This is a genomic window from Clostridium acidisoli DSM 12555, from assembly GCF_900176305.1.
Lineage (GTDB): Bacteria > Bacillota > Clostridia > Clostridiales > Clostridiaceae > Clostridium_I > Clostridium_I acidisoli.
This window is the reverse complement of record NZ_FWXH01000004.1, coordinates 1-57671: the sequence shown is the minus strand read 5'-3', so window position 1 is coordinate 57671 and position 57671 is coordinate 1. Positions and strand designations below refer to the sequence as shown.

At 29.3% G+C, this 57671-nt stretch carries 45 protein-coding genes and 1 riboswitch (1 of these 46 running past the window's edge); of the genes, 14 read left to right on the top strand and 31 right to left on the bottom strand.

Going from position 1 to position 57671, the window contains the following annotated elements; all coding sequences use genetic code 11:
- Positions 1–569, bottom strand: partial view of an ABC transporter ATP-binding protein gene (locus B8978_RS08160; protein ID WP_084115161.1) — the 5' portion only. It extends 370 nt beyond the left edge of the window; the window shows 569 of its 939 coding nt (coding positions 1–569); its start codon is at positions 567–569; the stop codon falls past the left edge of the window.
- A 199-nt stretch (positions 570–768) separates the two neighbouring features.
- On the opposite strand from B8978_RS08160, the gene B8978_RS08155 reads away from it, so the two are divergent.
- Complete coding sequence (locus B8978_RS08155; RefSeq protein WP_084115160.1) at positions 769–3000, top strand: sensor domain-containing diguanylate cyclase; 2232 nt, start codon at positions 769–771, stop codon at positions 2998–3000.
- Between the two features lie 79 nt (positions 3001–3079).
- On the opposite strand, the gene B8978_RS08150 is transcribed toward B8978_RS08155, so the two are convergent.
- The gene (locus B8978_RS08150) at positions 3080–4144 is read right to left on the bottom strand and encodes an oxidoreductase (RefSeq protein WP_084115159.1); all 1065 of its coding nucleotides are present in this window, start codon (positions 4142–4144) and stop codon (positions 3080–3082) included.
- Positions 4145–4330: 186 nt separating this feature from the next.
- Between B8978_RS08150 and B8978_RS19810 the strand changes: the two genes are divergently transcribed.
- Positions 4331–4483, top strand: a complete 153-nt coding sequence (locus tag B8978_RS19810; protein ID WP_176212647.1) for a hypothetical protein — start codon at positions 4331–4333, stop codon at positions 4481–4483.
- A gap of 77 nt (positions 4484–4560) precedes the next feature.
- Here B8978_RS19810 and B8978_RS08145 read toward each other — a convergent pair whose 3' ends face one another.
- Positions 4561–5670, bottom strand: a complete 1110-nt coding sequence (locus tag B8978_RS08145) for a YncE family protein (protein ID WP_139796006.1) — start codon at positions 5668–5670, stop codon at positions 4561–4563.
- 70 nt (positions 5671–5740) lie between these two features.
- Positions 5741–7180 carry a coiled-coil domain-containing protein gene (locus B8978_RS08140; RefSeq protein ID WP_084115157.1) on the bottom strand — a complete coding sequence of 480 codons (1440 nt, stop codon included), beginning with the start codon at positions 7178–7180 and terminating at the stop codon, positions 5741–5743.
- 155 nt (positions 7181–7335) lie between these two features.
- On the opposite strand from B8978_RS08140, the gene B8978_RS08135 reads away from it, so the two are divergent.
- Both B8978_RS08135 and B8978_RS08130 read left to right on the top strand, forming a co-directional pair.
- The gene (locus B8978_RS08135; protein WP_084115156.1) at positions 7336–8100 is read left to right on the top strand and encodes a hypothetical protein; all 765 of its coding nucleotides are present in this window, start codon (positions 7336–7338) and stop codon (positions 8098–8100) included.
- Between the two features lie 120 nt (positions 8101–8220).
- Positions 8221–8817 carry a DUF4489 domain-containing protein gene (locus B8978_RS08130; protein ID WP_084115155.1) on the top strand — a complete coding sequence of 199 codons (597 nt, stop codon included), beginning with the start codon at positions 8221–8223 and terminating at the stop codon, positions 8815–8817.
- 59 nt (positions 8818–8876) lie between these two features.
- Here the strand turns inward: B8978_RS08130 and B8978_RS08125 are convergent, their stop codons facing one another.
- Positions 8877–9845: an aromatic acid exporter family protein gene (locus B8978_RS08125; RefSeq protein ID WP_084115154.1), complete on the bottom strand. Its 969-nt coding sequence runs from the start codon at positions 9843–9845 to the stop codon at positions 8877–8879.
- A 161-nt stretch (positions 9846–10006) separates the two neighbouring features.
- On the opposite strand from B8978_RS08125, the gene B8978_RS08120 reads away from it, so the two are divergent.
- The gene (locus B8978_RS08120; protein WP_084115153.1) at positions 10007–10594 is read left to right on the top strand and encodes a metallophosphoesterase family protein; all 588 of its coding nucleotides are present in this window, start codon (positions 10007–10009) and stop codon (positions 10592–10594) included.
- Positions 10595–11085: 491 nt separating this feature from the next.
- On the opposite strand, the gene B8978_RS08115 is transcribed toward B8978_RS08120, so the two are convergent.
- The 3 genes from B8978_RS08115 to B8978_RS08105 form a co-directional block, all read right to left on the bottom strand.
- Positions 11086–12972, bottom strand: a complete 1887-nt coding sequence (locus B8978_RS08115; RefSeq protein WP_084115152.1) for a BMP family ABC transporter substrate-binding protein — start codon at positions 12970–12972, stop codon at positions 11086–11088.
- Positions 12973–13183: 211 nt separating this feature from the next.
- Positions 13184–13756, bottom strand: coding sequence for a xanthine phosphoribosyltransferase (locus tag B8978_RS08110; RefSeq protein ID WP_084115151.1), 573 nt, complete (start codon positions 13754–13756; stop codon positions 13184–13186).
- A gap of 20 nt (positions 13757–13776) precedes the next feature.
- Positions 13777–15090: a nucleobase:cation symporter-2 family protein gene (locus B8978_RS08105; protein WP_084115150.1), complete on the bottom strand. Its 1314-nt coding sequence runs from the start codon at positions 15088–15090 to the stop codon at positions 13777–13779.
- A 148-nt stretch (positions 15091–15238) separates the two neighbouring features.
- A riboswitch (purine riboswitch) is annotated at positions 15239–15340 on the bottom strand.
- A gap of 113 nt (positions 15341–15453) precedes the next feature.
- On the opposite strand from B8978_RS08105, the gene B8978_RS08100 reads away from it, so the two are divergent.
- Genes B8978_RS08100 through hutH form a run of 3 tightly spaced genes read left to right on the top strand, consistent with a single transcriptional unit; the run spans position 15454 to position 20287 of the window.
- Positions 15454–17487: a urocanate hydratase gene (locus B8978_RS08100; protein ID WP_084115149.1), complete on the top strand. Its 2034-nt coding sequence runs from the start codon at positions 15454–15456 to the stop codon at positions 17485–17487.
- A complete protein-coding gene (gene hutI / locus B8978_RS08095; RefSeq protein WP_084115148.1) occupies positions 17484–18734 on the top strand; it encodes an imidazolonepropionase in 1251 nt (416 codons plus the stop codon). Before B8978_RS08100 ends, hutI begins: the two co-directional genes overlap by 4 nt.
- 29 nt (positions 18735–18763) lie before the next feature.
- Positions 18764–20287 carry a histidine ammonia-lyase gene (gene hutH / locus B8978_RS08090; RefSeq protein WP_084115147.1) on the top strand — a complete coding sequence of 508 codons (1524 nt, stop codon included), beginning with the start codon at positions 18764–18766 and terminating at the stop codon, positions 20285–20287.
- Positions 20288–20397: 110 nt separating this feature from the next.
- Here the strand turns inward: hutH and B8978_RS08085 are convergent, their stop codons facing one another.
- From B8978_RS08085 to B8978_RS08055, 7 genes are all read right to left on the bottom strand, one after another.
- Positions 20398–21093: a response regulator transcription factor gene (locus B8978_RS08085; protein ID WP_084115146.1), complete on the bottom strand. Its 696-nt coding sequence runs from the start codon at positions 21091–21093 to the stop codon at positions 20398–20400.
- Positions 21090–22544 (bottom strand): sensor histidine kinase, encoded by a 1455-nt coding sequence (locus B8978_RS08080; RefSeq protein WP_084115145.1) that lies wholly within the window; start codon positions 22542–22544, stop codon positions 21090–21092. Before B8978_RS08080 ends, B8978_RS08085 begins: the two co-directional genes overlap by 4 nt.
- A 9-nt stretch (positions 22545–22553) precedes the next feature.
- Positions 22554–23306, bottom strand: a complete 753-nt coding sequence (locus tag B8978_RS08075; protein WP_084115144.1) for an ABC transporter permease — start codon at positions 23304–23306, stop codon at positions 22554–22556.
- Positions 23293–24018 carry an ABC transporter ATP-binding protein gene (locus tag B8978_RS08070; protein ID WP_084115143.1) on the bottom strand — a complete coding sequence of 242 codons (726 nt, stop codon included), beginning with the start codon at positions 24016–24018 and terminating at the stop codon, positions 23293–23295. Before B8978_RS08070 ends, B8978_RS08075 begins: the two co-directional genes overlap by 14 nt.
- 510 nt (positions 24019–24528) lie before the next feature.
- Positions 24529–25779, bottom strand: a complete 1251-nt coding sequence (locus B8978_RS08065) for a hypothetical protein (protein ID WP_084115142.1) — start codon at positions 25777–25779, stop codon at positions 24529–24531.
- A 156-nt stretch (positions 25780–25935) separates the two neighbouring features.
- On the bottom strand, positions 25936–27261 hold the full coding sequence (locus B8978_RS08060) for an amidohydrolase family protein (RefSeq protein ID WP_084115141.1): 1326 nt from the start codon (positions 27259–27261) through the stop codon (positions 25936–25938).
- Between the two features lies 1 nt (position 27262).
- Positions 27263–28495, bottom strand: coding sequence for a M20 family metallo-hydrolase (locus B8978_RS08055; RefSeq protein WP_084115284.1), 1233 nt, complete (start codon positions 28493–28495; stop codon positions 27263–27265).
- A gap of 186 nt (positions 28496–28681) precedes the next feature.
- Between B8978_RS08055 and B8978_RS08050 the strand changes: the two genes are divergently transcribed.
- The gene (locus B8978_RS08050; RefSeq protein WP_084115140.1) at positions 28682–31678 is read left to right on the top strand and encodes an ATP-binding protein; all 2997 of its coding nucleotides are present in this window, start codon (positions 28682–28684) and stop codon (positions 31676–31678) included.
- Positions 31679–31741: 63 nt separating this feature from the next.
- Here B8978_RS08050 and infC read toward each other — a convergent pair whose 3' ends face one another.
- Both infC and B8978_RS08040 read right to left on the bottom strand, forming a co-directional pair.
- On the bottom strand, positions 31742–32254 hold the full coding sequence (gene infC, locus B8978_RS08045) for a translation initiation factor IF-3 (RefSeq protein WP_139796005.1): 513 nt from the start codon (positions 32252–32254) through the stop codon (positions 31742–31744).
- A 46-nt stretch (positions 32255–32300) separates the two neighbouring features.
- Positions 32301–32801, bottom strand: a complete 501-nt coding sequence (locus tag B8978_RS08040) for a hypothetical protein (protein ID WP_084115282.1) — start codon at positions 32799–32801, stop codon at positions 32301–32303.
- A 374-nt stretch (positions 32802–33175) separates the two neighbouring features.
- Here B8978_RS08040 and B8978_RS08035 point away from each other — a divergent pair, with 374 nt between their 5' ends.
- Positions 33176–34258, top strand: a complete 1083-nt coding sequence (locus tag B8978_RS08035) for a glucosaminidase domain-containing protein (protein WP_084115138.1) — start codon at positions 33176–33178, stop codon at positions 34256–34258.
- Here B8978_RS08035 and B8978_RS08030 read toward each other — a convergent pair whose 3' ends face one another.
- Positions 34259–34717, bottom strand: a complete 459-nt coding sequence (locus tag B8978_RS08030; protein ID WP_084115137.1) for a DUF441 domain-containing protein — start codon at positions 34715–34717, stop codon at positions 34259–34261. It lies immediately after the preceding gene.
- A 159-nt stretch (positions 34718–34876) separates the two neighbouring features.
- On the opposite strand from B8978_RS08030, the gene B8978_RS08025 reads away from it, so the two are divergent.
- The 3 genes from B8978_RS08025 (at position 34877) to fba (ending at position 40598) form a co-directional block, all read left to right on the top strand.
- Complete coding sequence (locus tag B8978_RS08025) at positions 34877–37249, top strand: GxGYxYP domain-containing protein (RefSeq protein WP_423236714.1); 2373 nt, start codon at positions 34877–34879, stop codon at positions 37247–37249.
- 133 nt (positions 37250–37382) lie between these two features.
- A complete protein-coding gene (locus B8978_RS08020) occupies positions 37383–39563 on the top strand; it encodes a sensor domain-containing diguanylate cyclase (protein ID WP_084115135.1) in 2181 nt (726 codons plus the stop codon).
- 168 nt (positions 39564–39731) lie between these two features.
- A complete protein-coding gene (gene fba, locus B8978_RS08015) occupies positions 39732–40598 on the top strand; it encodes a class II fructose-1,6-bisphosphate aldolase (RefSeq protein ID WP_084115134.1) in 867 nt (288 codons plus the stop codon).
- Between the two features lie 41 nt (positions 40599–40639).
- Here the strand turns inward: fba and B8978_RS08010 are convergent, their stop codons facing one another.
- From B8978_RS08010 to B8978_RS07950, 13 genes are all read right to left on the bottom strand, one after another.
- Positions 40640–41791 carry a methyl-accepting chemotaxis protein gene (locus tag B8978_RS08010; RefSeq protein ID WP_084115133.1) on the bottom strand — a complete coding sequence of 384 codons (1152 nt, stop codon included), beginning with the start codon at positions 41789–41791 and terminating at the stop codon, positions 40640–40642.
- On the bottom strand, positions 41791–42246 hold the full coding sequence (locus B8978_RS08005; protein WP_084115132.1) for a chemotaxis protein CheW: 456 nt from the start codon (positions 42244–42246) through the stop codon (positions 41791–41793). The genes B8978_RS08010 and B8978_RS08005 overlap by 1 nt, the downstream gene beginning before the upstream one ends.
- Positions 42247–42336: 90 nt before the next feature.
- Positions 42337–43617: a putative bifunctional diguanylate cyclase/phosphodiesterase gene (locus B8978_RS08000; RefSeq protein ID WP_084115131.1), complete on the bottom strand. Its 1281-nt coding sequence runs from the start codon at positions 43615–43617 to the stop codon at positions 42337–42339.
- Between the two features lie 359 nt (positions 43618–43976).
- Positions 43977–45263, bottom strand: coding sequence for an MFS transporter (locus B8978_RS07995; RefSeq protein ID WP_084115130.1), 1287 nt, complete (start codon positions 45261–45263; stop codon positions 43977–43979).
- Entirely contained in the window at positions 45256–46578 is a 1323-nt protein-coding gene (locus B8978_RS07990) for an alkaline phosphatase family protein (protein ID WP_084115129.1), read from the bottom strand. The genes B8978_RS07995 and B8978_RS07990 overlap by 8 nt, the downstream gene beginning before the upstream one ends.
- A gap of 162 nt (positions 46579–46740) precedes the next feature.
- Positions 46741–47460: an ethanolamine ammonia-lyase subunit EutC gene (gene eutC / locus B8978_RS07985; RefSeq protein WP_423236713.1), complete on the bottom strand. Its 720-nt coding sequence runs from the start codon at positions 47458–47460 to the stop codon at positions 46741–46743.
- 28 nt (positions 47461–47488) lie between these two features.
- Positions 47489–48844, bottom strand: a complete 1356-nt coding sequence (locus B8978_RS07980; protein ID WP_084115127.1) for an ethanolamine ammonia-lyase subunit EutB — start codon at positions 48842–48844, stop codon at positions 47489–47491.
- 45 nt (positions 48845–48889) lie between these two features.
- Positions 48890–50206, bottom strand: coding sequence for an ethanolamine permease (eat, locus tag B8978_RS07975; protein WP_084115126.1), 1317 nt, complete (start codon positions 50204–50206; stop codon positions 48890–48892).
- Positions 50207–50217: 11 nt separating this feature from the next.
- Positions 50218–51618 (bottom strand): ethanolamine ammonia-lyase reactivating factor EutA, encoded by a 1401-nt coding sequence (locus B8978_RS07970; RefSeq protein WP_084115125.1) that lies wholly within the window; start codon positions 51616–51618, stop codon positions 50218–50220.
- A gap of 240 nt (positions 51619–51858) precedes the next feature.
- Positions 51859–53274, bottom strand: a complete 1416-nt coding sequence (locus B8978_RS07965) for a sensor histidine kinase (RefSeq protein ID WP_084115124.1) — start codon at positions 53272–53274, stop codon at positions 51859–51861.
- Between the two features lie 64 nt (positions 53275–53338).
- Entirely contained in the window at positions 53339–53893 is a 555-nt protein-coding gene (locus B8978_RS07960) for an ANTAR domain-containing response regulator (RefSeq protein ID WP_084115123.1), read from the bottom strand.
- Positions 53894–54038: 145 nt separating this feature from the next.
- Positions 54039–54569, bottom strand: a complete 531-nt coding sequence (locus B8978_RS07955; RefSeq protein WP_084115122.1) for a DUF5317 family protein — start codon at positions 54567–54569, stop codon at positions 54039–54041.
- Positions 54570–54578: 9 nt separating this feature from the next.
- The gene (locus tag B8978_RS07950; RefSeq protein ID WP_084115121.1) at positions 54579–55856 is read right to left on the bottom strand and encodes an HD-GYP domain-containing protein; all 1278 of its coding nucleotides are present in this window, start codon (positions 55854–55856) and stop codon (positions 54579–54581) included.
- A gap of 524 nt (positions 55857–56380) precedes the next feature.
- Between B8978_RS07950 and B8978_RS07945 the strand changes: the two genes are divergently transcribed.
- A complete protein-coding gene (locus tag B8978_RS07945) occupies positions 56381–57529 on the top strand; it encodes a DEAD/DEAH box helicase (protein ID WP_084115120.1) in 1149 nt (382 codons plus the stop codon).
- The last annotated feature ends 142 nt before the right edge of the window (positions 57530–57671 follow it).

The window sequence follows — 57671 nt, the reverse complement described above, 5'->3', positions numbered from 1 at the left end:
TATATTATTGTAGCTCCACTCTCTTGCAATTTTTTTATGGAATCTAAAATATGATTTCTAGATTGGGGATCTATTCCAACAGTTGGTTCATCCATAATTATAACTTTGGGATTGTGAGCTATGGCACAAGCTATATTAAGTCTTCTTTTCATTCCACCAGAAAAAGTTATCGGCTTATCCTTCTTCTTATCCTTAAGCCCTACAAATTCTAATGCTTTATCTGTACATTTAATAAGCTCTTCTCCATGAATTCCGTAAAGAGATGCAAAGAACTTCACATTTTCCTCTGCTGAGATGTTTTCATATATAGCTAAATCTTGAGGTACTATTCCAAGCTTTTTTTTAAAATTTTTAATATTTTTATTTACTTTTTCTCCTTGAAATAAAATTTCACCTTTATCCTGCTTTAATGCCGTTGCTAAAATATTTATTGTTGTGCTTTTACCTGCACCGTTTGGTCCTAAAAAACAAAGTATCTCGCCTTCTTTCACATTAAAGCTTATATTGTTCACAGCTTTTTTCCCCTTATAACTTTTTTCAAGATTTTTTATTTCTATAATTGATTTCATAAAATCACTCCTTTGTTCACATTGTATATCTTCATTATTGAAATAAAATCAACCAGTAGGTTGATTTCTAAGGTTGATTTTTATATTTTCTATATCTTTTTGCATTTTTTTACATTTATATTTAAATTGTAATTGAAATTATTTTGATTTACTGCTATATTTTTATATAATATATAGTTAATATTGGAGTGGTTTTTATATGGGAAAAATAGATCTTGATTCTGAGGCAAAAAAAATTTTATCAGATCTTGAAGACACCAAATACAAAAATTTTATTGATACAATTTCTATAGCTGATGTAGCTTTTAAGTTGTGCAAAAAACTTGGTTATGAAGCCGGGATGTCTCTATCGCTTCTAAGAAAAGGAGAAGCTCTCTCTACACTTAGTAAATATGATGAGGCTCTCCCTAACCTATTTAATTCACTTAAGCTCTCTCAAGCAAATAATATATATGATCTGCAAGTGACTGCTCAAATATGTATTGGCAACATATTGTTTGATTTAGGTGACTATGAAAAGAGTTTTGACTCCTACATGTTAGCACACAAGCTTACTTCATCTTTAAATGAAAATACAAACTATTTTAAAAATTCATCCTTTGAAATGTATTCGGCAAGAACATGTACTGATATTGCTGAAGTTTATAAAGCTCTTGGAGACTATAAAAACGCACTTATATATTATAATGAGGCACAAAGGTTAGATAAACTTGTGGATTATAGTGCAACAATGGGTATATCTCTAAGCAATCTTGGAGATATGAATTATATTAATGGCAATTATAATCTAGCAGAGAATTTAACAATTGAAGCTATAAACTATATGAAACACTACGACTTTAATATAGTTATATCTGAAACTTATAGAATTTTAGCCTCTATTTATGAAAAGAAAGAGGATTATAAAAATTCAAAAAAATACTTTATTAAAGCAATAAATGTGGACAGCTCTAATTCGCATTTATATTATAAGATAGATTCACTCATAGCTTACAGTAGATTCCTAATAAACAGAAAAGATACAAATAATGCATTAGATCACTTAATAAAAGCACTAGACATATCTAAGTCTAACAAAATCACTTCCAAGAGCATGGATATATGTAAGATTATATCAAGTGTATATGAAGATCTTGGTAATACATACGAAGCTTATAATTATTATAAGTTGTATTTTGTTTTTGAAAGTGAGTACAATAAAATCATTAAAAGCAAGAGAGCCAACACCTTGAAAATTAAGACCAAATTACAAAAGCTAGAAAACGAAAAGATAAACATTTTACAGAAAAGCGAAACTTTTAAAAAAAGAACAGAGGAACTTGATCAAACCATAAAAAATATATCTATAATTAGTGCACTTGGTCAACAGATTACCTCAACTCAAGATTTGGACAAGATACTAGAAATACTTGGAACCACAATAAATAATATTATGGATGCAGATAGTTTTGCTCTAGCTCTATACGATGAAGATGAAGAAGTTCTTAAATATGATTATTGTAGTGAAAAAAATATGCCTATAAATATGCCTAATATCAGCGTTAAAAGCAATTCCAGTATAGCTGCTTATTGCCTTAGAAATAATGAATTTATAGTTATAAAGGACATTGAAAATGATTATTCAAAATACGTTAAAAATCCAGACTATCTCTCTGAAAATAAGAGTCACTCTTGGATTGGCTCTGCTATATATTCACCACTTGTAATAGGCACCGTACTCATTGGAATTATAACTGTACAAAGTGCTGGCACAAATGCATTTAATGAGTATAGTATAGAAATGATGAGGGCTTTATCTTCTTATGCAGCAATTGCAGTAAATAATGCTGTTAAGTCTATGAACCTAAAATCTGAAATCAGCAAAAGAAAAAAGGCACAATATGAACTTCAAAAATTAAATAATAAGTTACTTTATTTATCTGAAAATGATAGTCTAACTGGAATTGCAAATAGGCGAAAATTTGATCATGTAATTAATCATGCTTGGAAAAAAGCTAAATTATCTAAAACTAATCTTTCTTTAATTATTTTAGATATTGACTTTTTTAAAGAATTTAATGACAATTATGGTCATCTTCAAGGTGATATCTGCCTTTCCTCTATAAGTAAGGAACTTGTACGCTCTTTACCTAAAAATTATATTGCTGCACGATTTGGTGGTGATGAGTTTGTAATTCTTTTACCTGAAAGTAATATTGATGACACTGAAAACTTTGGAAGAAAACTTATTAAGAGGATAGAAAATTTAAGTATAACACATGCTCATTCAAAGATTAGCAATACAGTTACAGCAACCATGGGTGCAGCTTCTGTTATACCAAAAGAAAATATAACCATAACACAATTTATAAAATGTGCTGATGATGCATTATATGCTGCTAAAATCAAAGGTAGAAATCAGATAGTGGCAGAGGTAATGCTTACACCTTAACCTGTAGTGATCTTATGGCTGGTATTTCGGCATTAAGCAATATGAATCCATAATTTAAATTATGGATTCATACACGTATCTATTTACTTTTGGCTATTATTCCTGGGCATTTACTTCCTCCCATAAACCAATTACACCTTTTACATCCGAAACACTTACTTATAGGTTCTTTTTTTTCAGCTTCATTTACCCATTCTTCATCTACTAAAAGCGCCTTTCCTAAAGCAACAAAATCTGATAATTTATTTTCCACTAGATAATTTGCTTGCTCCGGTGTTTTTATATCATTTACCACTATAACTGGCACCTTTAACTGCTTTTTCATTTCCGTTCCACCATATACTATCCAGTTATAAGCAAAATTTTCAGGTACTTCTATATCATTAGCCTTCGCAGCATTAAATCCAAAAGATACATCTATTAAATCTACTCCTGCACCTTCAAATTCCTTTGCTACTTCAATGGCTTCTTTTAAGCTGCCGTCGTTACTCCCCATTCTTATTGAAATAATGAATTCTTCACCTAATTCACTTCTGATAGCTTCAATTATCTCTGATGCAAACCTAGCTCTATTTTTTGTACTTCCACCATACAAATCATTTCTTTTATTTATTTCTGGTGAAAGGAACTGACTTATAAGGTATCCATGTGCTCCATGAAGCTCTATTCCATCAAACCCAGCCTTTTTAGCTCTTTTTGCTGCATGTATAAAATCTTTTTGTAAGTCATGTATTTCAAAAACTTCAAGTTCTCTCGCTAATATACCATCCTTATCAAAATTTGATGGCGCTACAATATCCTTTGAAGCATCCTTTGAGCTGTTAAGTCCTGCATGATGAATTTGTGCTATAACTTTAGATCCATTTAAGTGACAAACTTCTGCTATTTTACTCATTCCATCAATATAATCATCAGACCAAAATCTGAGTTGTCTCTGTGCTAGCCGTCCATTAGGATTAATACAGACCGCCTCAGTTATTATTAGACCAACGCCCCCCTTAGCCCTCTTTTCGTAGTGCTCTACATGCTCTTTTGTGACAACTCCACTTTCATCTATGTACTTAAAGGTGACCATAGGTGCCATTACTATTCTATTTTTAATTGTATGTTTTTTAATATGAATTTTTGAAAAAATATTGTCCATTTTTTTCCTCCAAAATAATATCTACTACTTCAATAAAATGATAAGTTAAAACATTCTTTTTAGCAATAACGCACTTTATACTCATATAGTTACAAAAAGCATACTATAGTTTAATTGATATGAATATATTTAAAAAAATTAAGTAAACTAATCAAGAAAATATTGATTAAAGGAAGTGTTTTTATAATGTCAAAGCAACTAAAATCTAGTACAGATAATCAATGGGCATCACAAAGTAATAAGCCATTTAAATCTTCAACTAGCAAAGGTAAAGAAGAGAAGACAGAAACAGACAATCAATGGACTACAACTGTTAAAAACAATACTCCTGAAAAATAGAAGTTTATTAATCTCTAAATTGAGTATGATAGTTGAAGGTTAATGTTTATTTTAAACTTAACATTCAACTATCATACTTATCTTTTTTTCGCAAGTTTTTCTTTAATAATTATGTTTTCCTTGTCACTTGCAAACAATTTCTTTCTTAAATATTCATTTTTTTCTTTTAAATTTTCATTAGTTTTTATATAAAAATTAGTTTTTTCTTCTTGATATTTTATTTGCTTTTTTTTAAGTTCCACTTCTCTCTGTAGCCTAGCTACATTCTCTTTAAGCTTTAATATCTGATTCTCATTTTTAATTTTTTCTGAATTAACCTCTTGAATCCTCCAATATATTCTTCTTAAACATGTTTCTAATTCCTCATCCTGAATTTTTTCTGTACATCTGTGTATTGACTGATTTACAAAATCATTTTTATTATCCGTTTTTTTATAAATTATTTCTATATCAAAGCTTTTACATTTAATTTCTGGTAAAAAAAAATTATCAGTAACTGTATTTGAAACAGTATCTATATTAGAAATTTTAACTTCATTATTCAAATCTCTTCCTACTATTAACAGTACATTTTTTTCAGCAATGAAACAAATTTTTTTTATCTCTTTAAAATTAGTCTGTATTTTTCCAACCTTTTTTTCATTAAATCTGTCAATTATTTCAACTTGATTCAAGCTGGAATTTATTGCATACAAAAACTTTTCTTCTAATTCAATTGAGGTAATTAATCCCTTATTCTCAAAATATATTTCTTTGTTTTCTCCTGTTAATATATTTAACTTAACAATAGAACTTCTATATTTTTCTGTATTTCCTCCTTTATTTCCAATATAAACATATTCATCATCTTCTAAACATATACAATATGGACTTAGTCCTATATTCAAGTGTCTTGATATTAAATTTAGAGAGGTTACATCGTATATACTCAATTCTTTACATAAGAGGTCTAACACAAATAGTCTCTTTTTTATTTTATCAAGTTTTATGCAACTAATAGCCATAAATCCAGACATAGTTCCAGCTATCTTACCATTTTCCAAATTGCAAATGTATATTTTATCTACATCGCATACATATATTTTTTTCTGCTCTAAATCAAGTTGTATATTCCCGCTATTAGGAATATCATATTGTTTTTTTATTTTTCCATCACAATCCATAGCTAAAATTAACCCTTTATCCATATACGTTATATAGTATATAAAATCATTTTTTCCCACAAAATATATCTCATCCCCTAACTACCATTAATATTTATACATCACTAGATCTTCTCCTAAGAATTTTTCTCAAAATTGTTTGATTTTTTTCTGTAATAAGATCCTCCTGCAATTTCTTATTCTCCTCATTTAACAATTCAACTTGTTTTTTTAATATATTATTTTTTTCTTCATTTTCCTTTAGTTTATCTTGAAGTTTACGTGTAATAGCTTTTTCCTGAATTAATTGATTATTTATTCTATCTAGTTCCTTTTGTATACTTTGTTGTATTTCTAAAAACATTTTATTTTTTTTAAGACTTAATTTATTTTTATAGCCTTTTTCATACTCCTCAATTAACCTATTCTTTTTTTCAAGTTGTATATTAATGAAATCAATTTCTTTTTCCAATTTTTTATTGGTCTCACTCACCTCAACAAATTTGTCACTAATTTCCCCCCCACTTTTATTATTAACTTCATCATTAGAATCATCCTCATCATTTTTAATAAATTTATCCATAAATAAAATTTCAAAGTCAGGTTCCATTATGCAATATATTTTTATTGTATTAACATAAACCTCTCCATCTACAATGGATGAATAACATGTTTTAATTTTAGCCGAAGCATCTATATCTAAATACTTTGCTGAACTCCACTTATCATTTTTAAACTTTGAATAATAAATCTTACCTTCTTCAATCCAACTAGAATAAAGAGCATCATCATAATTAAACAGATTTGGTTCAATAACTTCATTTTTGCTATCCATTATAGTATAACTTTTCATATTTCCACTTAAATTAATAAATACATGTTCCAATATATACTTGTTTTTTTCAATGGATTTGTTTATCAAATTTGTTCCATTTAAGTCCTTTATTACTTCAAATTCTATTTTATTTCCTTGTATATTATAAAGCCAATTAGCCGCAGTCCATTTCTCATCTTTATAAATGCTTATTTTAAGTGAAAGGCCATCACCTTGATCTGTAATAAAATAAATTTCCAGTTTATCATCAATTGACACAGTTCTAAAATAATCTTCAATACCTTCTTTAAGTATTATATTTTCTATAGTATATATATCAATCTTCTCACCACTCCAAATAAAGTCAACTAAAATTCCATGATCATTGGCATTATTTACTTTTAGTAAATAAAATATGTGCATCTTACCATTAAAAATTAAAATCTTTAAGTCTTCTATTGTAAATTTATCATCAATATTATAAATTAATTTACCTAACCATTGTTTATTTTTAAATGTACAATACTTTAGCTCATTACCCTCATTTGCATAAATTATATGGATGATGTCTTCTTCTATATAAATGCTGTATTTAATTACATGATCTGCTACAATTTTTTCTTTTGTCCATTTACATTTGTCATACATTACTTCGTATACTAGATTGCCGTTTTCTTTTAATTTAAACTTCCATATATTTTTTATAAAATCAATATATACCCACTCATGTGTATTATTCATAAAACTCCACCTCTATAAATTTATATTTTGCCACAAGCAATTTTATAACTTATGAATTTCTTAAACATCACCATTTTTCCATTTATGCATATGATGTAATGTAAGTATTATATAGATTTTTATCTAATTGAAAGTCTCTAAAAGGAGGAAAGTATATGTCTATCAATTTTGATAAATTTGTACCTAGACCGGGGCTTGTAAATAAGCAAGGACGTTTGCCAGACCCTTCAGAATTAGTTTGCATAGAAGTCCCTAAAGTATTTGACCAATGTCTTATAAAAAGATGTCTTGTTTATGATCCAGGTCCTGATACAAATTCAACAGATGCAGAGCTTAGAAGTAACCCATTAGATGATCCAAAGATATACATCGGAAGTAGAGATTTTAAAATAAATTTATTATCTGTTGAAAAAATCCCTCTTACTGATAATCCAGATTTTAAAAAATTAATTATTACCTATACTATTTCTTTTTACTCAGACTATATTAGCAAGGCTGCGGTAAACAAAACTGAATTCTTTGAAATAAACAGAACTGATGAGATTGGAAAGTTTTATTGTCCTGATTCATTATCACAAGATTCTAATGACTTTATACCCGGTGACAAAAAAGGGTCTGAAAATAATATTATAAAACTAGAAATGGTTGCAAGTGCACTACAAGGGTTACTTACAAAAGGTGAAGATTGTTGCGATGTTCTAGATATAACCTTGGGTTATTACATCATTGTAAAATGTGAACTTATCGTACAGCTTCTTATACCAGCTTATGATTATTGCCCAGTACCTAAAGAGCCTTGCAAACCTGAACCAGAAGAAAATGTATGTGAGAAATTTAAGACCGCACCTGTACCTAAATTTTACCCTGATCAAAATTTAACTCCATTATTTTCTGAACCCGATGATGAAACTTGTGAGTAAAAGCTAGCAAATATAAGCTTTTCACACTTTGTTAGAAAATTCATATACTGTATTGAAACAAATATTTAAGCCCAAATATTTATTAACTTTATAATTAAGATAATAGAGGAGGATTATTTTATGAATTCACTTATAAATACAAACAACGGAGATTGCCATGAACACCATAGAAGATGTGTTGATCCTTGCCCACCACAATATTGTGAGTTTAAATCACATGAAGAGTTACATCCAATACCAGGTGGTGCTCTTTTAGAGATTGGAAAGGGGTCTTCAGTCTTAATAAATGCTGCTATTGCACCTACCATAACTGCTGCTACACCACGTTTAATCGCTCAAGTTACTTTAGATCCTACAGGATTTTGTTTTCCTAATTTAAAAATTGAGTTTTCAAGCTTAATAAATCTTACTGGAATTTTAGGTGTTGGTGATAGTATTACTATCCAACTAAGTAGAATACGTTATGGATATTCAGCTTCATCTGTAAAGGAGCCTCTACAAACTTACACAATATCTTTGCCAACTTTAGCTGCTGCTATTAATACAGCTTCTATTCCATTTAGCTTTATTTACGGAGAAGAAAATATAAGATTAAGAGAAAGCACTTACCTAGTTGAAGTAGTTGCTGCTAGTTTACTTGTTGCAGATACTGGAAATGTTCAAATTCAAAATGCAAATATAGCTGCACTTGCAGTAGGTGGTGTACGAGTAGATTAATTTTACTCCATACCGTTTATTATTTTTAAAGGAATACCCTTTTGGTATTCCCTTTTTAACTAGTTTTTTTCTTCTAAATTATATTTAAATTTTTTCTTTACCTCTAAAAGATATTCTATATCATTTAAAAATTGAAATAACATTGCCCTGTTTTCAAACTCCTCCCTTGATTTAGGGAGGTTTTGAATCTTACAAGCTTCCATAATTTTCTTCAATTCCTCTATGAGTTTTTCTGCCGTATTATATTCACTAAGATTTAAAGCTACATTTTCTGTAAATGCTGCTACCATTTCTGTTTGCTGAAAATTCATATAAAATTTTACGAAATGTTTTCTCATATATTTTAATATTTCATATTGAAGTGTTCTCATCTCCATATATTGAACATAATATTTTGCTTCGTTAATAATATAATTATTCAAATTCCTATATGCCCTTTCAGTACCTTCTTTTAAAGTCATTTCTAAGCTATTAAAAAGTTTTTCTTCTTCAATGTGTACAGACTGCCCCCTTAAATCTTCTGCCATATGAAATAAAATCTTTCTCATATAATCTTCAATGTCCCTTTGATTTTCTTTTATTTTTCCTTCGATTTTAGGCATATATATATTTAAGACAATTGCAATTCCCGCACCTATGAACATAAGTAAAATTTCATTTTTTATCCAAAATACAGATATAGACTTTTCAACTAACAAATGAGTTACTAGTACTGAACTTACAACAATCCCATCCGTAATTTTAAAGATTACCGTAAGCGGAATAAATATTACTAAATACACTCCAAATACAATTGCAGTATATCCAAAAATCCAAAACAAAATACCTGATATAAGTAATGCTAACAGTGTTGACTCTATTCTTTGAAGCGCGATAGTTATTGATGTTTTCTTTGTATTTTGCACACTTAAAATTGTTATAATTCCAGCGGCCGCCGCATATTTTAAACCTAAGCTCTCTGCAATGATAATGGCAATTGCTGAACCTAATGCTGTTTTTAAAGTTCTAAGTCCAATTAGTTTTTTCATATTCTCACCTCTTTATTTTAAAGGTTTTAGTAATTTATCGAAAAATAATTTATGCAAAACTCCAATAAATAAATTCCTAAAATATATACCATTTATGCTATAATTATTCATATACCTTCACCAATTACACTGATACTAAGGACAAGGAAGTAGGTTTCTCTATGAAAATATTACTAGTTTCAGATAACGAATCAACATATATATGGGATTTTTTTCAAAAAGAAAAATTTGATGATATAGACCTTATTATATCCTGTGGAGATTTAAAATCAACTTATTTAAGCTATTTAACTACTATGATTCATGCCCCACTTTTTTATGTGCATGGAAATCACGATAGCAATTACATAAAAAATCCACCTTCTGGTTGTGAATGTATAGATGATAAGCTAATTGTCTACAATGGAGTTAGAATTTTGGGTCTCGGTGGTAGCATGAAATACAAAGAAGAACCATTTTTATATACAGAAAAACAGATGTGCCATAAAATAAACAAACTCAAATTTAAAATCTTTTTAAAAAAAGGATTCGACATACTTGTAACACATGCACCTGCCAATGGTATCAATGATGATAACGATTTATGTCATGAAGGTTATGTATGTTTTAATAAACTTTTAGACAAGTTTTCTCCAAAATATTTTCTACATGGGCACGTACATATGAATTATGGCAAAAAACCAAGGCTCACAATGTATAAAAGTACAAAAATTATTAATGCATATGAATATTATATCTTAGAATATTGAAATCTTGTATACTTACTTTATTTTTTTCATTATAGCAAGTGGGTGAAGGGTTTTCACCTATGCTTCGCGGTGAAAAGGCGAAGGGTCGACAAGTCGAGGTGATGGGTTTGACGGGCGCTTTGCTGGTCAAAGGTGATGGGTTTTCCGTGGGAAAAAGCTATGGATGATTTTTCTCCGCCATGCTACGAAAAATCTTTAAACTTAATTAGTTACAATCTAAAGTATTTTGCCTTTCATTTTTTTCACCGAAGGTCGTGGTGTTTGGCGTATAAGTATTATTAAAATATTAACCATCGTATAACCACAAAGGCTACGCCTAAAAGCAAAAAACCTACGGTTAAAACATATTGTAGAGTTATCTTCATATATTAGGACATTTAAATTTATTATTTTTCCGACCTAAGGAGGAAAAATTTCCTTAGCCTTTATGGATTTATCCATAAACCCTTCACCTATTATTGGCAATTTCTTTGTATTATGCTTCAATCTGATTATTTTACATATTCCTCTGCTTCAACATTATCAACCATCCACCGCATATTTAAAATATCATCTGGTGCTGCTTCCTCATCTTCAGCAATTTTTAATGTTCCTTTATTATCATAAATTGGTCCTGTAAATGGATTAAATTCATTTGATACAACCATCTTCTTCATAGCCTGCACAAGTTTTTGCACCGGCACTGGCACATATTTCTTAGAGTAATATATGTCAACTACCCCTTCAGACATCCCATACCAAAAATTGATTAGTTTAGAATTTTGACTAAACATATCGACTATAAACTTGAAACTGTCATTCAATATATTATTCAAAATTTTTTCATAATAAACTCCCCAGTTCCAAATTGGAGCTGCCAAATATTTGTTTGGCTCTTTACTTCCATTTTCAAAACTGCAAAGCATAGAATACACACCGTATCTTTCCGTTTCATCTCTAGCTACCTTAAGATTTCTATTTGAAATAACATCACAATTTTTACTATGAAGCTTTTCTTCTGCATTAGTAAATTTTTCATGACTATTCCATTCCCTAGTCCACGCAACCTTTACCTCTGAATATGGGTTTACAATCTTAGCTCCCAATGCAAAAGAATTAATCCCTGAAATAACTTCCGAAGATGGATTTGTTGCTGCATAACCAATTATATTAGTTTTAGTCATTGCCCCTGCTATAATTCCAGTCAAGAATCTAGGTTCATAAATTCTTCCAAAATAACAACTCATATGCTCATAAGGTCTATCATCTGAACAATTAAAAAATTTTACATTTGGATATTCTAATGCACATCTTAATGTAGCATTTCTAAAAATAGGACTAGTTGTAAAAATTACATCGTTTCCCTCTTCTGCAAGCGTTTTTATATAATTATAATCCTGATCATTTTCAGGAACACTTTCAATATACTTTGTTATAATTTGATTTCCTAACTTTTCATCTATATATCTTCTGCCTAGTTCATGTCCATATGTCCATCCTGAAGTCTTAATAGTTCTTGCATAAACAAAAGCCACTTTTAACTTTTTAGGAATACTTATTAAATTGGATATAGTTGAAAGCATACCGCCAGTTTCATTTTCTGAATCCGTTTGAATTTCTATATTTTTATCTCGAAAATGAACTAATTCTTTTAATAACTGCTTTAACCTATTTTCTAGTTCATCTATATTAATAGTTTCATTTATTCCGTATAGCGAAACATATTCTAGAAATGCATCTCCTGTAGTAATAGGTAGCTTTTGTCCACCTAATCTATGATATACCTCTCTGAATGTATCATAAATAAAATTTTTGAAATGTTTGTATTTATTATCACCAATTTTAAGTTCTGGTTTATACTCTTTAAGTAATGCCATAAGCTTATGAAAACTGTGCTTTTTGGTAAACCATATTGAGTTTATCTTTGTCTTATTGTAAAAGTCTAGAAATTCATAGTATATATTATTTATAACGTCATGGTCTTTTTTCTTTGGCACAAGTCTTATTACTTCGGCGGTAATAGAAAATGCTCCAAAGTATTCCAAAACACTTACTCTCTTATTTCCTTCAATTACATAGAAATAATTTAAATATTCATATACTTTAATTGGCTGATTTATTCCTTCTTCTAAGTGATGATTGCACAATGCAATCCATTTAGACTTAAATTCAGATTTTCCTTCAATTATTGGCATAAAGTTTTTAGAAAAGCTAACACTTCTTAGATGTGAGTAAGTACCAATAATTTTTTTTAATGGTATTTCCAAAGTCCCTAGTTCTATATTTGCAACTATTTCTTCATCTTTAAGTATTTCTTCGAGACATACAAGTTTACCTTCTAACAAATACTCCTTTTTTCCTCTTTTAATTGCTTCCTTATAATGGTTTTCTGCTTCCAAAGTAAAAACCTCCTGCACTCCTCTGAGTCTGTAAATAATTCTAAATTATTTAAAAGCCAAACTAAATTAACACTCTCCTATAATATTAACACATATTTATTGATATTGTTGAATAAATAATTTGATTTTTTGTCTTAGTTTTAGCTAAAAATAAAGGATGATTTTTCTCATTATAATAGAAAAATCATCCTTATTAAAGCATATTAAAAAGCTATTCTATAAATTGAACTAAATCTTTATCCAATTTAGATATTCTTGCTAAAGAATATACATCATATCCTTTAGTCTCTAAAAGTTTTCTACCAGGTTGAAAGGACTTTTCAATAACAATGCCTATTCCTGTAAGTTTTGCTCCTGCTTCATCAATTATACGCGCTACACCCATTGCAGCCTCACCGTTGGCTAAAAAGTCATCAATAAGCAAAACTTTATCATTTTTATCTATATATTTTTTAGAAAGTGTCAATTCATAATCCGTATCCTTCGTAAATGAATGCACAGTAGTCTGATAAACCTCTCCATTTAGAATCTTAGAATTTTGTTTTTTAAGTATTACAAATTTTACATTCATTTGCATTGCTGCCATAGCTGCTGGTGCAATACCAGAACTTTCAATTGTAAATACCTTTGTAATTCCCTTTTCTTTAAAATAGTCCTTAAAATATGTTCCTATTTCATACATTAAATTTGTATCTACCTGATGATTAAGGAATGAATCCACCTTCAACACATTTTCATTTAATGCATGTCCTTCTTCAATTATGCGCTTTTTTAATGCCTTCATCTATTACACCTCAATAATTTTTATTTTGTATCTTCCTTAAGTATTAAATTTAATAATAATGCTGCTATTGTTCCAGTTGAAATTCCTGATGAAAAAATCATCTTCAATGCATCTGGAAGTTTGGCAATAACATCTGGACGGAAAGTAACTCCTAGCCCAAGCCCTATTGATGTGGCAATAATTAGTAAGTTTCTGTTTGTAATTTTTACATTGCTTAAGCTTTGAATTCCAGCTGCTGCTACCGTTCCAAACATTACGATTCCTACACCACCAAGAACTGGCTGTGGCATTATATTTATAAGTGCTGCGAACTTAGGTAATAATCCTAAAATAACCAGTATAATTCCTGCCATCATTGTAACGTAACGACTTGCTACCTTAGTTAGTGGTATAAGTCCTATGTTTTGACTAAAAGAGGTATTGGGCATTGCTCCAAAAAAACCAGCAAGCATGCTACCAACACCATCTGAAAGAACACCTGCACCTATACGTTTATCATCTAATTCTACTTTTGATACTTCGCCAATTGCCTTAATACATCCAACAGTTCCAATAGTTGATACCAAATAAGCTGGTATAAAAGGTAACACTGCATCCAATTTAAAATTTACACCATGTGCTAAAATTTGTGGTAATGATACTAAACTTGCATTTGAAACTGAATCAAAATTAACCATGCCTAGTGGAATGCAAATTAAATATCCTACAAACATTCCAATTAAAACTGATGCACTACTAATAAGTCCTTTTCCATAGTGATTTATTAATAAAGTTATTATCATTATAAAAAGAGAAATTCCTATATTTTTTAAGCTTCCATAATCCTTTGCTCCAGCTCCACCTGCTGCCCAATCCATTGCCACAGGTATTAGCGTTAAACCTATTAATGTAACAACTGTTCCTGTAACAATTGGAGGAAATAATTTCATTAAAGGTTTTATAAAAAAGCTTAAAACAATTACAAGTATTCCACCTAAAATAGTTGCCCCTAAAATTCCAGCTAGTCCATACTTTGCACCTACTGCAATAGCTGGAGCCACAAATGTAAAATCTGTTCCCATAACACAGGCTATTTTTGCACCTACTGGGCCTACTTTTTTTGACTGGATAAAAGTAGCAATACCTGCCATTAATATTGAGCTACTAATTAATGCTGTTGATGTTTTTACATCAAACTTTAATGCCGCTGAAACAACTATTGGAACAACTATAATTCCGCCAAAAGCAGCAAATATGTGCTGAAAACCTAATAAAATTTGTATTAAAGTTTTAGGTTTATCCTCAATTCCATAGTTTAATTCATTACTAACATCTTCTTGTTTTAGTTTTTCCATGTTGTATTCTCTCCTATGCTAAAAATAAATTTAATCATACATAAACACTTACATAGATACATGTCCTACTTTAATAAGAAATAAAAAAAAGCACCTCAAAATAAATTGAGATACTGAGTTTAATAAAATGTACACTATTATATATACATTTCAAAACACATTACCTCGTAGTCTGCTATTTTATGGCTAGCAGGTAGAAACTTTCGGACCACATTACCGATATTATACGAGCTTTTGTATGATATAAATCATTATATCATAACATTCCTGCTTGTAAACAGCATAATAAAAACTCCTAATAGACGTTATATAGACGCTAAAATAATATACTATTATTAAATACACTTAAGGGGGATTATTTATATGATTAATAATTCAGATATTGAAAATACCATGAAAATAACCTTAGATGACAGTTTTCCTGATATGCCTAGCTTTACTAGCGGCATAAGAAGAGCTCCTGATAGAGGTTTTTCCTTAACTCCTGCTCAAACAGAAATTGCTTTAAAAAATGCACTAAGGTATATAAATCCAAAATATCATGAAGTCTTAATACCAGAATTTCTTTCTGAATTAACAACTCGTGGAAGAATTTATGGTTACAGGTTTAGACCAGAAGGAAGAATTTATGGTAAACCAATAGATGCTTATAAAGGTAAATGTGTTGAAGGTAAAGCCTTCCAAGTTATGATAGATAACAACCTAGACTTTGAAGTTGCCCTTTATCCTTATGAACTTGTTACCTACGGAGAAACCGGCAGTGTTTGTCAAAATTGGATGCAATATAGACTTATTAAAAAATATTTAGAGCAGCTAACAGTAGACCAAACCCTTGTAGTAGAATCAGGTCATCCGCTTGGTCTTTTCAAATCAAATCCAAATGCTCCAAGAGTAATAATAACAAATGCGTTAATGGTAGGTATGTTTGATAATCTTAAAGATTGGGAAGTTGCAGAACAAATGGGTGTTGCAAACTATGGTCAAATGACTGCTGGTGGTTGGATGTACATTGGACCTCAAGGCATAGTCCATGGTACTTTTAACACACTTTTAAATGCTGGAAGAATGAAACTTCACATACCAAATGATGGAGATTTACGTGGACATACCTTTGTAAGTTCTGGACTTGGTGGCATGAGTGGCGCTCAACCAAAGGCAATGGAAATAGCAAATGGTGTTGGAATTTTTGCTGAAGTTGATTTATCAAGAATAAACACAAGGCTTCAGCAAGGTTGGATTAAAAAAGTATGTTCTGATTTAGATGAAGTTTTTACCATTGCAAAAGAGTATATAGCTAAAAAGCAACCTATTTCAATTGCTTATCATGGAAACATAGTTGACTTATTAGAATATGTAGTTAAAAATAATGTGAAGATAGATTTACTATCCGACCAAACTTCTTGCCATGCAGTATATGAAGGAGGTTATTGTCCACAAGGTATCAGCTTTGAAGAGAGAACTAAACTTCTAGCGGAAGATAGAACTGCCTTCAATGATTTGGTAGACAAAACACTTAAAAGACACTTTGAATTAATAAAAATCATGGTGGCTAAAGGAACTTATTTTTTCGATTACGGAAATTCCTTTATGAAGGCAGTTTATGATGCTGGTGTTAATGAAATCTCCAAAAATGGTATTGATGATAAAGATGGTTTCATATTTCCTTCATATGTTGAAGATATAATGGGACCTCAATTATTCGACTATGGCTATGGTCCTTTTAGATGGGTTTGCCTAAGTGGGAAAAAAGAAGACTTAATTAAAACCGATCATGCAGCTATGGCCTCCATAAATCCTGATAGAAGATATCAAGATAGAGATAATTACAATTGGATAAAAGATGCAGAAAAAAACAAGATGGTTGTAGGTACACAAGCTAGAATCCTTTATCAAGACGCTATTGGCCGTATAAAAATTGCTCTTAAATTTAATGAACTTGTAAGAACTGGTGAGGTTGGACCAATCATGATAGGCAGAGACCATCATGATGTAAGTGGAACAGATTCTCCTTTTAGAGAAACTTCAAATATAAAAGATGGAAGTAACGTTATGGCTGATATGGCAATTCAATGTTATGCTGGAAATGCTGCTAGAGGAATGAGCCTTGTTGCACTTCATAATGGTGGCGGAGTTGGAGTTGGTAAATCCATAAATGGTGGCTTTGGTCTTGTTTTAGATGGAAGTTATAGAGTAGACGAAATCATAAAATCTGCTATAAGCTGGGATGTTATGGGTGGAGTTTCAAGACGTTCTTGGGCTAGAAACGAAAACTCAATAGAAACCATAATAGAATTTAACAAAACTCATGAAGGCACAGATCATGTAACAATACCTTATCTATCAGATGAAAATTTAATAAATGACGTTGTAGATAAATATTTTAAGGAGAAAATATGATAATTAAAAATATAGGCTGCCTTGTGACTTGTGCTGGTGATTTTCCAAAACTTAAAGATAACTTAAAAGACGCAGGAATAATAGAAAATGGCTATATTGTAACAAAAAACGAAATAATTATAGATGTTGGTCATGGTGATGGCTATAAAAAATATTTACCTGAAGATGACTTTGTAATAGATGCAGAAGGTAAAACTGTAACTCCAGGTTTAATAGATAGCCATACACATGTTGTATATGCTGGCTCTAGAGAATTTGAGCTTCCTTTAAAGCTTAATAACATGAATTACATTGATATACTAAACGCTGGTGGTGGTATACTAAGTACAGTAGAAAACACTAGAAAAGCTTCTGAATATGAATTAGAGCTTGAGACTAAAAAAAGGTTAGATTTGATGCTTTCACATGGTACAACTACTATTGAAAGTAAATCCGGTTATGGTCTTGATTTTGATACTGAAATCAAAATGCTTAAGGTTAACCAAAACTTAAACACAAAACATCCAATAGACATTGTATCCACTTATCTTGGTGCACATGCTGTACCAAAGGAATATAAAACGGATAGAAATGGATACATGGATTTCATTATAAAAGAGGTTATTCCTTATATAGCTGAGAATAATCTAGCAACCTTTATTGATTGTTTTTGTGAAAATGGAGTTTTTGATACTAATGAAGCAAGCAAGATTTTACTTGCAGGCAAAAAAGCTGGCTTAAAAATTAAAATTCATGCAGATGAAATTGAATCTGTAGGTGGAGCTGAACTTGCAGGTAAACTTAATGCTACTTCAGCTGAACATCTTGTAGCAGCAACTGACGCTGGAATAAAAGCAATGGCAGAAAATAAAGTTTGTGCAGTATTACTCCCAACAACTTCTTTTTACCTTATGCTAAATAAATTTGCACCGGCTAGAAAAATGATTGAAGCTGGGGTACCTGTAGCTCTAGCAACTGATTGCAATCCTGGTACCTCTCCAACAGAATCACTTCAGAGCACTATGACCTTTGCATGTTTTGGCTTAAAACTTTTGCCTGAAGAAATAATAAATGCCATGACTATAAATGCAGCTTATGCCATAGGCATGGAAGATGAAATTGGTAGTATTGAAGTTAATAAAAAGGCTGATTTAGTAATTTTCGATGCCAAGAATATAAATTACTTACTATATCATTTTGGAATCAATGCAGTTAATAAAGTCATAAAAAATGGTTCAATTGTCGTGGAAAATGGAAAACTTGTTTAGATATATTCTTATATCAGAAAGGACTAAATATGAATACAATTAAATTAAATGGTAGTGAACTTACTATTACAGATGTTATAAATATAGCTTTTCATGGCTATAAAGTAGAAATTGATGAAGCTGCAAAAGATGGAATTATAAAATCAAGAAAAATAGTTGATGACATAGTTAACAATAATAAAATAGCCTATGGCATAAATACAGGCTTTGGTAAATTTTCAAACGTAACAATTTCAAAGGATGAATGTAAGGATTTACAGAGAAAATTGATTTTATCCCATGCTTGTAGTACCGGCAATAATTTTCCAAAGGAAATTGTAAGATCAGTAATGCTTCTACGTGCAAATGCATTATCAAAAGGATATTCTGGAATACGTTTATGTGTTATAGAAACCCTACTTGAAATGTTAAACAAAGGTGTGCATCCAATTATAAGAGAAAAAGGGTCTTTAGGTGCTTCTGGTGATTTATCCCCACTTGCTCACATGGTTCTTCCAATGCTTGGTGAAGGTGAAGCTGAGTTTAATGGTGAAGTTTTACCTGGAAAAATCGCTATGGAAAGAGCTGGCATTGCCATTGTTGAGTTAACTTCCAAGGAAGGCTTAGCTCTTATCAATGGAACTCAAGTAATGACTGGTGCTGGAGTTATCGCTTTATATAACAGTATTAACCTGCTAAAGTTAAGTGATATCGCAGCGGCTCTTTCTTTAGAGGCGCTAAGAGGTATAAGAACCGCTTTTGATCCAAGAGTTCAAAATGTTAGACCTCATGCAGGTCAAGCAGTTACTGCTGAAAATATACTCTCTCTAATTGATGGCAGCACTTTTGTAACAGATCAAGGTGAAATAAGAACCCAAGATGCTTATACCCTAAGATGTGTTCCTCAAGTACACGGTGCCAGCAAAGATGCTGTAAACTATGTAAAGAGAACAGTGGATATAGAGATGAATTCTGCCACAGACAATCCTCTTATATTTGACAATGGTGATGTTATTTCCGGTGGTAATTTCCACGGACAGCCGATTGCTTTAAGTTTTGACTTTTTAGGTATTGCCGTTGCTGAGATTGCTAATATATCTGAGAGAAGACTTGAAAGGCTTATAAATTCAAATTTAAATGATTTACCTGCCTTCCTTGCTAAAAATGGAGGTCTTAATTCAGGTTTTATGATTACACAATATTCTGCTGCAGCCTTAGTATCAGAAAATAAAGTACTTGCTCATCCTGCTTGCGTGGATTCTATTCCATCTTCTGCAAATCAAGAAGATCATGTAAGTATGGGAAGTATTTCTGTCAATAAGTCTCTTGAAATTGTAAATAATGTAAGAAGAGTACTTGCCACAGAAATTATGGCAGCTTGTCAAGCAATAGACTTCAGAGAGGGCTTGAAGCTTGGTGTTGGAACTGCTGAAGCTTATAGACTTGTAAGAGAACATGTAGCCTTTATTGAAGAGGATACCATTATGTATAAAGAAATAGATAAATGTGAAGAACTTTTGAAGGACGGCACGCTTTTAGATGGTGTTGAGAAGATAGTTAAATTAAATATATAATAAAGTGAAACTAACACTCAGATGTGGTTTGATTTTGACACCATCTGAGTGTTAGTTTCACTAAAGTTCAGAATATAACATATGATTTAAAAAAGATATATAGGGTTATTTCATACCCTCAGCCTATACCCAGCTCCCCAAACCGTTTCAATATATTGAGGATTTGAGGGTGAGGACTCTATCTTTTCACGAACTCTAGCAATATGTACTGTAACTGTAGCACTGTCTCCAATAGCATCCATTCCCCATATTTTTTCAAACAACTCATCTCTACCAAAAACTTTGTTAGGATTTTCAGCTAGGTAAAGTAAAAGTTCAAACTCTTTTTGTGGTAAGGCAACTTCTTTTTCATTTATAAAAACCTGCCTTGATGACTTTCTTATGTCAAGACCTCTTATAATAACATTATCCTTTTCAATCTTTTTGCCAAACTTACTTTTAAGTCTTTCATAATTTTTAAGATGTGCTTTTACTCTTGCTACTAATTCACCAGGACTAAAAGGCTTAGTAATATAGTCATCTGCTCCAAGACTTAGGCCTTTTATTTTATCAATCTCTTCTTTTTTTGCTGAAACTAATAAGACTGGTATGTCTTTGTAGTCTTGGATACTTTTTAAAATATCAAATCCACTTAAGTTTGGAAGCATAACATCAAGAATAATTAAATCGTATTTATTTCTTTTTATTTCATTCAGTGCTTTCATGCCATCCTCACATATTTGAACTTCAAAATCAGATAACTCTAAATAATCTTTTTGAAGTGTAGCAATACTAACATCATCTTCAACTATCAAAATCTTTTTCATAACCTTTTACTCCCATTTCTTATTTTTGCTAGAGATATTAATATACTTGTACCTTTATTTCCATGGCTTATTCCCCATATTCTACCTTTATGACCTTCTACAATTTGTTTTGCAATAGCAAGTCCTAGTCCGCTACCCTTGGTTTGACTTCTTGCAGCATCTGCTCTATAAAATCTGTCAAATATATTATTTATTTTATCTTTGTCAATTCCAATACCATTATCTCTTATTTCAATAATAATACTTAAGTTTGTTTCTCTAAGCATTATATCAATTTTACCTTGATCTTTATCCATATATTTACGAGAGTTATCAATAATATTCATTATAACTCTTTTCATTCTCTCTAAATCGATCTTCACATATTTTGAATCTGTTATATTATTTTCTAAATTAACTTCAATATTTACTTTTTCTAATTCAGGTTTAACCTCATAAATACAATATTTAAAATATTCCACTATGTCTGTTTTTTCAAAATTAAATGGGATTTGTTTTAAATCTAGTTTAGAATATAAAAGCAAATCATCTATCATTAAATCTATATTTTCTGCTTTTGAATAAATGGTTCTTAGATAGAACTCTCTTTTCTCTTCCGTGTTAGCTACATTATCTAAAATCCCCTCTACATAACCCTTAATTGATGTTATTGGAGTTTTTAAATCATGTGATATACTTGATACAAGCATTTTTCTGTCCTCATCGTATTTAGCTCTCATACGAATAGAATCTTTAAGTTGTATTCTCATAACTTCAAAATCACGACACAACTCCATGATTTCTTCATCACCAACTTCATTTATCTCACACTCTAAATTTCCTCTACTAATCTCTGTTGTTGCATTTTTTAAAAATTCGACAGGTTTAATTATTTTTTTTGAGAGGGAATATGAATTAACAATATTTACTATGACAAATGAAATTATAAGTACTATGAGGATTACTAAAATAAGTATTTCAAAAACATCAACATTCTCTCCTATAGGTGCAAGTAGTATTACATTTCCAACAATTCCATCTTGAAATTTAATGTCCGCTACTTCAACAATATACGTTGTATTATCAATTTGAACCATGCTTTCACCTGCTTGCTTTTTTACTTCATCCGCACACCTATAGGCATCAAATTGATTTATACTTTTTGAAGTTGAAAGTACTGAATTGTTCTTAATTATTATGTATTTTCCATTTAAATTAGAAAGCCTCTGCTCTAAGTATTTTTGAAATTGATCCTTTTCTATTGAATGGCTATCCCCCATGGATATTCCACTGGCTATATCAAATACTTCTGCCTTAATAGATGTAAGTCTTCTAAAATTATTATAACTTACATCTTTGTTTAAAGCTTTTGTGGAGATAATTATAAATATAAATGCTGCTGTAATTGTAATAACAATAGGAATTACTACCGTTAATGTATTTGAAATAACTAACCGCTTTTTTATCTTCATTTTTTTCACCTAAAAATTTTTTTTATCAAACAAATAAAAACCACCTGTAAATAATATTATACCATAGCTGCATAAAAGCAAAAACTCACGTAAAATTTTAATAAAAGGGAAAACACTCATTATCCATAAATTATACCAATCTAACATAGAAGTAAAAAATATACCGGAGTAATCTGAAAATAAAATTCCTAATACCTTAAAACCAAGAAAAACAATAATAGACAAGAAAAACACCCCAATTCCGCTATTTATAAGGTTTGAAAAAAATATAATCATCATTACTAAAATTATCATTGGAAATATAGTTACTATATAAGAAATAAAAATTCTTATAATTCCATATGCAGTTAAAGTATTAGAATTAAAAATTAATCCTGCTAATACAGAAAACACCATTACAAACATAAGGTTTAGAAATACAAATAAAATTATTGCCGTAAGCTTTGCTGTGAAAAATTTAAATCTTGTAACCGGCCTTGTTAATGAAATCTTCATTGTATTTTGAGAAAATTCTCCTGAAAAACTGTCAATGGTTATAAGTGCAGCAAACAGCGGTATAATTGTATTGGCCACCACTGAAAGCACAAGTATCGGAAATTCCATGCTTCCAACTGTACGTACTCCAAAACCATTTCTTAGAGCAATGGTTGCAAGTTGTCCAACTATAATAAAAATAAGTGCCAGCGCTGCTGCTACTATAATCTTTTTCTTTTTATACAATTTTTCAATTTCATTTATTAATGTTGCTTTAAATCCTCCCATATCTTTCCACCTCACTCACAAAATAATTTTCTAAGGATGCATAATTGTTTAATATATTTTCAGTAGTGTCAACATTTAACATTCTACCATCGTATAATACCCCTATGCGATTGCAAGTAAGTTCCACATCGTGTATAAGGTGGCTTGAAATAAAAAAGGTTGTCTTCTCTTTTTCTGCAAGATTTTTTATAATGTTTCTAACATCTATCATTCCCTCAACATCAAGACCATTTAATGGCTCATCTAAAATAACAATTTGTGGTCTTGATAAAATTGCTGCTGCAATTCCAACTCTTTGTTTCATTCCAAGAGAAAACTTTTTTGTTCTCTCATTCTTATACTTTAACATTCCTACTAGTTCTAACACTTCTTCTATTCTTTTATCATCAATATTGTCATAATATCTTGCAAATTGTTTAAGGTTTTCATAAGCTGTTAAATAGGAATATGATTCTGCAGTTTCTATTATACAAGTTACATTTTCAATGGCTTTTTCAAATTGTTCTAATACACTGTATCCATTAAGCTTCACATCACCACTATCTGGTTTTGAAAGTCCAGTCATTATCTTCATAGTAGTTGTCTTTCCTGCCCCATTGGGGCCTAAAAATCCAAAAATCTCTCCTCTATTTATATCTAAATTTATATCTTTTATACCTCGTCCATTTTTAAACATCTTGTTAAGGTTTTTAATCTCAATAACCTTATCCATTTATATACCTCCAAATATTAAGTTTGTAAGCTGTATTAATTATATTAAATCTTAGTAGTAAGAAATTGCGAAGCAACTGATTAAAGCTTTTTACTCTACTACGTAAGTAAAAAGGTTAAAGATTGCCAGAAAGTAGCAAGATTAAAGAATTAACGGTAATGCCGTTAATGGTGAGAGAATTTGCTTTCAGCAAAAGGTTTAGAATAATTTTTCTTTGTTATGCTGCGAAAAATCTTTGAACTTAAGTCTATAATCTAATATATATTAGAGTTATCTTTAATTACTAAGACGTATAAAATTAAGTTCATTATTTTTCTAACGTAGGCGGAAAAATTTCCTTACCCTGTTACGTAAGTAACTTCTATCACCTTTGACGGCATTGGAATCGTCAAATCTTTCATCTAGCCGAAGGCTTTCTTTAACCTTTTTATCTAGCTTTAGCTATGATAAAATTCTTTAATCCTTGCTTCATACCATAAATTGTATTAAAACAATTTCACAATAATTTGTTTAATTAAATACTCTGTTATACTGCCAATTATATGATTGATCTTGACTATTGTTAAATCCAAAGTCTACTATAGACGAATCCATAGGTATACTCATATTTCCATCAATTTTGTTTCCCTTTGAATCTATAATTTTAAAATTAGCATTATATTGATCTTTAAAAATCGCAGTAAAATTACCATCTTTTATATTTGAAGAATAACCTTCATAACCCTTTATATATTGTTCTTGATATTTACCTATGATTTTTTTATTATCCACGCTTGTTAATTCTAACACTCTTTCACCAATTTTTACAAACTTGCCGTCTTTTTCAATTACTATGTCATTTTTATAAGTACCAACATACATTTGTGGATTGTCTATTTTGTTGTCATTTCCTTGCACATCACTTTGTTTAACTTTTTTTCCAGCAAGGTCTAGTTTATTTACTTTAGTAGCATTGATATCCACTACTTTAATTAAAGCTTCATAAGTTAAGTTATGAGCAGTACCTTTATCATCTTTATAAGAAATTTCTACACTTACTGAAGCATTTTGAATCAAACCATCTTTGTTTAATATCATATCCTCATTTGCACTTTTTACATATACATCACTTATGTTACTAGGAAATATACTTTGATTGTTGTTATTACCATTATTGTTTCTACTAAAGTTACTTTTCACTTCGTAGGACACTAGTGCATTAGCGATTGCAGGGATTTGACTTTCACTAATACTTCCTGATAATTCTTTTGTCCCATCAGCCTTAGGGTTTACTACCACTGAATCCTTAAGACTACCTACAATAGCATCCGCTATTTTTTCTAAATCTTGTTCCTGTTTTTGTTTAAAAGGATTTCTTACCATTGTAAAATCATTTGGTTTCTTGTAATTTGTAACATTATAATCATCTTTTTTACTATCATAGTCAATAATAGTGTTTTTATCAGCATAATAATAGTTGTTAATTTTAGGTTTATTAGCTTCGATTACAGTTCCTGTATTTTCTTCTGCATGCTTTGAGAAATCATATTTATTAACCTTGTCAATTTCACTAATAATACTTCCATTGTCCTTAATTACTGTTGAACTATTAATTGTACAACTCTGAAGCTTATTACTAAAACTATCTGCACTGTATTTTAATGCATCTTTAGCTTGCTCATAACCACTCTTAGAAGATACTTCTGCAAATGCAGTCGTTGCAAACATTAACGTTCCAACCATAAAACTTATAGCCATAACAGTCTTTTTACTAAATTTCATTTTACCTTCCCCTTTTTATATATTTAGAAAGCTTTCTATACTATTATTATAAATTTGTTCCCTTGATTTTTAGTAAACTAAATATAAACAAAAGATAAACTAAAATTAAATGCCTCCAAGACTTACATCTGGAGGCTAATTTTTTCAATAACATATTCAGTTTAATCTTCCAATTAAATCTTTAACTTTTTTAACTACATCTTTTTCATTAACACTAACTACATTACCATTAATAACTCTTTCTTTACCTGCAACAACTACATTTGAAATTGCATTGGGTTGCATTGAATAAACTATATTTGGGATTAATGATTGATTCTCTGAGTATATTGGCTGCAATGATAAATCATCCGCATCTATTCCAACAAAGTCAGCCATATACCCTTCTTCTATTTTTCCCACTTGTATTCCAAGAACTTTTCCACCGTTTTCAGTTCCCATAGCGAAAGCTTCATTATAATTAATAATTGTGCAGTCTAAGTTATTCACTTTTTGAAGTAAGGATACCATCCTCATCTCTTCAAAAACGCTAATACGATTATTGCTACAAGCTCCGTCTGTACCAAGCCCAACTGTCACACCGTTTTTAATTAGTTCTGGTATGTTTGTGACTCCATCTGCTAAAAACATATTACTTGATGGGCAATAAGCAAGATTTACTTTTCTTTGTCCCATAAGTCTAAGTTCTTTTTCATTAAGCCAAACAGAATGAACTGCTACTGTCCTTTCATCTAAAACTCCTATTTTATCAAGAAGTTCTACAGGCCTTAGTCCATGATTTTTTAACGTATCATTTACTTCAAACATTTCCTCGGCAACATGTATATGACATTTTGTATTAAGTTCCTTAGCAAGATTATGACCTTTTATTATCATATCAAGAGATGCTGCATGAAGGCTATGTGGCGCTGGAGATATTGTTACCATATTATCACCTTGATATTTTGCTGCTAAAGTTTTAATATTTTTGCTAGCAACTTCAATTGTTTCTTGATATCCCTTTGGCGCTCCGTCCCAATCATACATAGTTCTAGCTAACACAAGACGAATACCTACATCCTTTGCAGCACGTATTACTGCTTCATCACTCTTAATTCCATCATTATGTACATAAAAAAAATCTGAAACTGTGGTTACTCCATAACGCAGCATCTCAGTGAAAGCAAAAAATGCACCAGTATATATATCCTCTTCTTTAAGCATTGGCGAAAATTTATATAAAGCCTCATCTCTCCAAACAAGAAATGGCTTATCCGTTGCAACACTTCTTAAAAGACTTTGAAATGAATGATTATGGACATTTACCGTTCCAGGAATCATTGTGAGTTTATCCCATTTAATAATTTTTGCATCTTTATTCTCAAAATATACTTTTTCAAAATCGTCAATTTTTTTTATTATTCCATTTTCAACTAGTACAGCTTTATTCTCTAAAAATCTTAAATTTTGAAATAAAAATTTTGGTTTATATATAACTTTCATATTAATCAAGCTCCTTATCTAAAATTAATACTGCCTTTAAAAGTGCATTGGCGGCTTTTATTACATCTTCATCTTTAGTGTATTCATCTGCGCAATGACTTTTTCCATTAACGCTTGATACAAAAAGCATTGCCGTCTTTGTAATACTAGACATATGTACTGCATCATGGCCTGCCATACTTACAAGCTCCACCTTTGGTTCCTTTAATTCTTCTAAAGCTGTATTTAAAGTATCAACAATAAATCTATCCATTAAAACTTCTATCTGTTTAAGCATTGTATTAGCTATTATTTTTACTCCTCTTTCGTTTTCAATTTCTAGAATGCATTCATTAATTTTCTTGTAGATTATTTCTGCATCACTAAAATTAGGAGTTCTAAATTCCATTACTAAGTTTATCTCTCCAGGTATGATGTTTACTGAATTAGGATTAACCTCTAACTTTCCTACAGTTCCAACTACGTCATCTTTATGTATTTCTTTAACTATTTTTTCAAAGCCAAGACAAAGTTCTGAAGCTGCCATAAGTGCATCGTGTCTATGTTCCATTATTGTTGTTCCTGCATGATTTGTTTCTCCAACAACTTTAATCATCTCACGATAAATCCCAGTTACCTTTGGCACAACAGCTAGTGATAACTTTTTATCAAATAATCTTCTGCCTTGTTCTATATGACATTCTATGAAGGAACTCATAGCACCAGCTGAAATTTTTACGTTTTCTGTTTTTTCTAAATCTCCTCCAGCTTTTTTTATAGCTTCTTTAAGTCCTTCCACCTCTGAGATAGAACTAAGCTCTAATTTGCCAGAAGCAACTCTACTGCCTAATGTAGATAGGTTAAATTTATTGGGCTCCTCCGCTGTAAAAGATACCAGTTCTAAAGGATGCCTAAGTTTATAGTTGTTTTCTTTTATAACCTGAAGTATTTCTGTGGCAAGTATTATTCCCATAGCACCATCATACTTTCCACCACTAGCAACAGTATCGTGATGTGAACCAAGTACTATTGCTGGAAGTTTTTCATTTCCATCCACTCTAGCCCACATATTTGCTATTGAATCTATTTTAACTTTAAAGTTTAATTCATTTTCCCATAAGTTTTTTAGCCAATTTCTTGCTTCTATATCTGCTTCACTTCCAAAAGCTCTGTCAATGCCACCACCATTATTTTGTCCAAATTGTGATAGTAAATTTAATCTTTCTATTATTCTAACCTCATTAATAAGCAACATATTCACCTTTCTTTCTTACTCCTTATTATATAATTTTTACATCTTTAAAGCGTCTAATTTAGTTAGCTTTCAATAATTTCATTTAAAACCATTGTGATTTAATACTAATTTGTTATATTATAAATATGTATTTTAATAATTCAGTAAAAATTATAATATATCAATTATTAAAGGAGACACTTTCTAATGGACTATATATATGGTAAGTTTCTTGGTAATTCAAGTATTTCATATAACGGAACAGAACTTTCATTTTCTTATAACAAAGTGAAGGCTTTATTTATATATTTAATTGTAAACAAATGTGTAACTAGGGATGAGGTTTCTGCACTCCTATGGAGTCATAAACCAGAACATATTGCAAAAAAAAATCTAAGAAATGCCCTATACTTAATAAAGAGACATACTAACATAAATATTTTCTCTGATTTAAACAAAGCTAATTTATGTTTTAGTAAAGATATAATCATAGAAACTGATTTAGATAAATTTATGAACAATACTAAGTTTATAGATATTTATAGCGGTGAATTCTTAAAAGGTTTCTTTTTAAAAGATAGTGAAACCTATGAAGCTTGGATAATTGATATGCGAAGTAACATTAGCAAACTCTATTTTGAAAAAATTAATGCTAGTATAGAAATTGAAAAAAGAAGCAGAAATTTTTCTAAAGTTGAATACTATTGCAATTTATTAATAAGCCAAGACAATCTTAATGAATGTGCCTACAGAAATTTATTAGAGAGTTATTATGCACAGGGAAAAATTAATGATGCAATAAAAACCTACAACGAATTATCTTCTATTTTAGATCGAGAGTTATCCATAACACCAGATGCGGAAACAGATATTATTTTTAACAAGGTACTAAACCTTATAAATATACGGAAAAAACAAGCTGAAAACCAGTTTTTCTTCGGACGATATGAGGAACTCAAATTCTTAGAAAATAATTATAATAATTTTATAAATCAAACCTCTATATCAAAATCTATAATTATTAAGGGTGAAATGGGTATCGGTAAAACAAAACTTATTGAAAATTTTAAGGGGCTAATTGATAGTGAAGTAACTTTTGTGTTTGAAGTGGATTGTTATGAGTTTGATACTGAAAATGTCCTTAAGCCATTTAAAAATTTAGTTTTAAAACTTTACAATTTTGCAAAAGATAGTAACATTGTTTTGTCTGAAAACTTATTAGAACTAGTAAATAATTTACTGCCAGAACTTAACTCTAATAATTTAAACAGAAATATATTAAAATATGAAGTTATCCCTGAATTAATAATTAGTTTAATTAATGAAATATCTATTGATAAAAAACTTGTATTTATCTTTGAAGATATACAATGGATGGATTATGTAAGTCTCTCCATTCTTACAAATTTAATATTTGATTTACCTACTGATAAAGCTGTTTTTTATTTGACTTGTAGAGATGATTATAATTTAGATGTTGATAAATTTGTTACTATAATTAACAAATATGAAAAAATGCATTGTATTAGACTTAAACGTTTTGACTACGATGGTGTGTATAATTTTCTAAATAAAGCCTTACCCTCACATAAATTATCTAAGGCTACTATAGATAAAATATATTCTGAAACTGAAGGCAATACCTTTTTTATTGTGGAATATATTAATCTTTTAAAGCTAAACAAAAATATAAATATAATGACTTCAAAAATGAAAGACATTATAAAAAGTAGATTCATTGGAATTTCAACTGAAGGTAAAAAAATATTAGACATAGCTTCCTTGTTTGACGATGAAATTCCAATCGAAATATTTACGGAACTTTTAAAAAAAGATGAACTTTATATAATAGACTTAATTGAAGAACTTGAAAACAAATCGATTTTTGAGGAAATTACAAAAGATAATGGTATATTTTTTAAATTTACACATCAAAAATTTAGAGAATTTATTTACATGAATTTATCACAAGCTAGGAAAAAAATTATGCACAACCTGGTAGGAAAATATTTAGAGAAACGACAAGTGTATATTAAAAATGATATTAATATATATCACAAACTCATATATCACTTTGAGAAGGCTAATAACTACACAAGTACATTAAAATATATCATTAAAAATTTAAATATATATTTAAACTTTAGTCATGAACTTTTCCCAATACTTGATTTCAAAGATAAAACTAATAATAATTTATACTTTAATGAAAGAAAAACAAAAAAATATTTAAACAAACTGGAAGTTCTTATACTAAAAATAAAAAATGAGGAAATTTATAATTATGAAGTTATTACTCTTGAAATTGAAGTCTTGCATATAAAAGGTCGTTACTTGATACGAAAAGGAGACTATGTTGAAGGAATTGAATTAATTAAAAACATGATAAATATAGCTAAAAAATCATCAAATTATAAATATATAATTGAAGGCTATAAGCAGCTTATATATTATTGCATCCAAACAAATACAACAAAAACCATGCTGGACTTTATTAATGAGGGTATAAAAATTGCAACAAATTTTAATAATGACATTGAGCTTGGGGTATTCCTTAGATTAAGTGGTCAATATCACAAGATGATTGGCGAATATGATGTTGCTGAGAATATGCTTAATGAATCCATTAAAAAACTTAGTATTAATAGTTCTGTATATGATAAATATTCTGCCTCAATAGCTGCTGCTTACAATTACATTGGTGATATCAGAACTTTAACTAACCAATATTCTGATGCATTAAATTATTATGAAAAAGCTATTGAAATATGTAAAGACAAAAACGTATTAACAAGCCTTGCTATTTTTTATGTGAATGCTGGCCAAACTTCCTTTAAAATCAATAATTTTAGTTTATGTGAAGATTATTTAAAAAAAGCATTAGATATTTATAAACATTATGATTTGATTTGGGGACGTTCTATAGCAGAATCCCTTATGTGCATGTTAAATATAAAGAAAGAAGATTACGGCAATGCTTTAAAGTTCTTAATAAGTGCTGATAATAGTTCAAAGCTTTTACAAAATCCAAAAGAATTAAGTTTATTATATACTACAAAAGCCCATGTAAAAATTCAAATTGAAAACAACACAATTATGAGTTCAACACTAAAAAATTATTTAAATGAAGATCTCAATACATATCTAGAAAGTGCAAGTAAATATCTTAATGTAATTGACACTTCAGCATATTTGAAATTTTAGGAAACAAAAAAGCTACCCAATAATAAAAAAATTATTAGGTAGCTTTTTAATATGTTTTATTTATTATTTCTTTGGTCCTAACACCATAAACATATTTCTTCCTTCTAATTGAGGAGACTTTTCAACAACTGCATCTTCAGAAACTTTAGTTAAGAATCTTTCAAAAACTTTGTTTCCTATACTTCTATAGTTGTTTTGTCTTCCTCTAAATCTTATAGAGACTTTAACTTTATCTCCATTTGAAATAAATTTATTGGCATTTTTAGCCTTAATCTCTATATCATGATCTTCGATAGTAGCACTTAGTCTTACTTCTTTAATTTCAATTACCTTTTGATTTTTCTTAGCTTCTTTTAGCTTCTTTGCCTGTTCATATAGAAATTTGTTATAATCCATTATTCTACATACAGGTGGCTTTGCTGTAGGTGAAACCATTACTAAATCCAATTCACTTTCCTCTGCTAAAATCAAAGCTTCTCTCGTACTAATTATTTTACTGTCCTTACCATCAAGCAGTCTAATTTCCTTTTCTCTTATTCCTTCGTTTATACTAACATTTTTATTAATATTTGACACCTCCAATTTTATTTTTGAACTTTTATTATAAATTTATAATTTTTGTTTATCTATTATTGGAACGTTCAACCATTCCTTTAACAATATCAATATACTTCTGGGAAACTTCTGGGCAAATTGACAATATGGTATCTACAACATAGTCTATATTATTTTCGTCTAATTTTTTTAATTGTTTACCATTGTCTTCTATCATTTCCTCACTGCCTAGTGCACTGTATATATCATCTATTCCAGGTGCTTCAACAAATTCCTTACTTTCAAAAGACTTCTCTGATAAGTATAATGCACCCTCTACTACCTCAAGTTCACCATATGAATATTCTTTCATTTGTTTTGCTGTACCACTATTAGCTAAACCATTTGAGCAATCATACTTTAGGTGTTCAACATGTTTAATATCAAGTCTATTTTCAAATTCTTTCCTTGTCAAAAAAGTTCTTGAATCTAGCTCCATCAATTTTTCTTTAACATGTTCTGAAAATTCCTCTCCAAACTCTTCTATAAAAGATTTTATTGATATAGAGTTCTTCCTCCTATATTTCATTACCAATGTAATCACTCTTTCTTTCCATCTATGGATTTATTTTTTTTATAATCTAAAAAATCCACCCGCCCTAGGTGGAGCAATTCATTTCACGTGTTATATACTTCTATCATAAAATTAATTGTTAATTGTCGCACCTTATATAGACAACCTTTTAAACCTTAACATAATTATCTATCATAGTAATAGTATAACACAAATTTATAGATTAATGTAAGTATATTAGCAATAAATATTATTGAAATTATATTTATTTATATTGTGAATTTTAAAATTTTTTTAATAATTTATTATATTTTTAATACTTCTTGAAGGTTTTTGTAGTTTAATGGAGAATTATAATATAGATACTATTTTTTTACTAGGAGTTTTAAATGGAAACCTTCGTTGAAGAATTAAATACAAAAAAAGTTATATCTAAAGAAGATATCATCTTACTAAAACAATATATATCAAAAAAATATTCAACTTATTCCAAGGAACAAAAATCAGATATACTATCCAAGTCCATTTATCAGGTTATATCTAGAAGTTTTGGTAACTTAGATAAACATTATGATAATTCAGTAAAGCAATCCATATTAAAAAATACCATATTAAAAAATGGACAATCCATTATGCTAAGTGATATTTTAAAGGTTTGTATGGATAAATCTGATAATTGTAGAGATTTACCTAAACTTTTACTTGAGTGGATTAATTTAAATATTGAAAATAAAATTTCAGAAGCTGATTTAACTAAATATGCACCATCTATTTATAGTGAAGTAGCTACAAATGATATAAGTAATCCTAATATAATTCCTGAAGAAGTTGCGATATCTTATACAATTGATAAGAATTTTCAAACTACATATAATAACATAAGCAGAAAAATACCTTTATTAGTGACTGCTTTTTTTACTTGTTTATTAATAGCATCCTCCTTAGTATTTTTTAGAATTCAAAATATTAATAAAAATAATACTATGGAAGTTTCATTATCAAGGAATGTTGTAAAAAAACAAAACTCTTATAATGTAACTTTTTATTTAAATTACAAAGATATAAATAAATCAAAATTAAAGTCTTTTTTAAATTCAAGAAATTCACTTTTAGCTGAAGAGCCATATTTTTCAGCCATTATTTCAGTTTCAAAGCAATATAATTTAAATCCTTTAATTTTATTTGCTATAACAGGACAAGAGCAGTCTTTTGTTCCTAAGCAAAATCCAAGTTCAAAAAAAATTGCAAATAATCCTTTTAATGTTTACCATAGCTGGCAAGAATACAATACAAACATTTCTGATGCAAGTAAGATAGCCGCCTTAACTGTAATTAATTTGTCCAAAGATAAACCTCCAAATGAAGAACCCTTCCATTGGATAAATAGGCAATATGCAGAAGATCCTAATTGGTCAAAAGGTGTAAAGTCAATATATGATTTTTTAGAAGAAAATGATTCTTCTAGCAATTAATTATGATTTATGAAAAACCTTAACAACCACAGCAAGCATTCCGGATGTTATAAGTGGACCCACAGGGACTCCTTTTAAAAATGCAGCAGCAGCCACTGATCCTAAAATTAAAGCTGGCATTATTTCTCCATGTCCTTGTACCGTTAGATATTTTAATCCAAGTCCGCTTAAATAAGTTGTAAGAAATGATAAAATTAATGCTGTTAAACCAATCCATGAAATAAAACTGCCTTTAATTTTACCTAAAGTAATACTTCCATTTGCAATTGGGATAAGAATGGCGGCAATAAGTAACACCAGTGCCCAAAACATTCCTTTTTGATCTAATATGGGAAAAATGTACTTTTCAACATTTAAAAGTTTAATTATAATTAGTGCTGCCACAGCTATAGCTACAGAATCCGCTTTTCCTAATAACGCTGCCGCTAATATTACAATTAGTATTATATTTGTTTCCATAAACTCTCCTTTCTAAAACAAACTTCACACTAATATTTCTATTTAACTTTGCAATTAAATATGCATATAATATCACTTTGAAGTTCATACTAAGTTCATATTTAGTTTTGTTAGGAGGTGATACACTTGCGTAAAAAGCAAAATTTTTTTATTGTTTTTATGGTTTTTCTATTAATGTTTCAATGCCCTAAAATCAATGCTTTAAGTTCCCCCGAGGCTTCTAAAAAGGTAAATCTTGTCCTCGATTCCTCGGACAATAGTTTTCCAGAAAAACACTTTCGAAAAACTTCACATGCTTTAGAAACTGATGATAGATTTAAGAATTTAAATCTTGCCGGACTTAGCACTTTAAATATTTCTGGTAGCAAGCAATTCACGTGTAGTAATTTTCCTAATATCATACATGCTATTGGTACAAATTTGCCAATAACTGTAATCGACTTAAGACAGGAATCTCACGGTTTCATTAATGAATTTCCTGTTAGCTGGGTCGGTGATAAAAATAATGCAAATGCTGCTCTAAGCCGTGATGAAGTTTTATTGGATGAAACCCAAAAACTTAATAGTATCAAATTAAATCAACCTATTACTTTTTCCAATCACCATGAAACAACTATAATACCTGTAAAAGTTCAAAATGAGGAGCAATTAGTAAAGTCTAATGGCGTTAATTATTTAAGAGTTCCAATTACAGATACTAAACTCCCTAATGATGCAATGGTAGATTTCTTTGTAGATTTTGTAAAATCGAACTCTAAAAATACTTGGCTTCATTTCCATTGCAAACATGGTATTGGAAGAACAACTACTTTCATGATAATGTACGACATGATGAAAAATTCCAAGGTTGCTTCAGCTAATGATATTATTACTAGACAAATGTTACTTGCAAATTTTGATTCAAAAAAAATGAGTTCCTTCCCAAATAAAAACAGAATGGCGTTTTTAAACAAATTTTATGATTATTGTAAAGAAAATTCAAATTCCTTTAATGTAAGCTGGCATGAATGGAAAAGTTCTAAACCTACAGTAAATGATTGCTCATTTATAAAAAATTTAAGCATTCCACAAAAATTATATGTTATTTCTGAAGATTCTATGACTTCAGTTGAAAGAACAATGGTTTCTAGCCTTCAAGGGCTAGTCAGCCATTGTTCTTCTCAAATATACATCTTAAATTCCTCACAACCAGATTATAAATTATGGCTAGAAGATTTAAAAATTAATTATGGTGTAAATTGCAAAATTATTTCTGATCCATTTGAACTCATTAATATATTTAAACAACAAATTAATGGTTACATACTTTACAATAATAAATCATTAAACGACCCTTCAATAAACAATGCATGTTCACTGGCTTCATTAAAATCTTCTATTGCAATTGATGCCTCACTTGAAAACAAAATAAAATCACATGGAATTTCTAATTGTATAGGTGATTGCAGGAATACCGATATATTTTGGGCATATAAAAATTTGTGGAATCAAGGCCTTAATCATTCAACAGTTATAGAACTTCCACCAAATAAATCTTCTCCTTTAAGAGACTATGCCATAATGACAAAATCACTAATATTTTATGAAGCTGATAAAAATTGTACAAAACTAAGAGAAGCAATATTTTCATCTATGAAGCCAAATGGTCTGTGTCTAGGCTGGGGACCCGATGAATTTATAAACGTAAGTACAGCCTCAAAGCATGGCATAAGTTTAATTCCAGCTGATTGGTCCCTTAACTTATCTGTGTTAAGTTCATTTCCATGCATGGAAATGAAACAAAATGTAAAAACAGCTATTCCTTCAGACAGAAATTCCCATTACGTAAGTTTTATTATGTCAGATGGTGACAACCAGCAATGGGAACTTGGTAATAATTATAGTTCTCCCAATTGGTATGGATCTCCCTTCCGAGGTAAATTTAATATGGGTTGGTCAATAAGCCCTTCCTTGTACTATTTAGCACCAACAGTCTTTAAGTTATATTATAAAAATTCCATTAAAGATTATTTTATAGTATCCCCTTCTGGCCTTGGATACATTTATCCAAGTAAATTTCCAACTGAAAGATTAATGTCCTTTACTAAAAAATTAAATGAATACATGAAGTTAGTAAATGAGAAGTATGTTGCAATTTTGGATTCTAATTCATTAAATAATGATAAGCTTTTTGATAAATACACATCAAATCCTAATATTAATGGTTTGTTCTACCTTGATTACTCAAAGCAAAATGATTATCATGGTAAAATAATCTGGTCTAATGGTAAGCCAGTAGTCTCCTGTAGAGATTTACTTTGGAAAGATATTGAAGATGAAAAAGCTTTAATAAAAATTATTAATTCAAGAGTAAACAGCAAAAATATAGATGTAACTAATACTGATAACTACACAATGATTTATGTTCATGCCTGGAGTAAGAACATGGAAAATGTGTTTGAAGTAGTTAATGAAATTCAAAAAAACAAAAATATAAAAGTAGTAACTCCTGACGTTTTTATGGAATTAATTAAAAGAAACATTAAACATTAATTGAGTAATCATAAATTTTTTTCATTTTTTTTTATCATTATGATTATATTGTGTTGGCTATAACACTAATTTGTGATATATTAAAGCTAAGAATATTTTTTCCACAAATTTACTAATCATAAGGAGCATTGTAATGAATTTGAATAGTAAAAAATCCGAAATTGATGAACTACTAGAAAAAACAGATAAACTTAGACTAAGTGATTCAAGTAAAACAATATTGCTTGCTCAAAAAGCAATAAAATTATGTAAAGAAATTGACTACAAACTAGGGATTGCTATTGCAAATTATAGGATAGCAGATGCTTATAGGAACATGGGGAAATATGAAGATGCAATACTATTACTTTTTGATTCTTTAGATTTTATTATAAAAGAAGGTTACTATGATCTTGAGTGGTGGGGTTACAATTGCCTTGGCATTATTTTTAGTGACATTGGAGATTATGTGCGGAGTATGAATCTTTACAATCGTGCACAAATTGCTGCAAATGAAATAGCTCTAGGTAAAAAATACAATATTAACTTTTCTAAAAATGAAGCTATAGTTTTAACTTTAAATAATATTGCTGAAAACTATAAATTTCTTAAAAACTATAAGGAAGCTCTAAATTATTGCACAACTGCTTACAATATTGATAAAGAGTATGATTTTAGTCTATCAAAAGGTATAACCTGCCTAAGTTTAGGAGAGATATATTACCTATTTGATGATTATGATAAAGCCAGTACTTTGGCACTAGCTTCTATAGAGTATTTACAGCATTACGAATATGACCTAGCAGTAGCGGATGCATACAAAATACTTGCTTTATCCTATTGGAAAAAAAATGATTTTTTAAATGCCGAAAAATATTTTGAAATTACTATTAATATGAATCATAAGCAAGCTTCTGTCTATTATGAAATTGAAACCTTTTTAGCCTATTATGGATTTTTGGAATCTCAAGATAAAATTGATAGATCTTTAGACGCTTTAAAACATGCCTTTAAATTATCGTTTAATAATAATATATTAAATAAAATTACTGAAACCTCAGGTTTACTCGCAAATTTTTATGAAAAAGTTGATGACAAAATAAATTCATTTAATTATTATAAACTGTATTATGAATATAGTAATAAACGCTTAGCTTCATTCAACAATCAATTAGTTAAAAATTTTAATATCAGAAATAAAATATATGAAATTGAAAATGAAAAGAAAAAAATTGAAAAAAGGAATGAGCATTTAAAGAGAAAATCCCATGATTTACAGACTATAGTAGAGAAAATTTCTATTATTAGTGAATTAGGACAAAGCATTACATCAATAACGGATTTAGATTCAATAATAGATATACTTTATTCCAGTATAAAAAATTTCATGAATTTAGCTTACTTTGCTATAGGATTATATGATGAACAACAATCCCTTATAAACTATCTTGATGTGATTAACAATGATAAAAAATTCACAAAAAATAGTACATCTATGAACAATACTAATAGCCTAGCTGTTAAGTGTATAAACACACATAAAATTATTATTATAAATAATCTTAGTGAAGAATATTCTAAGTACATTGATGAAATAATATATAGTGAAGTTGCAATTAAAAACAATTTTGAATTGAATTCTTTAGTGTTTTGGCCTCTTTTAATCAAAACTAAAGTTATAGGTGTATTAACCATACAAAGTACAGAAAAAAATGCATTTAGTCCATATCAAATTGAAATGGTTCGATCACTTTCTTCTTATGCTGCCATAGCCATTAACAACGCTTTGAAGTCTAAAGAGCTAGAAAATTTGAACAGGAAACTTTTGTTTTTATCAGAGCACGACAGCATGACAAAGGTTCATAATAGAGGCAAGTTTGATAGCTACTTGTACCATTTATGGCATAAAAATATTAATGAAAAGAAACAAATATCCTTGTTATTAATAGATATAGATTATTTTAAAGAGTTCAACGACAATTATGGCCACGTTGAAGGTGATAACTGCATAATGCTGGTTGCCAATACTATAACTAGTTTAGTTAATGAAAAATATTTTGTAGCAAGGTATGGTGGTGATGAATTTGTTGTTATATTGCCTGATTCAAGGCTAGAAATCGCTGTAAAACTAGGTACTGACATAAAAAATGAAATGAGTAAATTGAACATTGTTCATGAATTTTCAGCGACTTCAAATAAGGTTACTTTATCAATTGGAGTAGCCTCTATAGTCCCAAGCCAGGATATATCTATAAATGAATTTATAAGAAAAGCTGATACCGCACTTTACTCTGCAAAAAAAAGTGGTCGAAATACAGTGGAAGTTTTTAAATAATTTAATCTAAAATATGTATTATATGGTATTTGAGTGTTTTTATAATAAAATTTTTGTTTCATTTTTAACAATTTTGGATTATAATATTCCTATAAAGAGAAATCTTTATACTAGATTTTCAAGTAAATATATATACAAAAATAAATATATAGTTATGGAGGTTTATTTATGTTAGTTTCAGCAAAAGAAATGTTAACTAAAGCAAAAGAAGGAAAATATGCTGTTGGTCAATTTAACATCAACAACTTAGAATGGACAAAAGCTGTATTATTAACTGCACAAGAAAACAATTCACCAGTAATCTTAGGTGTATCTGAAGGTGCTGGAAAATATATGGGTGGTTACCACGCTGTTGTAGGAATGGTTAATGGATTAATGGAAGATTTAAAAATAACTGTCCCTGTTTCATTACACCTAGATCACGGTAGCTATGAAGGTGCTTTTAAAGTAATTGAAGCTGGATTCTCTTCAGTTATGTTTGATGGTTCTCATTATGGCATAGATGAAAATATTGAAAAAACAAAAGAAGTTATAAAAGCTGCTTATGAAAAAGGACTTTCCGTAGAAGCAGAAGTTGGTGCAATCGGCGGTGAAGAAGATGGAGTTGTCGGTGGCGGTGAAGTTGCTGATCCAGCTGAATGTAAGAAAATAGCTGATTTAGGCGTAACAATGCTTGCTGCTGGTATTGGTAACATTCATGGAGTATACCCAGCAAACTGGACTGGATTAAGATTTGATGTATTAGCAGACATAGAAAAAACTGTTGGTACTAGTATGCCATTAGTTTTACATGGTGGTACTGGAATTCCTGATGATATGATTGCTAAAGCTATCACTTTAGGAGTTGCAAAAATCAATGTTAATACTGAATGTCAATTAGTATTTGCAGAAGCTACTCGTAAATACATTGAAGATGGAAAAGACAAATCAGGAAAAGGCTTTGACCCACGTAAATTATTAGCTCCTGGTTATGAAGCAATTAAAGCTAAAGTTAAAGAAAAAATGGTTCTTTTCGGATCAGTAAATAGAGCTTAGTAAAAAAACGTGTCAGTAATGACACGTTTTTTTCATATACCTTATAATTTTTTAGCAATATTATTTAGTTCTTCTGTGGATGCGGTTATCTCTTCAATGCTGGCCGTAATTTCCTCCGTAGCAGATGCTTGCTCTTGACTTGAAGCTAATGAATTCATACTTTTTTCACTTACACTCATTACTTTTGTTTTTATGTGCTCAGTGATTGAATTTATTTTAGGTACAGTACTTTTAGATTGTTGTGATAAATTTCTTATTTCTTCTGCTACAACACCAAATCCTTTTCCAGCTTCCCCAGCTCTAGCTGCTTCAATCGCCGCGTTTAGTCCAAGCATTTTAGTTTCATCAGCAATTTCCTTAATGAAAGCAGAAATTTCATTTATCTCTTCTGAAAGTGTTATTATTTCTTTAATTTCACTATTAAGTTCTTGTTCATTTACATGTATTTGTGATGCTGATGCTGCTAATTCTTCTATTGCAGAAGCTATTCCAGTAAGATTACTTTCAAGATTATCAGACATATCTCTTAAACTTGCTGCAACTTCTTTTGGCGTGATTATTGTTAATGTTGCAACTATTTCATCTGTATTATCTTCATCAAATAGAGGATAACATGCCTCTAAAACATCAATTCCAAAAACTGAACTGTCTAGTTCTTCTATTATTTCTTTTTCTGTTTTTATTACATTTTTTGCAATTGAATTTTCTGCAAGTATATCTCCCTTTTTTAAATCTTCTATATCAAATTTAGCAGAAGCTTGTTTATACAGAATTCTTTGAAGATCTGTTACAAACATTGTAGCCCCTTCTGGAAACATTTCTGAAATAATTGGTGCAAAATCTTTAAATGACTTTACTACAGGATGTAATTTAGGTATTAACATTGAAAATGCTCCAACTGCTTCATTTTTTTCATTACTCATCGGAATAGCAACAGTATAAAATCTGCTTCCATATAATAAGCGTGGTACATTTTCTTTTAATATTGTTTTTTGTGCCATTGCTTTAGCTGCTATACTATCACTTTTTATCTGTTCTCCAATATTAAAAATGTCTAGGTCAAATTTGGTTGAAGCCTTTCTCCATTTTATAATATCCTTTTCTATGTATAAAAATAAAACTCCACCAGGTATTATCTCTGCTTGTGCTTCTGAAAATAATTTTAAGTATTCTAAACCATCTATTGAAAACATTATATCAACTCCTTCTGTAGATTATATTTAAATATTTCTGTTTTAAGTTTTAGTATATTTAATATAATTATTATTCTTTCACCTAATATACTTATACCTTCTATGCTGTTTTTACTTATTCCTGCCATTTCATTCACTAAATGTTCAATTGAGTCACTTTCCATTTTTATTACTTCTGATACATCATCAACTATTATTCCAAGTCTAATTCCATCCAGTTCTAATATTAATAATCTGCTATCAATTCCCCTTTCTGATTCATCGATGCCAAACCTTTTCTTTAAATCGAATATTGGAATAACCTTACCTCTTAAATTTATAATTCCTTCCACAAAATTTGGTACATTAGGTATTCTGGTTATTTTGGGTATGCGAAGTATTTCTTGCGCATAAGAGATGTTCACTGCATATTCTTCAAATCCTAAATTAAATACAACTAGTTGACAATAACTCAAATCATACACTCCCTCCAAAAATATATTTTAAACATTTAAAAATTTTTAAATGCTTATTGCTTAATAATTTGTTCGAACTTTACCTAATATTTACAATGTGAATTTATTCAAATAGTTTATAATCTCATTAGAATCAATTGGTTTTGAAAAAATATATCCTTGAATTTTATTACAATTAATATCTATTAGCGATTCTAACTGCCGCTTTTCTTCTACTCCTTCAGCAACAACTTCTATCCCTATTTCTTCTGCTAGATTAATTATATTTTTTACAATTGTTAATTCTTTTTTAGATTCATTTATTTTATCAATAAATGATTTGTCGATTTTGATACCATCTATTGGAAACCTAAACAAGTAATTTAAAGATGAATATTTAGTTCCAAAATCATCTATATATATTTTTATTCCTTTTTCTCTAATTTTTTGAAGTGTTTCTATCACATATTCTGATTGACTCATTAAAATTCTCTCTGTTATTTCAATAATAATTTTTTTAGGGTTAACATTAGTATCTTTAATGGTTTTTTCTATAAAACTCAGGAAGTCTTTTTCTTCAAATTGAATTTCAGCAACATTAATTGAAATTGATAAGTCTTCATGTCCAATTTCTTCGCATTGTTTTAATTTTTTGCAAGCTTCTTCGAAAACAAATTTACCTACCTCAATTATCATTCCTGTGTTCTCTAATATATCTATAAAATATGCTGGTGACAAAATCCCTAATTCCTTTTTGTCCCACCTTATCAAAGCTTCCATTCCATAAACAATATTTAACTTACTATCTATTAGTGGTTGGTAATAAACAATAAATTCTTTACGATCAACTGCTTTTTCTATACTATCTATTGCTTCTTTAGTTTTTATAACATAGTTATACATGTTTTCTTTAAAAATTTTATATTTTTCTCTAGTTTGTTGTTTTGCATAGTTAAGTGCTATCTCCGAATATTTAAGAACTATATCTGGTTTGTCACTATCGTCTGGATATGTTGATATGCCTGCCTTTATTTCTATTTTTATTTCATCATTATTTATACTTAATTTACCATCAAATTCTTTTAAAACATTTATGGTATTTTCTTTTTCTTCGTCTTCAATTAGCAAAATTATCTTATCTGCACTAAATCTATAAATTTCGCTTCCATATTTAAGGCGATTATTTATAGATTCAAAAAAGCTATTTATTATTAAATCACCATAATCATAACCGTAAACATAATTGTAATACCTAAATTTTTGTATATCTAATATAAAAATATGAAATTTATTTTTTTCTTTACTATGCTTGTAAAAAAAATCAATGTACTTATCCCTTGAAAAATAGCATTTATTAGCATTTATTAGTCTTATTTCCTTAGAAGTTTTCACAAAATTTACCTCCGGTGGATTATCTTTGTTTAAAAAATTAATTTATTTTATTATTTAATCAAAATAAATATTATGTACAATTTTATTTTAAAATTATTACACATTATTACATTTATCTTAAAAACAAAACAATTAAAATACATATTATGTATTTATTTTTCATAATAATCCAATTAAATTATTAAAAATTGGATTATTATCAATGATATGTTATAATAAATTGTACATAATATTTATAATGACTATTTATATTTTATAAATAGAAAATAAAGGATGGTTTTCCTAAATTTATTAGGAAAACCATCCTTTGTTTTAAAATCTTCTATAGATTGTAAAAATTTTTGCGTAGTAGTTATAATCTATAAAATCACATCTTTTTCCAAATTTACTTCTACATCTTCTTCAGAATCATTTGAAACTCTGGTAAGTAAAGCACCACCCAAAACAAATAATATCAAAATGCTAAATATTCCACTACTTGATTTTCCCGTTATTTGAGTTGCAATAGATATCATAAGTGGCCCTAAAATAGCTGCAAACCTTCCAAAAATATTGTAAAATCCGAAAAATTCATTATTTTTTTCTTTAGGTATGATTTTGCCAAAATAAGACCTACTTATAGCCTGTATTCCACCTTGAGATGTACCTACTAACATAGCTAATATCCAAAACCCAATTATGTTATGAATGAAATTTGCGTATATACATATACATGAATATATTATTATTCCTACAAATAGCATTGTTTTACCCTTAAATTTTTCTGACAATTTTCCAAATATTATGGAGCATGGAAAAGCAACTACCATAGTAAGTAATAAAACTATAAGCATACTCGATGAGCTTATACCAAGATCTGCACCAAATGAAGTTGCCATTGTAATTATTGTATTTACTCCATCTATATAAAAGAAATATGCCAAAAGAAATAGTACTATATTTTTATGCTTACCTATATTTTTTATAGTTGAAGAAAGCCTTTTAAAACTATTTTTAACTATATTGTCTTCCTTTTCTATTCCATATACCTGCTTTACATTTCTAATTATTGGCACAGAAAATAGCGTACACCAAACTGCAGTTATTACAAAACTGATTTTACATGCAGCACCAATAGATATTGGAATCATTTTAAATTCTGAAAGTATTACTATGCTCATACATATTGCAAAAGCTAATATATTGCCTAAATATCCGGCTGCAAAGCCAATAGTTGAAACCATATTCATCTTGCTTTTCGGAGTAACATCTACCAAAAAAGCATCATAAAATATATTACTTCCAGAATTGCCTATAGAACTTATAATAAAAAATATAATTAATATTATCCATGCGGAATCTGGAACCACTCCCATTAATGCTGTAAATATTATTCCTATTATGCAAAACACTTTGAAAAATTTCATTTTATACCCTTTATAATCTGCTATTGTTCCAAGAATAGGTGCAGCCACTGCAATAATTAATCTACTTGCAGAATTTATATACCCCCAATACACCGTAGCCATACTTGATGCTCCACCGGCATTTTCAAATACCATTCTAAAAAATATTGGAAGTATAGTTGTTATTATTATCATACTATAAGTTGATATTGTACAATCATATAATATCCAACTTTTTTCTATCTTATTGTATTTACCCACAATACCCATCTCCCTCATCTAATAAATCATATACAATCCTTCCATCTGTACCTTTGAGTGTTACCCCTAAAAGTCTAGCGATTGTTGGTCCTTCATCAACAAGGTTCATTTTTTCTATAGCTACTTTATTTTTTATTCCTTTACCTGATGCCATAAAAACCGTTGTATAATCGGGCTTGAAAGGTAGATATCCATGAGTTGCCAGTGTATAATGAGACGACTTTTTAATATCATCTTTTGTTATTTTCTTTATAACTTCACCTTTTATTTCATCTTGAAAATAATAAGATTTTTTTGCTTCAAGCATAAGTGAACAATTGGGATCCGCTCCAAATTCGATTGCCTCTTCTCTTGAGTAAATATCTTCTATACAGTCATTTTCATTATTAAATTCTTTAATTATTTCTTTTATCTCTTCTAATATTTTAACGTCATTGTTTTTTATATATACATAAGCAGATCCGTCACAATTTTTTATTATTGCTTCATAACTTGTTATTTTACCTTTTGAGTTGACTTTTATATATCCTTTATCTTTTAAAATTACATTTAGATTAATCACTTTATCCTCATCAATACTACTGTGATCTCCTAAAATTATAATTGTACTTTCTTCATATATTCCCTTTTCCTTTAGTGCTCTAATTATTTCACCTATTCTGTTGTCATGTCTTTTGAGTGCAAGTTTTGCTTCATTTGAACTAAAACCATATTCATGTCTTATACTATCTAAATCTGTATAATGTATTAAATTTAAATCTAAATCTTTATTTTTTATTGTATCCAGTAATGCCTGGTGTGTAAAATTATCTAAATTAGGTTGTTTTACACCATCTCTTAGGTATCCAAATTTCTTATTCATATCATACTGAAACAAAGGATTTCCATTTAATAGTGAAATTAAAATTTGATTTTGCCATGGTCTATTTGCAAATATTTCAGGCATGTTGTATTGTATTTTTGATTTTGCCGTAACTGGCCAAAGAAATGCACCTACCTTCATTCCATCTTGCACTGCCAAATCATAAAATGTTTCTGAATTTATGTTTTTTCTATGCCAATACCAATCAGGTGAATTTCTATTTGGTTGCATTAGTGTATTATTTATTATCCCATGATTTTTGGGATACTTACCCGTAACTATGGATACATGTGCAGGATATGTTAATGTTGGATACACACTATAAACATTTTTGCAGTAGCTAGCTTCTTTTAAAAATTCATTAAAATTAGGAAGATTTTTAATATATTCAAAGTCTAATGTAGATAAGCCGTCTAAAGAAATTACATAAAGATATTTAACAATTTTTTTCATATAAATTACTCCTTCTGAAGTTTTAATACATCCAAGTATATTGTAATTTATATTTTTTATATTAAGATTAGATTTATGTTAAGATTAGGTTATTATACGCTAAAACTTCGCAATCTCTTAACATAAAGAAACTGCGAAGCATAAAATTAAATATGGTATTTTTTATATTTTTAAATTAACTCCACTGTTCTTTTCTTTCATCATTACATCTATTAGATGTACTATTTGTGCCCCTGCTTCTACTGGTGGAGTTCCATTCCTATGAATATTAGAAATAACTGTCCTTTGAGATTCTGGTTTTTTTGTACTGGCTTCGTAAGCCATATAACTACTCATGCTTTCACCTGTGGCAAGTCCAGGTCTCTCACCTATAAAAATTATAGTAACCTCTGCATTTAAAACTTCACTAATAATATCCATAGTTGCAACCCTAGAATATTTAACAAATATAGGTGTCCCTACTTTATAGCCCTTTGACCTTAATCCATCAAAAATTATTGAATATATATCCTTAAGATTTGCATTTATAGCAGTAGAACTAAGTCCGTCACCCGCTATAATTTGAACTTTGGGTGAATGGATACAATTTTCTTCAATATATTTGATAGTTTCCTCTGAGAACTTCTTTCCAAAATCAGGTCTTGTTATATATTCTTCTTTATCCTTAACCAAGGTTTGCACTTTCAGAAATCCAAGTTCATCAATTAATTTTTCATCTACACTTGACCATACTGCATCCATTGCTACAGCATGGTCTGCTCTAAATTTAAGTAATGTATCTGTTTTAAATCTTGGCCCAGATCTTCCTATACATATCCTAGCTTGAGTAGTCTCTTTAAGCTGCCTACACATTTCTTCATCAACTGGATTTTCTATTCTCATTACATTTTCTTTCATTAAACTCACCACACTATCTAAATATAGAAGGATCACCAGCTTTTCCCGTTAACCTTCCATCTTTCATTATTTCTAATTCTTCCATTCTCTTTTCAAACTCATGGATAGCCCTCTTACCAGTTATTTCTCTTAATGATGCAATATCATGATAACTTGAAGATTGATACATAAGCATAACATCATCTCCACCAGGAATACCCATAAGATAATTGCAATTTGCCATTGAAAGCAGCATTGCCAAATTTTCCAGATCGTTTTGATCCGCTTTCATATGATTTGTATAACAAGTATCAACACCCATTGATAATCCTGTAAGTTTTCCCATAAAATGATCTTCAAGTCCAGCCCTTATAACTTGTCTTCCATCATATAAATATTCTGGACCGATAAATCCAACAACTGTATTAACAAGAAATGGATTATACCTTTTAGCAAAACCGTAACATCTTGCTTCCATTACAAGTTGATCCGCATCATTATGTCCCTCCGAGGAAAGTTCTGAACCTTGACCAGTTTCAAAATACATAAAATTAGGTCCTTTAGAGTTCTTTTTTTCTGACATTAATTTATACGCTTCATCTATTAATGATACATTTATACCAAAAGCTCTATTTGAAATTTCTGACCCTGCTAAGCTTTGAAACATTAAATCTATTGGCACTCCTCTCTTTAGTGCTTCCATTTGAGTTGTAACATGTGCAAGTACACAATTTTGCGTTGGTATTTTCCATTTTGTTGTGAATTCGTTAAATTTACTTAGTATGGTTGATACACTATCTATAGTATCTACTACAGGATTAAGTCCTATTACTGCATCTCCAATTCCATAACTTATTCCCTCCATTAAAGATGCCATAATACCCTCAACATTATCTGTTGGATGATTAGGTTGAAGTCTTGCTGAAAGAGTTCCCCTCTTTCCAATTGTGGTATTACAAGTAGCAGTGTTACAAAGTTTTTGTGAACCATATACAAGATCCATGTTGCTCATAAGTTTAGTCACTGCAGCCACCATTTCTGAAGTCAAGCCATCTGTTATTGATTTTATTTCTGCTTCTTCACTTGAAAGTATAAAATCTCTAAATTCTCCAACTGTAAGAGACTTAATCTTTTTGTATTGTTCTTCATTTATAGAGTCTTGAATTACTCTTGTTATCTCATCTTTCTCATATGGAACAACAGGATTTTTCCTAAGCTCTTCAAGTGTTGTATCTGCCAAAACAATTTTAGCTGCAACTCTTTCAGCAGTACTTCCCGCAGAAATACCAGCAAGTGTATCACCAGACTTTTCTTCGTTTGCTTTTGCCAGCAAATCTTTTATATCTTTAAATACATAAACTTTACCAAATAATGTTGTCTTTAAATTCATGAAAATCACCCGTCTCACTTAATTAGATTAGCCCTTTAATGTGCCTTAGATTGCCTCCTCTTGGCTTTCTTCTAAATGCCTTGATGCTGTTAGCTTTGAATATACAATATAGTAAACAAATGCTAATATAAATGCTAATACAACCCAGGATATTGTAGATAAATTTGAATATATTGTTGTTACTAAAAATATAACATTTAATAATAGTGCTATTACAGGTAATGCAATTGAAACCTTGTATGGTCTTTCCATGTCTGGTTCTTTCTTTCTTAAAATAAAGAAGGCAATCATACTTAATGCATGAAGTACAATAGTACCAAAGCAAGATATTACAATTATTGTTGCTGTATTATTTAAAAGTACAAATAACATTCCTATAATACTTGGAAATATTATTGCTGCAACTGGTGCTCCTTTTGAGTTAACCTTTGATAAAAATTTTGGTAAATAGTTTGCCCTTGACATTGCAAATACTTGTCTAGAATAGCCTATTGTTAATCCATGAAGACTTGCTACAAGACCAAATAGACCTATGAAACTCATAAATTTCGATAGTATGTTCCCTTTTCCAAATATAACATCTAACGTATCTGGAATAGGTGAGTTTGTAACACCTAATGTTTTATTATCAAGTACTCCAGCTGTACAGACAAAAGTAACTAAAGCTAAAACCATAAGTGTTGCCATTGCGATTATAAAACCTTTTGGTATATCCCTTTTAGGATTCTTACATTCTTCTGCAGACATTGCTCCGCCTTCAGCTCCAAGATAAAACCATATAGCAAAAGGTATAGCATTAAAAATTCCTGTAAAACCGCCTTTATATATATTTCCACCAAAAATCTTTACAGGCTGCACATGCCCTGCAGTTGCACCAGCAAAAATTATAAGTCCAATAATTGCTACTATTGTAACAACAGTTTCAATAATGGCTGCTGTTTTGACTCCAAGACAATTTACCACTACAAATATTCCATAGAATACAAGTGCAGCTACAGTTACGGGGATTGTTGGAACAATAAAATTAACATATGCACCAATTGATATTGCTATAGCTGGTGTTGCAAATAAAAATTCTATTACACATGAAAACCCAGCAAAAAAACCACCGACTCTTCCCATTGTTCTTGCTGCAAATTCACCTGAGGCATCTGCTTTTGGCATTGCCGTTGATAATTCTGCATAACTAAACATAAATGCACCATAAAAAACAGTTACTATCAATATCGCAATTATAAATCCTACAGGACTTGTAAACGTCATTGCATTATTCCACCCAAAATACATTCCGGATATAACCATACCAACTATAATTGCCCAAAGCTGAAAGGGTGATAATGTCTTTTTTAATTCATTTGCCATAATAATTCCTCCTATAAATTAAATATTAATGTTTTTATAACAACTGGCACTACACTCGATATAGATTTACCAATATCAACGTAATCTCCATTTTCTACTTTAATTCCATCTATACAAATTACTTTTTTAGAAGCATTTACAATGTTTTTTATTGTTTGGCCAAGAGCTTTCGCAAAATCATTTTCTACTATAACAATAATTGGATCACTCCTATGTTTTAAAGCCTCTACTATAGTACTTGCTATAGCTTTCACCTCTTCATATGATGGTGACTTCTCACCTTTAAACGCAAGTGCTATATTTGAATTTTCATATAACTTTGTTTTATTAATAATATTATTTATAATAATTCCTTTACTGCCTTCTGACAATTTTACAATAGGCACATTTTTAATTGGTAAAATTTCATCATCAAAAACTATAGTACTTCCACTTATAGCCATTGAATGACTTCCTGCACCAATTACAGTAGCCCTTATTTTTTCTTTAGGTTCAATTATTTTAAGACTATGTTCTTGAAAAATATTTCTTATAGACCAGCCTAGAAGTGGTCCAATATCGCCATACTCCATAAGTTCAGATATTTCATTTACATCATTATAACTATAAACAAATTCAGAAACTCCTCCAGAAAACATAACCTTCTCTGCTGTTAACACCTTATTATTATGTTCTATAAAAAGTTTACTTCCTGCTTCATCTAATTCTTCATTTTTTACTATTTTTAAAAGTGTACTAGCCAAAAAATTTGTTACTCTAACAAGTTCATTAAAATCTGGTATGCTTTCAATTGCAAAATGCAAATTTAAGCTTTTCAATATAGGTAAAATCTTTTTTGAGATGTAACTTATACTAAAATCTTCATTAAAGCGAATAAGCCTTCCTCCAATATTAAGTGCAAAAGCATCTATAACTTCTCCATCCTTAAAAGCAACTGAATTTGTTGTCCCCCCACCAATATCAAAGTTCACAACTTTTTCTCTTGTTTTTTTAGAAACTTCTGAAGCTCCTGCACCAAAACCTGCAAGTATAGCTTCTAAATCCGCCCCTGCAGTTTCTACAACAAAATCTCCTGCAAATTCCGAAAGAGCAGCTAAAACTTCCTCTGCATTTTCTTTTCTTGCTGTTTCCCCTGTAATTATAATAGCTCCTGTACGTATATCCTTTTTTTCTATGAGTGCATTTTTATATTCGGCTGATATGATTTTCTTAATTTTAATAAAATCTATCTTTTCATCTGAAACTAAAGGTGTAAAGTATATTTTACTTTTATAAATTATTTTTTTGTCCGTTATTTTTATATTGGGAATGGAGAATGCTCCTGCAGTATTACAAACTGTAATTTTGCTAAATATCAATTGGGTAGTTGCTGTACCAATATCTATTCCTACACTTAATATTATTTCTTTCACCTTAAATTTACCTTCCTCCTTTTTACATAAAATTTTTAACAAAAAAGAGCCCAAACATTTTTTTATATATGTTTAAGCTCCATTGCTCTATCAAACTACTATTAAATTAAAATTTTTTACACTATTGAACTGTTAAACTAATGCCCCGTTGCACTAATTTATGAATCTAGTCTAGCATAATAATTTATCAATGTAAACCCCATTTTTATTGTATTTTAATAATTTTTATAGATTTTATTGCTAATTGTTAAAATAAAACACTGATTTTGTACCATTATCATTAGATTTAATATTTATATTTCCATCCAATTTGTCTTTTATTATACTCTTAACAATATTAAGTCCAAGGCTTTCATTTTTTAAAAGATTTACATCAAATCCACTTCCATCATCACTAATGGATATATTTGAGCATGTTTGTCCCTTGTTTATTGTTATCTCTATAATTCCTTGAGCCTTATCATTAAATGCGTGCTTAAGGGAGTTTTCTATAAGTTCGTTAACAACAATGGCAATAGACGTTGCCTTATCTGAATTTACTTTCAAATTGTCTCCCCTCAATTCTATTTTTATTTTTTTATTACATTGAACCGAATTTCTCATGGCATTGTCTTTAATTTTTGATAATATAGTTTTTATATCCGCATCGTCTATACCTTTTTGTGATAATACTTCATGAGTTGTAGCTATACTTAGAATTCTATTTATACTCTCTTCGAAGGCCTTCTTAGCCTGAACATTATCTATTCTCCTTGATTGTAACCTTAATATACTAGCTATTGTTTGAAGATTATTTTTAACCCTATGATGTATTTCTCTAATTGCTACTGCCTTTAAAATTAATTCTTTTTCCTTCTGTTTTATATCAGTTAAGTCCTTTATTAAAATAATAATTCCATATATGTCTTCTGATTTTTTTGTAACCGCATATTTAATTTGTAAAACTAATTTACCTACGTTTGACTCTACTACTATGGATTTTTTTTCTTTGATGATATCTTTAAATTTAATCTCATTTAATACAATATTATCGAAGGACATGCCTACGATTTTGTCTTTATATCCTAATTTTTTATATAATTCTTCTGCTTTATAGTTTGAATAAATACAGATACCAACTTCATTTATGGCTAAAATTGCATCATTAATTAAATTGTACGCAACAGCATTTTCATAATCTGGATCTTTTATATTCATAAGTGTCTCTGAAAGTTGTTCTGTTGTTTCAGATAAGATTTCCACATTACGACTTTGGCTTATATCTTCAGTTATATCCTTCTCCATAATTAAAACACCGATTATTTTTTCATTCTTATTTTTTATTGGAACGGTATTTTGTTTAACAACTATGTTTTCTTGAGTAGTAGCCTTTAAATCTGTAGTTTCAACTCCTATTTCTAATGTTCTTAATGCGGCTGGCTCATTTTGTCTTAATGCAATTTCTCCAACAACGCATCTTTTATAAAGCGATTTACAATTTGTTGGTTTTGCCTCAGAAACTACAATTGCTGTATCTGGATCTCTAGTTAAGCAATCAATAAATATGTCTCCTTTAACGAGATTAGAAAACATGTATATTGATTTTTCAATGTTTTCTAATTGTAATATATCCTCTTCTGTTAAATCTGTATGTAATCTGCACAGTTTTTTAAGCATAATTTTATCTCCCACTTTTACTAGGCATATTAAAAAATAAGTAGTACGTATACTAGTTTATTTTTTAATATGCCTTATACTTAATTACATTTTTACAGGTTTCCAATATTGATACTTGTTTATCCATGCTCATTTTTCTAAGTTTTTTATAAGCGTCATTTTCAGTCAACTTATATTTTTCCATCAAAATTTCTTTTGCCTCATGTATAACTTTAGTATTTTTTATGTTTTCCTTCATAAGTTTAATTTCTTTGCCCTTAGAAATTGCAATTTCCACTTGAGGTATAAGTCTATTTTCATCTATAGGTTTTACAATGTACCCTATAACACCAACTTCTTTTACTTTATCAATAAATTCTTTTCCACTATATGCCGTTAAAATTACTATTGACTCTACAACATTTTCTTTTATTAAAAGTTTTGCTGCTTGGATTCCATCTAATTTGGGCATTTTTATATCCATAAGAACAAGATCTGGTTTGAATCTTCTACATAATTCAACTGCCTGCAATCCATTTGATGCCTCTCCAACAACATAATATCCAGCAGATGTGAGCATTTCGCATATATCCATTCTTGTGATTGGTTCGTCTTCTGCTACTATTATTGTATTGCTCATTTTCATAACCACTCCTATCATATATTATGATTTAAACATAAATCATAGATAAATACAATATTTATGGCAAAAAATAAGCTTTGCAATTATCATTATGTTAAAAATTAAAGATTTTTGGTCTTTAGTTTCCAATTTATCACAAGTATTAATTATACTCTTTTTTCATACTAGTTATAACCAAAAACATCATCCCAATTGCAGAAATAACATCGCCAATACTTACTACAAAACTTCCTATTAATTTAACCGGAATGAAATCACACAATATTTTGAAATGAGTTTGTCCATCCATAATTCCATACAATCCTGCCTTACTTATGTTATTTGTAATTCCTGTTATCTTAATGGCATACTCACTAACTGGCATGATTCCACCGTTTGTAAATATAGCAATAGCATTCAAAAGGAACCCTATACCCATTATCAATATATAGTGATTTTCTTTATTTATAAATACGAATATAAATATTAACACATACATAATACCATCAGCCAAATATGTAAAAAAACTAGAAGTTATTATTCCCCTAGTAATCAATATGTTTATTATAAACTCAATAATAAATCCAAATATAATAAGATATATTCCTCTAAATTTAATATTTGATAAATTCTTTAAATTACCTTTAAAAATAAAACCAAGTATAATCCCTGCTACAAGTGCCAATACAAACATTTTTATCTCCTAAACCAAATTTTTATTTTTTAATATATTTAAATATGCTTCAGCAACTTTAGGATGAAATTGTGTTCCTGAATTTTCTCTAATTTCTTTAACAATAATATCTAAAGCAAGAGCCTTCCTATAAGGCCTATCTGTTGCCATAGCATCAATAGAATCCGCTAGTTGAATTATATATACATCCATATTAAGTTCCTCGCCTATTTTACCATCAGGATACCCTTTTCCATCATATCTTTCATGATGATGTAAAATTATATCTAAAAACCCTTGTAAATTTCTAATATCCTTCAAGATATTGAAGCCTATAACCGGGTGCTGTTTAATTTCATCGAATTCATTTTTTGTAAGTTTATCAGTTTTATTTAATATAGCATCTGGAATTCCAATTTTTCCAACGTCATGTAGCATAGCAGCCATATTTAATTTTTCAATTTTCTTTTCACTATACTTTAGATATTTTGCAATTTCAGTTGATATTTCTGCCACTCTTTGCGAATGTCCTTCTGTATATTTATCTCTTGCTTCTATTGCACGCATCAATGCATCCACAGTTTGTACATATTGAGATTTTGACTTAGTATACAGCGAAAATGTATATCTGATTAATGCAATTGGACAAATTACAATTATAACTCCAATATATTTATAATTAATAAACACATATTCCAAAATAATTCCTAATGGAATCATAGCTAGGATATTTAATGACATCAGTTTAACTTCATTGTAGAAACAATAGATTACATTTTTCCCCATAGTAATCCCCTGAATTATTGAAATTAGAAACGTATTAATAAAGAAATTTATAAATCCAAATAAAATTAATTGCAATAAGCTATCAGAGATATCACTAACACCTATTTTCCCACCAGTAATTACATATATAAAATTACCTAAATAAATTGGAAGAATTAAAACACAATAATTAAATACTGTTCCATAAAATGGTGTGTTGAAAAAATGTTTATACCCTTTACCAGCAATTTTCAAAACTCTAAAAGTATATCCTGCTATTAATATAATTGAACATACTAATGGCCCAAACAACACAAAAGTCGCTATAGTTACTACAAAAGTAACACTAAACGATATTTTTTCAAAATATAAAGTAAATGATTCTGTAAAAATTGTAATCATGGAAAAAAACAAAATATCACTGTATTTATAGCCAATTTTTAATGATATAAATTTAGTTTCTATAAAAACCACTAGGGTAATAGCTGTAATAACATATAATGTTATTATATATATCCTTAATTTTAGTGGCAATTTTTTCATTAGTTCTCCTCCTATAATTATATAAAGACCGATTGCTTTATATTAAAATACCCAAGTTGCTTGAGATCCACCAGCTATTGCTAGTGCAAGTATAACTAATAAAACTGTTATTAGATTTCTTTTGTTCATAAAAAATCACCCCCTTAGTTTAGATTTAACAGGGGTTTCTTAAAACCTGTTATAATATAGTTAAATGTTTAAAATGTAATCGGTCTTTACATCTTATTTATGTATTTAATTTAATTGCTGTAGTTAATATAATTAAAATATTAATATCAATTATAACATCTTAAATACAAAATACATATAAGTTTAGGAACTTTTCACCTTCATTATTCTACATTTATACTAACAAACCCTTTAAAAAATATTATTTTTTAAAAATTAATATTTTTAATCACATTAAAAGTTATACTTTAGATAATATTAAATATTAATTAGATTAAAATTTTTCCCTATTGTTAAATACTATATAATGTAGTAAGCTAATAGCTTGATAGTAATTATAAGGAGATATTTAAAAAATGAATAATTTATTTGAAGAACTTGGATTAAAACATCCTTTACCAGAAGGTTTAACCCAACTAGAAATTACAAAGCCAACGGATATACAATCTAAAGTAATCCCCATGGCTATAACTAATAAAGACATTATTGCTAAATCACAAACTGGAAGTGGCAAAACCTTAGCTTACTTACTGCCTCTTTTTGAAAAGATAGATGTTACTAAAAGAGAAATGCAAGCAATAATACTAGCACCTACCCATGAACTAGTTATGCAGGTTTATAAAACTATAACTTCATTAGTTGATGCCTCTGGTATTGAACTCAAAGCAGCTTCTGTCATAGGAGAAACAAATATAAATAGACAGATAGAAAAGCTAAAAGAAAAACCTCATATTATAGTTGGTACTCCAGGTAGAACTTTGGAGTTAATTAAAAGAAGAAAACTCTCAGCTCATACAATAAAAACCATAGTAATAGATGAAGCTGACAACCTTTTAGATAGCAATAATATTGATACAATTAAATCTATAATTAAAACAACCTTAAAAGAAAGACAATTGCTTTTATTTTCTGCTACAATTTCGGATAAAACTATTGCTACAGCAAAAAACTTTATGAGCGAACCTGTTGTTGTAACATCTGAAGATAAAAACCAGGTAAATTCTAACATAGCTCATTATTATTTTACATGTGATAAAAGAGATAAGATAGAAGTTTTAAGAAAGCTTGTACATGCAATAAATCCTCAAAAAGCCTTAGTTTTTATTAATAAAAGTGATGACATCGAAATTACTACATCTAAATTAAAATATCATAAACTTAGTGTAGAAGGAATTCATGGCACAAACATAAAAGAACACAGAAAAAAGGCACTGGATGATTTTAGAAATGGCAAAATTCAACTTTTGGTTTCTTCTGACATTGCAGCTCGTGGACTTGATATAAAGGGTATAACACATGTATTTAACTTAGATTTACCTGAACATCCTACTAATTATTTACATAGAGTTGGCAGATGTGGTAGAGAAAAAGAGGAAGGTTTAGCTATTACTATTGCTACTCCTAATGAATTATCTCTTTTGAATAAATATGAAAAAACTTTCAATATAAAAATAGAACATAAAGATATGTATAAAGGTAAAATTATAAATTGTAAAACCAAATAACTAGACTCCATGTTGTTTCTTGGTATAAAGAAATTGCGAAGCAACTGGTTAAAGATTTTTACTCTACTGCGTGAGTAAAAAGGTGAAAGATTGCCAGAGTGGCAAGATTAAAGAATTAACGATGATACCGTTAATGGTGAGA

Bases quoted from the DNA above. Each gene is read 5' to 3' on its own strand.
- B8978_RS08155 (WP_084115160.1), top strand. From the start codon at position 769: ATGGGAAAAATAGATCTTGATTCTGAGGCAAAAAAAATTTTATCAGAT.
- B8978_RS08150 (WP_084115159.1), bottom strand. From the start codon at position 4,144: ATGGACAATATTTTTTCAAAAATTCATATTAAAAAACATACAATTAAA.
- B8978_RS19810 (WP_176212647.1), top strand. From the start codon at position 4,331: ATGTCAAAGCAACTAAAATCTAGTACAGATAATCAATGGGCATCACAA.
- B8978_RS08145 (WP_139796006.1), bottom strand. From the start codon at position 5,670: ATGGATAAAGGGTTAATTTTAGCTATGGATTGTGATGGAAAAATAAAA.
- B8978_RS08140 (WP_084115157.1), bottom strand. From the start codon at position 7,180: ATGAATAATACACATGAGTGGGTATATATTGATTTTATAAAAAATATA.
- B8978_RS08135 (WP_084115156.1), top strand. From the start codon at position 7,336: ATGTCTATCAATTTTGATAAATTTGTACCTAGACCGGGGCTTGTAAAT.
- B8978_RS08130 (WP_084115155.1), top strand. From the start codon at position 8,221: ATGAATTCACTTATAAATACAAACAACGGAGATTGCCATGAACACCAT.
- B8978_RS08125 (WP_084115154.1), bottom strand. From the start codon at position 9,845: ATGAAAAAACTAATTGGACTTAGAACTTTAAAAACAGCATTAGGTTCA.
- B8978_RS08120 (WP_084115153.1), top strand. From the start codon at position 10,007: ATGAAAATATTACTAGTTTCAGATAACGAATCAACATATATATGGGAT.
- B8978_RS08110 (WP_084115151.1), bottom strand. From the start codon at position 13,756: ATGAAGGCATTAAAAAAGCGCATAATTGAAGAAGGACATGCATTAAAT.
- B8978_RS08105 (WP_084115150.1), bottom strand. From the start codon at position 15,090: ATGGAAAAACTAAAACAAGAAGATGTTAGTAATGAATTAAACTATGGA.
- B8978_RS08100 (WP_084115149.1), top strand. From the start codon at position 15,454: ATGATTAATAATTCAGATATTGAAAATACCATGAAAATAACCTTAGAT.
- hutI (WP_084115148.1), top strand. From the start codon at position 17,484: ATGATAATTAAAAATATAGGCTGCCTTGTGACTTGTGCTGGTGATTTT.
- hutH (WP_084115147.1), top strand. From the start codon at position 18,764: ATGAATACAATTAAATTAAATGGTAGTGAACTTACTATTACAGATGTT.
- B8978_RS08085 (WP_084115146.1), bottom strand. From the start codon at position 21,093: ATGAAAAAGATTTTGATAGTTGAAGATGATGTTAGTATTGCTACACTT.
- B8978_RS08080 (WP_084115145.1), bottom strand. From the start codon at position 22,544: ATGAAGATAAAAAAGCGGTTAGTTATTTCAAATACATTAACGGTAGTA.
- B8978_RS08075 (WP_084115144.1), bottom strand. From the start codon at position 23,306: ATGGGAGGATTTAAAGCAACATTAATAAATGAAATTGAAAAATTGTAT.
- B8978_RS08070 (WP_084115143.1), bottom strand. From the start codon at position 24,018: ATGGATAAGGTTATTGAGATTAAAAACCTTAACAAGATGTTTAAAAAT.
- B8978_RS08065 (WP_084115142.1), bottom strand. From the start codon at position 25,779: ATGAAATTTAGTAAAAAGACTGTTATGGCTATAAGTTTTATGGTTGGA.
- B8978_RS08060 (WP_084115141.1), bottom strand. From the start codon at position 27,261: ATGAAAGTTATATATAAACCAAAATTTTTATTTCAAAATTTAAGATTT.
- B8978_RS08055 (WP_084115284.1), bottom strand. From the start codon at position 28,495: ATGTTGCTTATTAATGAGGTTAGAATAATAGAAAGATTAAATTTACTA.
- B8978_RS08050 (WP_084115140.1), top strand. From the start codon at position 28,682: ATGGACTATATATATGGTAAGTTTCTTGGTAATTCAAGTATTTCATAT.
- B8978_RS08040 (WP_084115282.1), bottom strand. From the start codon at position 32,801: ATGAAATATAGGAGGAAGAACTCTATATCAATAAAATCTTTTATAGAA.
- B8978_RS08035 (WP_084115138.1), top strand. From the start codon at position 33,176: ATGGAAACCTTCGTTGAAGAATTAAATACAAAAAAAGTTATATCTAAA.
- B8978_RS08030 (WP_084115137.1), bottom strand. From the start codon at position 34,717: ATGGAAACAAATATAATACTAATTGTAATATTAGCGGCAGCGTTATTA.
- B8978_RS08025 (WP_423236714.1), top strand. From the start codon at position 34,877: ATGGTTTTTCTATTAATGTTTCAATGCCCTAAAATCAATGCTTTAAGT.
- B8978_RS08020 (WP_084115135.1), top strand. From the start codon at position 37,383: ATGAATTTGAATAGTAAAAAATCCGAAATTGATGAACTACTAGAAAAA.
- fba (WP_084115134.1), top strand. From the start codon at position 39,732: ATGTTAGTTTCAGCAAAAGAAATGTTAACTAAAGCAAAAGAAGGAAAA.
- B8978_RS08010 (WP_084115133.1), bottom strand. From the start codon at position 41,791: ATGTTTTCAATAGATGGTTTAGAATACTTAAAATTATTTTCAGAAGCA.
- B8978_RS07990 (WP_084115129.1), bottom strand. From the start codon at position 46,578: ATGAAAAAAATTGTTAAATATCTTTATGTAATTTCTTTAGACGGCTTA.
- eutC (WP_423236713.1), bottom strand. From the start codon at position 47,460: ATGAGAATAGAAAATCCAGTTGATGAAGAAATGTGTAGGCAGCTTAAA.
- B8978_RS07980 (WP_084115127.1), bottom strand. From the start codon at position 48,844: ATGAATTTAAAGACAACATTATTTGGTAAAGTTTATGTATTTAAAGAT.
- eat (WP_084115126.1), bottom strand. From the start codon at position 50,206: ATGGCAAATGAATTAAAAAAGACATTATCACCCTTTCAGCTTTGGGCA.
- B8978_RS07965 (WP_084115124.1), bottom strand. From the start codon at position 53,274: ATGCTTAAAAAACTGTGCAGATTACATACAGATTTAACAGAAGAGGAT.
- B8978_RS07960 (WP_084115123.1), bottom strand. From the start codon at position 53,893: ATGAGCAATACAATAATAGTAGCAGAAGACGAACCAATCACAAGAATG.
- B8978_RS07955 (WP_084115122.1), bottom strand. From the start codon at position 54,569: ATGTTTGTATTGGCACTTGTAGCAGGGATTATACTTGGTTTTATTTTT.
- B8978_RS07950 (WP_084115121.1), bottom strand. From the start codon at position 55,856: ATGAAAAAATTGCCACTAAAATTAAGGATATATATAATAACATTATAT.
- B8978_RS07945 (WP_084115120.1), top strand. From the start codon at position 56,381: ATGAATAATTTATTTGAAGAACTTGGATTAAAACATCCTTTACCAGAA.